42 protein-coding genes and 1 tRNA gene are annotated in these 42,948 nt (G+C 48.2%); 33 read left to right on the top strand and 10 right to left on the bottom strand.

Annotation, left to right across the window (positions count from 1 at the left end; translation table 11 throughout):
- Positions 1 to 118: 118 nt before the first annotated feature.
- Positions 119 to 194: transfer RNA gene (locus tag HGP28_RS17665), tRNA-Gly, on the top strand.
- 589 nt (positions 195 to 783) lie between these two features.
- Here HGP28_RS17665 and queG read toward each other — a convergent pair.
- On the bottom strand, positions 784 to 1,911 hold the full coding sequence (queG, locus tag HGP28_RS17660) for a tRNA epoxyqueuosine(34) reductase QueG (RefSeq protein ID WP_168837781.1): 1,128 nt from the start codon (positions 1,909 to 1,911) through the stop codon (positions 784 to 786).
- A gap of 331 nt (positions 1,912 to 2,242) precedes the next feature.
- Here queG and tsaE point away from each other — a divergent pair, with 331 nt between their 5' ends.
- The 8 genes from tsaE (at position 2,243) to hflC (ending at position 11,458) form a co-directional block, all read left to right on the top strand.
- Positions 2,243 to 2,707 carry a tRNA (adenosine(37)-N6)-threonylcarbamoyltransferase complex ATPase subunit type 1 TsaE gene (tsaE, locus tag HGP28_RS17655; protein WP_168837780.1) on the top strand — a complete coding sequence of 155 codons (465 nt, stop codon included), beginning with the start codon at positions 2,243 to 2,245 and terminating at the stop codon, positions 2,705 to 2,707.
- A gap of 26 nt (positions 2,708 to 2,733) precedes the next feature.
- Positions 2,734 to 4,431: an N-acetylmuramoyl-L-alanine amidase gene (locus HGP28_RS17650; RefSeq protein WP_439333868.1), complete on the top strand. Its 1,698-nt coding sequence runs from the start codon at positions 2,734 to 2,736 to the stop codon at positions 4,429 to 4,431.
- Positions 4,432 to 4,466: 35 nt separating this feature from the next.
- Positions 4,467 to 6,530: a DNA mismatch repair endonuclease MutL gene (gene mutL, locus HGP28_RS17645; RefSeq protein ID WP_168837778.1), complete on the top strand. Its 2,064-nt coding sequence runs from the start codon at positions 4,467 to 4,469 to the stop codon at positions 6,528 to 6,530.
- Positions 6,527 to 7,474, top strand: a complete 948-nt coding sequence (gene miaA, locus HGP28_RS17640) for a tRNA (adenosine(37)-N6)-dimethylallyltransferase MiaA (RefSeq protein ID WP_168837777.1) — start codon at positions 6,527 to 6,529, stop codon at positions 7,472 to 7,474. The genes mutL and miaA overlap by 4 nt, the downstream gene beginning before the upstream one ends.
- 181 nt (positions 7,475 to 7,655) lie before the next feature.
- Positions 7,656 to 7,919: an RNA chaperone Hfq gene (hfq, locus tag HGP28_RS17635; protein ID WP_168837776.1), complete on the top strand. Its 264-nt coding sequence runs from the start codon at positions 7,656 to 7,658 to the stop codon at positions 7,917 to 7,919.
- 32 nt (positions 7,920 to 7,951) lie between these two features.
- Complete coding sequence (gene hflX / locus HGP28_RS17630; protein WP_168837775.1) at positions 7,952 to 9,241, top strand: ribosome rescue GTPase HflX; 1,290 nt, start codon at positions 7,952 to 7,954, stop codon at positions 9,239 to 9,241.
- A 46-nt stretch (positions 9,242 to 9,287) separates the two neighbouring features.
- Positions 9,288 to 10,484, top strand: coding sequence for an FtsH protease activity modulator HflK (hflK, locus tag HGP28_RS17625; protein WP_168837774.1), 1,197 nt, complete (start codon positions 9,288 to 9,290; stop codon positions 10,482 to 10,484).
- A gap of 2 nt (positions 10,485 to 10,486) precedes the next feature.
- On the top strand, positions 10,487 to 11,458 hold the full coding sequence (hflC, locus tag HGP28_RS17620; protein WP_168837773.1) for a protease modulator HflC: 972 nt from the start codon (positions 10,487 to 10,489) through the stop codon (positions 11,456 to 11,458).
- Positions 11,459 to 11,670: 212 nt separating this feature from the next.
- Here the strand turns inward: hflC and HGP28_RS17615 are convergent, their stop codons facing one another.
- A complete protein-coding gene (locus HGP28_RS17615) occupies positions 11,671 to 11,862 on the bottom strand; it encodes a DUF2065 domain-containing protein (RefSeq protein ID WP_168837772.1) in 192 nt (63 codons plus the stop codon).
- Positions 11,863 to 12,132: 270 nt separating this feature from the next.
- Here HGP28_RS17615 and HGP28_RS17610 point away from each other — a divergent pair, with 270 nt between their 5' ends.
- From HGP28_RS17610 to HGP28_RS17560, 11 genes are all read left to right on the top strand, one after another.
- Entirely contained in the window at positions 12,133 to 13,452 is a 1,320-nt protein-coding gene (locus HGP28_RS17610; RefSeq protein ID WP_168837771.1) for an adenylosuccinate synthase, read from the top strand.
- A 201-nt stretch (positions 13,453 to 13,653) separates the two neighbouring features.
- On the top strand, positions 13,654 to 14,289 hold the full coding sequence (gene motX / locus HGP28_RS17605; protein WP_168837770.1) for a flagellar protein MotX: 636 nt from the start codon (positions 13,654 to 13,656) through the stop codon (positions 14,287 to 14,289).
- A 239-nt stretch (positions 14,290 to 14,528) separates the two neighbouring features.
- Positions 14,529 to 17,018 carry a ribonuclease R gene (rnr, locus tag HGP28_RS17600; RefSeq protein ID WP_168837769.1) on the top strand — a complete coding sequence of 830 codons (2,490 nt, stop codon included), beginning with the start codon at positions 14,529 to 14,531 and terminating at the stop codon, positions 17,016 to 17,018.
- 35 nt (positions 17,019 to 17,053) lie between these two features.
- Positions 17,054 to 17,791 carry a 23S rRNA (guanosine(2251)-2'-O)-methyltransferase RlmB gene (gene rlmB / locus HGP28_RS17595; RefSeq protein ID WP_168837768.1) on the top strand — a complete coding sequence of 246 codons (738 nt, stop codon included), beginning with the start codon at positions 17,054 to 17,056 and terminating at the stop codon, positions 17,789 to 17,791.
- Between the two features lie 196 nt (positions 17,792 to 17,987).
- Positions 17,988 to 18,692: a phosphoglycolate phosphatase gene (locus HGP28_RS17590; RefSeq protein ID WP_168837767.1), complete on the top strand. Its 705-nt coding sequence runs from the start codon at positions 17,988 to 17,990 to the stop codon at positions 18,690 to 18,692.
- 116 nt (positions 18,693 to 18,808) lie between these two features.
- Positions 18,809 to 19,825: a tryptophan--tRNA ligase gene (gene trpS, locus HGP28_RS17585; RefSeq protein WP_168837766.1), complete on the top strand. Its 1,017-nt coding sequence runs from the start codon at positions 18,809 to 18,811 to the stop codon at positions 19,823 to 19,825.
- A 149-nt stretch (positions 19,826 to 19,974) separates the two neighbouring features.
- Positions 19,975 to 20,559: an aminodeoxychorismate/anthranilate synthase component II gene (locus tag HGP28_RS17580; RefSeq protein ID WP_168837765.1), complete on the top strand. Its 585-nt coding sequence runs from the start codon at positions 19,975 to 19,977 to the stop codon at positions 20,557 to 20,559.
- A 427-nt stretch (positions 20,560 to 20,986) separates the two neighbouring features.
- A complete protein-coding gene (locus tag HGP28_RS17575) occupies positions 20,987 to 22,198 on the top strand; it encodes an aspartate aminotransferase family protein (protein WP_168837764.1) in 1,212 nt (403 codons plus the stop codon).
- Between the two features lie 111 nt (positions 22,199 to 22,309).
- On the top strand, positions 22,310 to 23,371 hold the full coding sequence (gene astA / locus HGP28_RS17570) for an arginine N-succinyltransferase (RefSeq protein ID WP_168837763.1): 1,062 nt from the start codon (positions 22,310 to 22,312) through the stop codon (positions 23,369 to 23,371).
- A 15-nt stretch (positions 23,372 to 23,386) separates the two neighbouring features.
- Complete coding sequence (gene astD / locus HGP28_RS17565) at positions 23,387 to 24,844, top strand: succinylglutamate-semialdehyde dehydrogenase (RefSeq protein WP_168837762.1); 1,458 nt, start codon at positions 23,387 to 23,389, stop codon at positions 24,842 to 24,844.
- Between the two features lie 27 nt (positions 24,845 to 24,871).
- Positions 24,872 to 25,723 carry a DUF1338 domain-containing protein gene (locus HGP28_RS17560; RefSeq protein ID WP_168837761.1) on the top strand — a complete coding sequence of 284 codons (852 nt, stop codon included), beginning with the start codon at positions 24,872 to 24,874 and terminating at the stop codon, positions 25,721 to 25,723.
- Between the two features lie 38 nt (positions 25,724 to 25,761).
- Here HGP28_RS17560 and crp read toward each other — a convergent pair whose 3' ends face one another.
- From crp to HGP28_RS17530, 6 genes are all read right to left on the bottom strand, one after another.
- A complete protein-coding gene (crp, locus tag HGP28_RS17555) occupies positions 25,762 to 26,394 on the bottom strand; it encodes a cAMP-activated global transcriptional regulator CRP (RefSeq protein ID WP_005381432.1) in 633 nt (210 codons plus the stop codon).
- 241 nt (positions 26,395 to 26,635) lie between these two features.
- On the bottom strand, positions 26,636 to 27,505 hold the full coding sequence (locus tag HGP28_RS17550) for a phosphoribulokinase (protein ID WP_168837760.1): 870 nt from the start codon (positions 27,503 to 27,505) through the stop codon (positions 26,636 to 26,638).
- 156 nt (positions 27,506 to 27,661) lie between these two features.
- Positions 27,662 to 27,877: a YheU family protein gene (locus tag HGP28_RS17545; protein ID WP_168837759.1), complete on the bottom strand. Its 216-nt coding sequence runs from the start codon at positions 27,875 to 27,877 to the stop codon at positions 27,662 to 27,664.
- A 112-nt stretch (positions 27,878 to 27,989) separates the two neighbouring features.
- Entirely contained in the window at positions 27,990 to 28,973 is a 984-nt protein-coding gene (locus HGP28_RS17540; RefSeq protein WP_168837758.1) for a hydrolase, read from the bottom strand.
- A gap of 104 nt (positions 28,974 to 29,077) precedes the next feature.
- Positions 29,078 to 29,554 carry a TIGR02444 family protein gene (locus tag HGP28_RS17535; protein WP_168837757.1) on the bottom strand — a complete coding sequence of 159 codons (477 nt, stop codon included), beginning with the start codon at positions 29,552 to 29,554 and terminating at the stop codon, positions 29,078 to 29,080.
- On the bottom strand, positions 29,554 to 31,473 hold the full coding sequence (locus HGP28_RS17530; RefSeq protein WP_168837756.1) for an ABC transporter ATP-binding protein: 1,920 nt from the start codon (positions 31,471 to 31,473) through the stop codon (positions 29,554 to 29,556). The genes HGP28_RS17535 and HGP28_RS17530 overlap by 1 nt, the downstream gene beginning before the upstream one ends.
- A gap of 238 nt (positions 31,474 to 31,711) precedes the next feature.
- On the opposite strand from HGP28_RS17530, the gene kefG reads away from it, so the two are divergent.
- From kefG to slyD, 4 genes are all read left to right on the top strand, one after another.
- Positions 31,712 to 32,302 carry a glutathione-regulated potassium-efflux system ancillary protein KefG gene (gene kefG / locus HGP28_RS17525; RefSeq protein WP_168837755.1) on the top strand — a complete coding sequence of 197 codons (591 nt, stop codon included), beginning with the start codon at positions 31,712 to 31,714 and terminating at the stop codon, positions 32,300 to 32,302.
- Positions 32,286 to 34,085, top strand: a complete 1,800-nt coding sequence (gene kefB / locus HGP28_RS17520; RefSeq protein ID WP_168837754.1) for a glutathione-regulated potassium-efflux system protein KefB — start codon at positions 32,286 to 32,288, stop codon at positions 34,083 to 34,085. Before kefG ends, kefB begins: the two co-directional genes overlap by 17 nt.
- 1 nt (position 34,086) lies before the next feature.
- The gene (locus HGP28_RS17515) at positions 34,087 to 34,290 is read left to right on the top strand and encodes a YheV family putative zinc ribbon protein (protein WP_168837753.1); all 204 of its coding nucleotides are present in this window, start codon (positions 34,087 to 34,089) and stop codon (positions 34,288 to 34,290) included.
- Between the two features lie 161 nt (positions 34,291 to 34,451).
- Entirely contained in the window at positions 34,452 to 35,039 is a 588-nt protein-coding gene (gene slyD / locus HGP28_RS17510; protein WP_168837752.1) for a peptidylprolyl isomerase, read from the top strand.
- A 77-nt stretch (positions 35,040 to 35,116) separates the two neighbouring features.
- On the opposite strand, the gene HGP28_RS17505 is transcribed toward slyD, so the two are convergent.
- Both HGP28_RS17505 and HGP28_RS17500 read right to left on the bottom strand, forming a co-directional pair.
- Positions 35,117 to 35,344, bottom strand: a complete 228-nt coding sequence (locus tag HGP28_RS17505; RefSeq protein WP_168837751.1) for a SlyX family protein — start codon at positions 35,342 to 35,344, stop codon at positions 35,117 to 35,119.
- Positions 35,337 to 36,329 carry a WD40 repeat domain-containing protein gene (locus HGP28_RS17500; RefSeq protein WP_168837783.1) on the bottom strand — a complete coding sequence of 331 codons (993 nt, stop codon included), beginning with the start codon at positions 36,327 to 36,329 and terminating at the stop codon, positions 35,337 to 35,339. The genes HGP28_RS17505 and HGP28_RS17500 overlap by 8 nt, the downstream gene beginning before the upstream one ends.
- Positions 36,330 to 36,510: 181 nt before the next feature.
- On the opposite strand from HGP28_RS17500, the gene fkpA reads away from it, so the two are divergent.
- From fkpA to HGP28_RS17455, 9 genes are all read left to right on the top strand, one after another.
- On the top strand, positions 36,511 to 37,293 hold the full coding sequence (gene fkpA / locus HGP28_RS17495) for an FKBP-type peptidyl-prolyl cis-trans isomerase (protein ID WP_168837750.1): 783 nt from the start codon (positions 36,511 to 36,513) through the stop codon (positions 37,291 to 37,293).
- A 190-nt stretch (positions 37,294 to 37,483) separates the two neighbouring features.
- Complete coding sequence (locus HGP28_RS17490) at positions 37,484 to 38,206, top strand: PAS domain-containing protein (RefSeq protein ID WP_168837749.1); 723 nt, start codon at positions 37,484 to 37,486, stop codon at positions 38,204 to 38,206.
- Positions 38,203 to 38,595 carry a sulfurtransferase complex subunit TusD gene (gene tusD / locus HGP28_RS17485; RefSeq protein WP_168837748.1) on the top strand — a complete coding sequence of 131 codons (393 nt, stop codon included), beginning with the start codon at positions 38,203 to 38,205 and terminating at the stop codon, positions 38,593 to 38,595. The genes HGP28_RS17490 and tusD overlap by 4 nt, the downstream gene beginning before the upstream one ends.
- A complete protein-coding gene (tusC, locus tag HGP28_RS17480) occupies positions 38,592 to 38,945 on the top strand; it encodes a sulfurtransferase complex subunit TusC (RefSeq protein ID WP_211092053.1) in 354 nt (117 codons plus the stop codon). Before tusD ends, tusC begins: the two co-directional genes overlap by 4 nt.
- A gap of 13 nt (positions 38,946 to 38,958) precedes the next feature.
- Entirely contained in the window at positions 38,959 to 39,234 is a 276-nt protein-coding gene (gene tusB, locus HGP28_RS17475; RefSeq protein ID WP_168837747.1) for a sulfurtransferase complex subunit TusB, read from the top strand.
- A gap of 190 nt (positions 39,235 to 39,424) precedes the next feature.
- Positions 39,425 to 39,799, top strand: a complete 375-nt coding sequence (gene rpsL / locus HGP28_RS17470) for a 30S ribosomal protein S12 (RefSeq protein ID WP_004399892.1) — start codon at positions 39,425 to 39,427, stop codon at positions 39,797 to 39,799.
- Positions 39,800 to 39,917: 118 nt separating this feature from the next.
- Entirely contained in the window at positions 39,918 to 40,388 is a 471-nt protein-coding gene (gene rpsG / locus HGP28_RS17465) for a 30S ribosomal protein S7 (protein WP_168837746.1), read from the top strand.
- Between the two features lie 75 nt (positions 40,389 to 40,463).
- Entirely contained in the window at positions 40,464 to 42,563 is a 2,100-nt protein-coding gene (gene fusA / locus HGP28_RS17460) for an elongation factor G (RefSeq protein WP_168837745.1), read from the top strand.
- A 152-nt stretch (positions 42,564 to 42,715) separates the two neighbouring features.
- Positions 42,716 to 42,948: GTP-binding protein (locus HGP28_RS17455; protein WP_343033940.1), on the top strand; the 233-nt coding region annotated here is incomplete at its 3' end.

The following is a 42,948-nucleotide window of genomic DNA, read 5'->3' as shown; positions in this document are numbered from 1 at the left end:
ACTAGCTCAGTTGGTAGAGCGCAACCTTGCCAAGGTTGAGGTCACGAGTTCGAACCTCGTGTGTCGCTCCAGCTTCTTTGGATGAGTCATCATCCGCCATTGTGATAAGCAATGATTTGCGACACTAGCTCAGTTGGTAGAGCGCAACCTTGCCAAGGTTGAGGTCACGAGTTCGAACCTCGTGTGTCGCTCCAAATTTCAGTGATAGGCTGTAGTTAAGCACGCTTTGGTGTGTTTACTGTTCTTTTTCTAATGCTGCGAAGCATGAATCCCCAAAAAAATAAATGTCCGATAAATCCGCTTCGGATATTTTTCTCGTCTATAAAAAGGCCTCAATCAAAATATTGAACAGGTATGATAGCTTGTACCTAGATAATATGAATTGATTAACAGACTTATCCACAAAATGAATTATGTGGATAAGTTGGTTGATAACATGTTTTTGGCACTTGGGTAAATCAGTAACGGAAAGATCTTTTCAGTTTTAATGACAACATTTTGTTAAGTCATTTCTTTTATTTTATTGATTTTTAAAGTAAATATCGAAGATGGTCGTTTTGGTACGTGTTTTTTTGTGATCAAAACACGGTGTTTATTTGATCCTTATCATTTCTTACTCTTGTGTTTAACTTTTTTCAAGCACGAAAAAGTATTGGTAAACGAAAATGTTTTCCACAGAGCCTAAAATGAGAGTGACATCAAGTTTGCTTAATAAGCGGATTCCAGCTTCGATGTGACCTAGCCTAATATCCTGATTCGAAACTTAATTTGCCGTTCGGACCCTTAAGCGTCTCGCGGTAAGCCTTTTTCCACAATTCGAATGAGGCGCATTTGCTGACTGGTTGCTTGAAAAGGTAAGGCTTGAGTCGCTTTTTGCTGCTGCTCTGCCAAAGCCCAGTGGATATGTTCATCCAGCACGTTATGTTCGCCGAGCCGCGCTGTTAATGCGGTCACTATGCTCGGTGAATAAGGTGCGTTCCCGAGTGCAATTGCAATATTACGCAGCCATTGCCAATGACCTATGCGACGGATAGGTGAGCCTTCCATTTGCTTGAGAAACTGCGCTTCACTCCATGAAAAGTAGTCGCATAAGTTGGGGTTGTCGAATGAGTGACGACGGTGAAAGTCCACCTCTTCAGTCAGTGGAGTATGGCGATTCCAAGGGCAGACTAATTGACAATCATCGCAACCATAAATGCGATTTCCAATTGCGCGACGAAACTTTTCTGGGATCACGCCATCAAACTCGATGGTGAGATAAGAAATGCAGCGGCGGGCATCGACAATACCATCAGCAACAATGGCCTGAGTTGGACAGGCGGTTTGGCAAGCAACGCACTTACCACACTGATTTATTGCCGCAGTGTCAACCGGGAGCGGAATATCCACCAGTAGCTCGCCAAGAAAGAACCAAGATCCTGCGTTTGGGTTAATGATGAGTGAGTGTTTTCCCGTCCAACCCAGTCCAGCTTTTTGTGCCAGTGGGCGCTCAAGGATGGGGGCGGAGTCAACAAAAGGTCGGTAACCTAGCTTGCCAACTTCGTGTTCGATTTTTTGCGCTAATAGTGTCAGCTGTTTACGCACGAGTTTGTGATAATCACGGCCCAGTGCATAGCGACTGACGTAGCCATGTGTCGGGGTGTTGAGGTTGCTGGCAAATTGTGCGTTGGGCGGAAGGTAGTCCATTCGCACACTGATGACTCTAATGGTACCTGGCAATAATTCGGCAGGGCGCGCGCGCATCATACCGTGACGTGCCATCCACGCCATTTCGCCATGATAACCGGCGTCGAGCCAAGCTTGCAGGGGCGCTTCGTGATCATGTAAATCGATATCGCAGATCCCAACTTGTTGAAAGCCCAATTCACGGCCCCATGCTTTGATCTGTTGTGCCAGCGCTGCGTAGTCCATATGATCACCCTGATGAGAATGGCCGCGGATCTTAACGGATCAAGCTAAGGAGTGCCACTGTGTTGTGTTACAGTGCGAGAAAAACAACGAAAGGTTGGGGCGGAAGCTTGTCTTTGAAAAACGTCCCAGTTTACTATGTGACCTCAGCTCGTATCCCGCTGACCTGCAACGCCAAGTTGTTTGGGTATAGAGACTGTCAGTCATTCAACATCGTTCCTCTAGCGCCTAACGTTGTTAAAAATGATTGTCATCTTAGCGGGCCTAAAAATAAAGAAAGTTAACGCAACTGAGAGGCGAACGTCTTTGCCAAATGCGTAATAGAGTAACGACTATGAAGATCAAAACATTTGAGCTTGCCGATGAGCAGGCAACCGTCGCATTAGGCGCAAAACTAGCCAAGCTGTGTTCACAGCAGACCACGATTTATCTCCATGGTGATTTGGGGGCGGGAAAAACCACATTCAGTCGCGGTTTTATTCGTGCTCTTGGTCACGTAGGTAATGTAAAAAGTCCAACCTATACCTTAGTTGAGCCTTATCAACTGGCTGATTGGCAGGTGTATCATTTTGATTTGTATCGCTTAGCCGATCCAGAAGAGCTCGAGTTTATGGGGATTCGAGATTACTTCACCGATGATGCTATTTGTTTAGTCGAGTGGCCAGAGAAGGGTGCTGGTTTGTTGCCCGCTGCGGATCTGGATATTGATATGCGCTATCAGGGCGTCGAGCGGAGCGCAACATTGACTGCAAACACCGCTTATGCGGCTCAACTGCTTGATCAAATGGACTTATGCTAAACATTACACGCGTTTGGTTTGCGGTGATGTTAACCGCACTGTCACTGTTTTTTTTAGCTTCCGCTCAAGCGAATGTGTTGCAGGGGATCCGCGTCTGGCCATCTCCTGATGAAACTCGTGTGGTGATTGATGTCGCTGAAGAAGTCAGTTTCAGTTATTTTTCGCTCTCCTCACCCAATCGCTTGGTGGTGGATCTAAAACAGACTCAGTCTAAAGCGCCACTGCCGATGAATGTCAGTGATAGCCCGGTGTTGAGTAAAGTACGAGCTAGCACGCCACCGGAAAAAGGCACCTACCGTTTGGTTCTTGAGCTAAAGACAGCCAGTGACGCTCAACTTTTTAAGCTCGCACCGACACCCGGAGGGCGCTACGGGCATCGCTTGGTGATTGACCTTAATCATCCATCTGGCGCCAGTAAGCAAACTCAACCAGTCGCCAAAGCGCCTAGCGCCACAAAATCCTCAGCGAGTGTGTCTCAGCCACAACCGGTAAAAATGCCTAAAGCGCGTGATATTTTGATCGCTATCGATCCCGGCCACGGCGGCGAAGATCCTGGCTCTATCGGCCCGACACGCAAATATGAAAAAACCGCGGTACTGTCGATCTCGCAAAAATTAGCGCAGAAATTGGATGCGATTCCTGGGATCACCACCAAATTGACTCGCCGTGGTGATTATTTTGTCAATCTTAACCGAAGGGTCGCCATCGCACGTGAAGCCGATGCGCATCTTTTGGTTTCGATTCACGCAGATGCGTTTACCTCACCTCAGCCACGCGGAGGCTCGGTATTCGTATTAAACACGCGCCGTGCTAATACCGAAATTGCACGTTGGGTTGAAAATCATGAAAAGCAGTCTGAGCTGCTCGGTGGCTCTGGCACCGCATTTGCGGGCAATATTAACGATCGGAATGTCAACCAAACGCTACTTGATTTGCAATTTAGCCATTCACAAAAAGAGGGCTATAAGCTGGCGACATCAATTTTGTCGGAAATGGGCAAGGTCACTAAGCTACACAATAACAAGCCGATTAACACCAGTTTAGCGGTATTGCGCTCGCCGCAGATCCCCTCGGTGTTGGTGGAAACTGGGTTTATTTCTAATCCGACCGAAGAACGTTTGCTGTTCCAACGTGATCATCAAGACAAATTGGTGAATGCGTTGACCAAAGCGATAGTGCAATACTTAAAAGAGAACCCGCCGGAAGGCACAGGGTTAGCTCAAGTGAAGCCCATATGGCATAAAGTGGTGCGTGGTGATGCTCTGTCGCTGATTGCTAAACGTTATGGCACTTCGACACAAGCGATTATGAAAGCGAATAACTTAACGTCGAGTGGATTAGCCATTGGCCAGTTGCTCAAAATTCCTAATGCGACGAGTGCTTCGTCAGCGCCTGCCTCAGCGGCTCACTCAGCGACAAAAACGCTGGTGCATACCGTTGCTTCGGGCGAGTTTCTTGGCAAGATTGCCACACGTTATGGCGTCTCCGTCGCAGCCATTAAGCAGCAAAATAATTTGCGTAGCGATACATTGCGAGTCGGGCAAAAATTAACGCTTACGGTTAATGTCGCAGACTTGCCTTTGCGCCGACACAAAGTGACTCGCGGAGAATATTTAGGCAAAATCGCCGCGAAATACGGCGTCACTGTTGAAGCGATACGCCGCGAAAATAAATTGCGCTCAGATGAGTTGGCGGTGGGGCAAATTCTCAATATTCCTCATTAAGATGCTTTTTGAGGATCGATGGTTAAGGAGGCGGTGTGGCCATTCAAATTCTTCCAGCGCGATTGGCTAACCAAATTGCCGCAGGCGAAGTCGTGGAGCGACCAGCGTCTGTTGTCAAAGAGTTGGTGGAAAATAGCATCGATTCTGGTGCAACCCGTATCGATATTGATATTGAGAAAGGTGGCGCGAAACTCATTCGCGTGCGTGACAACGGCAGTGGTATTGCGAAAGATGAATTGGGGCTTGCACTGAGTCGCCATGCGACCTCCAAAATTCACAGTTTGGATGATCTCGAGGCGATTATCAGCTTGGGCTTTCGCGGTGAAGCCTTAGCCAGTATTAGCTCTGTCTCGCGACTCACTTTAACCTCTCGCCCCGCCACGCAAGAAGAGGCTTGGAGCGCTTACGCTGAAGGCCGCGATATGGCGGTGAAATTGCAACCCAGTGCGCACCCCGTAGGCACCACAGTTGAAGTGCTGGATCTGTTTTTTAATACGCCAGCGCGCCGCAAATTCCTGCGCACTGAAAAAACCGAATTTACCCATATTGATGAGCTACTTAAACGTATTGCCTTGAGTCGATTTGATGTCGCTATTACCTTGAGGCACAACGGTAAAGTGGTGCGTCAGTATCGGATTGCGACTAACGAAACCCAAAAAGAGAAACGATTAGCGGCGGTGTGTGGGGCGGGTTTTGTTCGTCATATGCTTGCGGTGACGTTGGAACATCAAGGCTTATCATTAAAAGGCTGGATTGCGACCCCAGAAGGGGCGCGTCAGCAAAGTGATTTGCAATACTGCTATGTGAACGGCCGCATGATGCGCGATAAGCTCATTAACCATGCGATTCGTCAAAGCTATGAGAGTAACCTACGACCTGATCAATATGCCGCTTACGTATTGTACATTGAGTTGGACCCACATCAGGTGGATGTCAATGTGCATCCGGCGAAGCATGAAGTGCGGTTTCACCAAGCTCGATTGGTGCATGACTTCATTTATCAGGCGCTCGCCAGTGCATTGGCGCAAGGGTTAGCGTTGCCACAGCACGCCGAGCCTGATTCGGTGCGAGGCGTGTATCCGCAGGAACTTTCACCGCAGGAGCAAGTTGAGCGTCAGCCTGAAACCGGCAATGTGATCGCGAGCAGGGCAACTCTGACTACGGATTATCAAGCACCAAATGCTCACTCTTCTGTGCCAGAGACCGTTGAAGAATCGCGAGCGGGCAAGCGTTATACATTACCCAGTGACGCTTCCCATTTTGTTTCCGATGATCGCCCGTCATCTGCGTTAGCACCGCTAAAGTCAGAGCATATTGATGGGCACTGGCGCGCTGAAAGCGCCACAGGGCGTTCTTCAAGCCGTGCTTCTCGTTCGGAGCATGGGGCGCCAAACCCATCAAAACAACAAGTTTCGGCCTATCAGGAGCTAATGCGAACACCTGAATTGATGCCAGCCTCATCCTCAGTTACCGCCTCGGCACATGAGCAAAGTGAGTCGGTCACTGCCAAGAGTGAGGCAGAGCCGGACGTCAAAGTGTTGGGCAAGGCGGTGGCAATTATTGATGCGCGTTATGCTTTGCTGGCGGACAAGTCTGCCATGGCATTGCTCTCATTAGCACGAGCAGAATATTACCGAACTTACGCTCAGCTAACGCCATACCAAGGCAGTTTGAAAAGTCAGCCGCTTTTAGTGCCACTATCATTGGCAATGGATGCTGAGTTAATTGACGTCGCATTAGCGTGGCAGTCTGTATTGGAGCATCTCGGGATCGCGTTAAAATCCCGCCAAAGTAAAGCCATTATGGTGATGGGAGTGCCAGCGCCACTGCGCCAGCAAAATTTACAACTTTTATTACCAGATCTGGTATCTTACCTCGCTTTGAGTGGCTCGCCGCAGGCACAACAGGCCTCGAAGGCCTTAATATCTTGGTTGGCAAATCGAGTCGCTCAGGTAAAAAGTCACTATACTCTTTCAGAAGCGATTCACTTAATTGGCGATTTGGAGAATCTTTGGCAAGGCCGCTTGCCATTTAATGACCCTGCATTTGTCACTCCGGTGAATTTTGCTCAAGCGATAGCACGATTGGCATCCTCATGACGAATACACGCCCACTTGCCCTATTTTTGATGGGGCCAACTGCCTCTGGCAAAACCGAATTGGCGATTCGGTTACATCAGCAATATCCGGTCGATATTATTAGCGTCGATTCTGCGTTAATTTATCGCGGGATGGACATAGGCACGGCAAAGCCAACAGCGCAAGAACAGGCGCTGGCGCCTCATCGTTTAATTGATATTCGCGATCCACTCGAGAGTTACTCTGCGGCTGAATTTCGTCGTGACGCGCTGGAGCAAATGGCGCGCATCACAGAGCAAGGTCGTATCCCCTTGCTGGTCGGCGGAACCATGCTGTATTTCAAAGCATTACTTGAGGGTTTATCACCACTTCCTGCTGCAAACCCTGAAATTCGTCAGCAAATTGAGAATGAAGCATTGACGAAAGGATGGTCTGTATTGCACGATGAATTAAAGCAAATTGATCCTATATCGGCTGCACGTATTCACCCCAATGATCCTCAGCGCCTTTCTCGAGCGCTGGAAGTTTTTCGAATTACAGGTCAAACTTTAACGGAATTAACTCAAACAAAGGGTGACAGTTTACCTTACCGAGTCAAACAATTTGCGATTACCCCAAAAGAGCGTTCAGAATTACACCGACGAATTGCACTACGCTTTGACAATATGATGGCAGATGGTTTTGAGCAGGAAGTGCGTCAATTATACCAACGTGGTGATTTACACCCAGATTTGCCCTCGATTCGCTGCGTAGGGTATCGTCAAATGTGGGATTATTTGGATGAGTTGTGTTCACGCGACGAAGCAATATTTCGCGGTGTGTGCGCAACTCGTCAATTGGCCAAGCGACAAATTACCTGGTTACGCAGCTGGGATAATTTAACTTGGTTAGATAGCGAGAACAAAATACAAGCGTTTGAAATGATGAAGGAAGCAATAGATTCTGATCGTTCAAGCTGTGTATAATGTGCTCGTTTTTGCGTGGCTACACTTCAAAAGGGAACGCAAATGGCATTTTGGTATTATGCTTTTGAGTAACGTGAAGTGTTTTACTCGATTTAGCTCAGATGCAAAGACGGTTCGCGTTCTTTTGCGGGGCACCACTAGCTAAATAATTACAACTAGAAATTAAATAAGGAAAATAAAAATGGCTAAGGGGCAATCTCTACAAGACCCATTTCTTAATGCACTTCGCCGCGAGCGAATTCCAGTCTCGATTTACTTGGTTAACGGCATTAAGCTGCAAGGTCAAATTGAATCATTCGATCAGTTTGTGATCCTCTTGAAAAATACTGTGAACCAAATGGTGTACAAGCACGCAATTTCAACTGTGGTTCCTGCACGTGCAGTAAGCCATCACAGTGGCGAGCGCGCGCCAGCGGATCGCAATCAAGAAAAATCAGAAGATTGATCGTTTCACGGTTAACTTAAGGAGTTGATTGCTTGTTTGACCGTTATGAATCCGGTGAGCGAGCCGTACTTGTTCATATCAACTTCACGCAAGAAGGTGAATGGGAAGATCTCGCAGAATTTGAAATGCTGGTCTCGTCGGCTGGGGTTGAATCGTTGCAAGTTGTAACGGGCAGTCGTCAGTCGCCACACCCAAAATACTACGTCGGAGAGGGAAAAGCTCAGGAGATTGCCGAAACGGTACAATTCACTGGTGCTGAAATTGTGATCTTTAATCATGCCCTCTCACCCGCCCAAGAACGTAACCTTGAACGCTTATGTAAGTGCCGAGTACTTGATCGTACCGGCCTTATTCTCGATATTTTTGCTCAACGCGCTCGAACCCATGAAGGTAAATTGCAGGTTGAACTGGCGCAGTTGCGTCATATTTCAACCCGTTTAGTTCGTGGTTGGACGCACTTAGAACGGCAAAAAGGCGGCATAGGCTTACGTGGTCCGGGTGAAACTCAGCTTGAGACTGACCGTCGTTTATTGCGTGAACGGATCAAATCGATTTTGCGTCGCCTTGCTAAGGTCGCAAAACAACGTGAACAGGGGCGCAGAGCTCGCGCTAAGGCCGAGATCCCAACGATTTCTCTAGTGGGTTATACCAACGCCGGAAAATCGACACTATTTAACTGTATTACGTCGGCTGGTGTGTACGCGGCAGATCAACTGTTTGCTACGTTAGATCCGACGCTACGTAAAATTGAATTGGCCGATGTTGGTCCTGCAATTTTGGCTGATACTGTTGGCTTTATTCGTCATCTACCGCACGATTTAGTTGCGGCATTTAAAGCCACGTTACAAGAAACGCAAGAAGCTGACATTTTGTTACATGTTGTTGATGCCAGTGATGAGCGTTTCCGTGAGAATATTCGAGCAGTGGACGAAGTGCTTGAAGAAATTGAAGCGTCAGAGGTGCCAAGTTTGTTGGTGATGAATAAGATCGACACGATGGACGATCAATCACCGAGAATCGAGTTGGATGACGAAGGGGTACCAAGAGCAGTTTGGCTTTCAGCGAAAGAAGGCCGTGGTATTGAAATGCTCTTTGATGCATTGACTATGCGGTTAGCAAGTAACATGGTTGCGCATAGACTCTGTGTTCCTCCTGCGCATCAAGGGCGCTTCAGAAGCCAGTTTTTCAATCTGAGATGCATTCAACAGGAAGAATATGACGAGCAAGGTAACTTGTTGATAGATATTCGAATGAAACAAGCAGATTGGTCTAGAATAGAAAAAAGAGAAGGGGCACTTTTAGGTAACTTTATCGTTACTTAAAGGACTGCTACAGTATAACGTCATATTATAATGATGGAGCTTTCTAATGGCGTGGAATGAGCCTGGAAATAACAACGGCAACAACGGCCGCGATAATGATCCCTGGGGGAACAATGATCGCGGTAACCAACGTCCTGGCGGGCGCGATCAAGGGCCGCCAGATTTAGATGAAGTCTTTAGTAAACTCAGTGCGAAATTGGGTGGACGCTTTGGCAAAAAAGGCGGAAAAGGCAGCTCAATGGGCGGCGGCAGTGCGATGGGTTTTGGTATCATAGCCATCATCGCAATCGTAGTCTGGTTCTTTGCTGGTTTTTATACCGTTGGCGAAGCCGAGCGTGGTGTGGTCTTACGATTAGGTAAGTATGATCGCATTGTTGACCCAGGTTTGAACTGGCGTCCGCGCTTCATCGATGAAGTCACACAAGTGAATGTTCAGGCGATTCGCTCATTGCGCGCCTCTGGCACCATGTTGACCAAAGATGAAAACGTGGTTTCGGTGTCGATGGATGTTCAGTACCGTGTTGCCAATCCGTACAAATACCTTTATCAGGTCACGAATGCGGATGATACCTTGCGTCAAGCGACCGATTCTGCGCTTCGCGCGGTAATTGGTGATTCTATCATGGACAGCATTTTGACCTCTGGTCGTCAAGAGATCCGCCAAGCAACTCAACAAACGCTCGAGCAGATCATTGATGGTTATGATATGGGTCTCATCATCGTGGATGTGAACTTCCAATCTGCGCGCCCACCCGAGCAGGTGAAAGATGCATTTGATGATGCGATTGCAGCGCGTGAGGATGAAGAGCGTTACATTCGTGAAGCGGAAGCATACAAAAACGAAATCTTACCTAAGGCGACCGGTCGTGCTGAGCGCTTGAAAAAAGAAGCGCAAGGTTACAGCGAACGCATCGTTAATGAAGCAGAAGGTCAAGTTGCTCAGTTTGACAAACTGCTGCCAGAATATTTGGCGGCGCCAAGCGTAACACGCGATCGTCTGTATCTGGATGCGATGCAGCAGGTGTATTCAAGCACATCAAAAGTGCTGATTGACTCTGAAGCGAGCGGCAATTTGCTTTATCTACCGATTGATAAATTAGCAGGAGAGCAACGTTCGGCGTCAGCGCCAAGAACCGAGCAGCCCGTTTCAGTCTATGAGACAATTGAGCTTGAGCCTGCGCGTACGACTACGCCGAGCACTACGCCAACTCGTACCAATGATTCGCGTCAAGGGAGATTCTAAGCATGCGTAAATTGTTTATACCAGTATTGGTACTCGCAGCCATCTTTCTATTGATGTCCGTGTTCGTGATTCAAGAAGGCGAACGTGGCATTGTGATTCGATTTGGTCGAGTGCTGAAAGACAACAATGAAATTGCACGTATCTACGAGCCTGGCTTGCATTTCAAATTGCCTATTGCAGATCGCGTTAAAGTCCTCGATGCGCGTATTCAGACGATGGATGGTCGTGCAGACCGCTTTGTGACGTCAGAGAAAAAAGACGTGATCATCGACTCTTACGTCAAGTGGCGTATCGAAGATTTCGGCCAGTATTATTTGGCGACGGGTGGCGGTAATGCGATGACGGCAGAAGCGCTATTGGAACGTAAAGTGACGGATGTACTGCGTTCTGAAATCGGTTCTCGTGAGATTAAGCAAATTGTTTCGGGATCGCGCAATCAGCAAGTGCCACAACTTGGTTCTGAACTCGATTCTGAAGCGGTTGCGGAAGCCATGGAAGTCGAAGGTGAACGTGACAAGATCCGTGAAGAAGTACTGGTGGATACCCGCTCAAGTGCGATGAAAGATCTTGGCGTAAGCATTGTTGATTTTCGAATGAAGAAAATTAACTTGCCAGAAGAAATCAGTGACTCTATCTACCGTCGTATGCGCGCAGAACGTGAGTCGGTCGCGCGTAAGCATCGCTCGCAAGGTCGTGAGAAAGCAGAGGTGATTCGTGCGCAAGCCGAGCTTGAAGTTGCGACCATTTTGGCAGAAGCAGACAAAACGGCTCGAGTGACTCGTGGTACTGCAGATGCAGAGGCGGCGCAAATTTATTCGGCAGCTTACAGTCAAAATCCTGAGTTCTTTAGCTTCCTACGTTCGCTTAGTGCGTATGAGAAATCGTTTAACTCGAAAAATGATGTGTTAGTACTGGATCCAAATAGTGTGTTCTTCAAATACATGAACAACCCTAATGGTAGCACCAGTAACTAATCGTTACGTCGCATCGTTTGATATTGTTAGGGCCTCGTAAGAGGCCCTAGTTATTTCTATACTCGCCCTACTTGAAGTTGCAGCGCTTTTCTTTAAAAAATTAAGGGCTGGCTCTTACAAACCTCATCACATAGTTCGCCTATGTTCACGAAGTGCCCAGAGGCTTTGCTCGTTTGCCGCCTACTTACAACGCCAAATTGTTTGGGTATATTTTACTTAGGCATAAACATCCAGATAGTGACAGCCCCAGCGACCACTAAAGCCCCACCGTAACGACGCAATCGCACATCAGGTTGCTGACTGATTTCACGAATAGCGCTTCGCCACTGCTTAGGCAGCACCAGTGGGCCGACGCCTTCGATAATTAACACGCATCCGATAATGAAAGCGATATTCTCCATCATTTGTAGCACCTAAAATTGTGTGTAAAACAACAGCGTTTCTCTGCGCCATATTTGAGCGGTAACTGACGTTGATGGGCATAATTACACCACCTGAGCGTTTGTTACTTGCCGTTGTTTGGGTATCACCATCGTCGAAAACGCGATAAAAAATAATCAAACCAACAGGATACTCTACTTTCTTTAATTGGGCAGCTTATGAACAAAAAATGACTGCAACAAATGTGATTCGGTGCTAGAATCCATTTTTAACTGACAATCAGAATTGGAAAAATGGGTAATAACGTAGTCGTTCTCGGCACTCAATGGGGTGACGAAGGTAAAGGAAAAATCGTCGACCTGTTAACTGAAGATGCTAAGTACGTGGTACGCTACCAAGGCGGTCACAACGCAGGTCATACACTTGTCATCGACGGTGAGAAAACCGTTCTCCATCTTATCCCTTCAGGCATCCTTCGTGATAATGTGAAATGCATTATTGGTAACGGTGTGGTGCTTTCACCTGATGCTTTAATTAAGGAAATGAAGCCTCTTGAAGAGCGTGGTATTCCAGTACGTGAACGCCTATTCATTTCTGAAGCATGTCCTTTAATTTTGCCTTATCACGCCGCGCTTGACCAAGCTCGTGAATTAGCGCGTGGTAAGAAAGCAATCGGCACAACTGGTCGTGGTATCGGCCCTGCTTATGAAGATAAAGTTGCTCGTCGCGGTTTGCGCGTGGGTGATCTTTTCGACATGGCTGCGTTTGCTGAGAAGCTTAAAGAAGTGATGGATTACCATAACTTTGCGCTGGTAAATTACTACAAAGCGGACGCAGTCAGCTACGAAGAGGTTCTTGAGCAAGCGAAAGGCTATGCTGAGCTACTGACGTCAATGGTCATTGATGTGACTGACGAACTCGATGCAGCGCGTAAGCGTGGCGATAAGATCATGTTTGAAGGTGCACAAGGGACGCTGCTGGATATCGACCATGGTACTTACCCATACGTGACGTCTTCAAACACGACAGCTGGTGGTGTTGCATCAGGTTCAGGCTTTGGTCCTCGTCATCTAGGTTATATTCTTGGCATTGCAAAAGCGTACTGCACTCGCGTTGGTGCAGGTCCTTTCCCAACTGAGCTGTATGACGGCCAAGAAAAACAAGATCCTGTTGGTAAGCACTTAGGCACTGTTGGCCATGAATTTGGCGCAACGACCGGTCGTCTTCGTCGTACCGGTTGGTTTGATGCTGTGGCAATGCGTCGCGCAATTCAGTTGAACTCAGTGACGGGTTTCTGCTTGACCAAACTGGATGTTCTGGATGGTCTATCAGAGCTTAAAATCTGTACTGGCTACCAAATGGATGACGGTTCAGTGCTTGAAGTGTCGCCAATGGCCGCAGATGAGTACGAAAAAGTGACGCCAATCTACGAAACAATGCCAGGTTGGTCTGAGAACACCGTAGGTGTGAAGTCACTGGATGAGCTTCCACAAGCTGCGCTTGATTACATCAAACGTATCGAAGAGCTAACAGGCGTTCCAGTGGACATTATCTCTACTGGACCAGATCGTAACGAAACGATCATTAAAGTTCACCCGTTTGCTGCAAACTAAGTGATACAGAAGCCGACATCATGTCGGCTTTTTTAATGCCTTTTTTTTGAATAACGCTAAGTCAATAGTGTTGTGGCACGGATCGCGTTTTATCGCACGATGTGAGGAAATAGCGTTAAAGGATACCTTGGTTTGGCCGATAAGCTCATTAGACGCCAATTTTCGGCAGATCCAGTTGAATAAACGCAAAGAGTATTTGATATGAAGCTTCGCACAGTGGCGACGACACTGCTGTTATCACTTGGCCTTTCCTCAGCCACCGCAGGAGGATTAGATGTGGGCGCGCCAGTGCCTATCTATAGTGAAACGGAGCTTCTGGTCTGGATTGAAAAGAATCAGCATCTTGAACGAGTTCGTGCAGACGGTTGCCAACTGGTTGAAGACATTGTCGCTCGTGCGACACGCATCAGCTTGCCGACCTATGAATTTCTCTATGGTGATATGCTGGCTTGGGGGGTTTGCGTCGAGCAAGATGTCGAACTGGGTCTTTACTATATGGAAAATGCCGCTCATCAAGGGTTACCCGTTGCGCTCGAGCAGTTGGGGCGTTACTACTCGAGAGGGACACTGGTACAGCAAGATAAAGAGCGAGCCATTCCCTATCTGCGCGAAGCAGCCGCCATGGGCAATTTAAAAGCGCGCATCCATCTTGCGGAGCTGCTGCTGCGTGATTACGGTAGCCCTTTGGACTACGAAGACGCTTATCGTTGGCTTTATAACTCAGTCACGGCAGATACGCGTCAACACAAACGCATTTCAGTGTTACGCAATGGTCTGGAGCAGCGTATGCCTGACAATGTTATCGCGCGTGCTAAACGTCGAGATACGTTTTGGTGAGTTTGCACCGGTCCCCTTATATTCCCGATTAGGTTTACGCCACTGCGTATTTTGCTTGTTCCTGTCTTTAAAGCTCAATTGAGCAACTATTATACGCCGCTTTATTCTTCCGGTTAATTGCTTTTGACTCAGATGTTAATAATCGTGAGAAGAGGGTGATTTTTAGAAGCATTTCTGTCGCTTAACAAAAAGAGTCAGATATACTAGCTGCATACCTTCCCTATCTAGTAGGCCCGCCTATGTCAGACCGCACTCATAACGATCCCTTTGCTGATCGCGAATCTGAAAATTACGACAACCCCATTCCTAGCCGCGAGTTCTTACTCGATTTTCTCGCCAACGCGGGGATGCCAATGAATCGCAATGACTTATTTGCGGCATTAGAGCTGAAAGGCGAAGAGCATTATGAAGCCTTGCGTCGTCGTTTACGTGCGATGGAGCGCGATGGTCAGTTGGTGTTTACTCGGCGCCAATGTTACGCATTGCCTGATAAGCTTGAGATGGTAAAAGGTTACGTCATCGGTCACAAAGACGGTCATGGCTGGGTGCGACCTGAGGGCAGCGTGAGTAAAGATGATGATATCGTTTTGCCTCATCATCAGATGAAGACCTTGATCCACGGGGATTTAGTCTTAGTTCAGCCAACCGACAACAGCAAGCGTGGCCGTCGTGAAGGCCGTTTGGTTCGCTTAATTGAAGAGCGTCAAGATCACATTGTTGGGCGCTTTTTTACCGAGTTTGGCTATTCCTATGTTGTGCCAGATGATTCGCGTATTAGCCAAGATATTTTGATCCCCAACGAGCTGCGTGCTGGCGCGCGCATGGGCAATGTGGTGGTCATTGAGATCACTGACCGTGGCGCACGCACTCGCGGCATGATGGGCAAAGTGATAGAGGTCCTTGGCGAGAATATGGCGCCCGGCATGGAGACGCAAATTGCGATTCGAACGCATCAAATTCCCCATGACTGGCCTGAAGCAGTCACTCAGCAAATTGCTAATTTGGGCGAAGAAGTGCCAGAGGCGGCGAAAAAGGGACGAGTCGATCTGCGTGAGTTGCCTTTGGTCACCATCGATGGTGAGGACGCGCGCGATTTTGATGATGCCGTCTATTGTGAAGCCAAAAAAGGCGGTGGCTGGCGTTTGTGGGTCGCGATTGCCGATGTTAGTTATTATGTCCGCCCTGACAGCGCATTAGACAAAGAAGCGATAAACCGCGGTAACTCGGTCTATTTCCCCTCACAAGTGGTGCCGATGTTACCCGAGGTGCTCTCAAACGGCTTGTGTTCGCTGAACCCACAAGTCGATCGTTTGTGCATGGTGTGCGAAATGACCATCTCTGCAACAGGCAAACTGTCAGGGTATAAACACTATGAAGCGGTCATGAACTCTCATGCGCGCCTGACCTACAGCAAAGTGAGCGCCATTTTGGAGGGCGAGGAAGATCTTCGTCTTCGTTATCACAAGTTGGTACCGCACCTTGAAGAGCTGCACAAAATGTACCTTGTGCTCAAAGAAGCGCGTGACTTACGTGGGGCGATTGAGTTTGAAACGGTTGAAACCAAGTTCATTTTCAATCCTGAACGTAAGATTGAACGCATCGAACCTGTGATTCGTAACGATGCACATAAGATCATCGAAGAGTGTATGATTTTGGCCAATATCGCTTCCGCTTCATTGGTCGAAAAAGCCAAAGAGCCAGCGCTGTATCGTATTCATGAGTCCCCAGGAGAGCTTAAACTGCAAGGGTTCCGTGATTTTCTTGGTGAGCTTGGATTGCATCTGGATGGTGGGTTAGAGCCATCACCGACCGACTACGCGGATTTGGTCCGTCGTATTGGCGAGCGTAAAGACAAAGAGCTTATTCAGACCATGCTACTGCGCTCGATGAAGCAAGCGATTTATAGTGCAGATAACGCGGGTCACTTTGGCTTAGCACTCAAACGTTATGCTCACTTTACCTCACCGATCCGTCGTTATCCGGATTTGTTACTGCATCGCGCAATCAAATATCTGATTGCCAAAGAGCAAAGACAGAATCAAGACCGTTGGACCCCAACAGGTGGCTACCACTACTCCTTTGATGACATGGATGGCTTTGGTGAACAATGCTCAATGACCGAACGCCGCGCCGATGACGCAACGCGCGAAGTGGCCGATTGGCTTAAGTGCGAATACATGCAAGATCACGTTGGCGAAGAACTCGATGGCGTGATTGCTAATGTGACCGGCTTTGGTTTCTTCGTTCGCTTAACCGAACTCCATATTGATGGTTTGGTGCATATTTCCACGTTGGAAAATGATTATTATCAGTTCGATCCAATTGGCCAACGTTTAATTGGTGAGAGTTTTGGCCGTATTTATCGCTTGGGGGATCTGGTTAAAGTCAAAGTACTTTCAGTGAACTTAAATGATCGTCAAATTGATTTTGAATTGCTTGATACCAATCGTAAGTTGCGCGGCGAAGGGAAAACAGCGAAGAAGCGAGTTGCTGACGCCAAGCGCAAAGCCAAAGAGAAGAAACGTGGCGCCACGCGAGCGCGCAGTGACAGTTTTGCCCGCCAGACAGAGGCTGAGCCTCAATCTGTTGAGCCAACTAAGCGCCCAAGTGAGGCCGACAAAAAAGGTAAAAAAGGCAAAGCGGCTAAACCCAAAGTGACCAAGGCGCGTAAGAAAAAGCCACACAGCAAGCCCAAAAAAGAGACTCGCAAAAAAGAGCGCAATGAGTAAACTTGGCGTCATCGACATTAAAAGAGCAAGGCTCCATGAGTAATGAATTTATTTACGGCATTCATGCCGTCAAAGCGGTATTGAGCCGCGAGCCTGAGCGCTTTATTGAAGCTTACGTGCTCAAAGGGCGTCAAGACGATCGATTGATGCCAATTCTGGCTGAGCTGCATCGTTGCGGCGTATCGATTCAAGAGATGGGGCGTAAAACGCTTGATGACAAAGCCACTGGCGCCAATCATCAAGGGATCATCGCACGCGTAAAACCCGCGCGAGTGCTTAATGAAAACGATCTTGATGACATTATTGCTGCCACCGTCTCGCCACTGCTGTTGGTGCTTGACGGTGTCACCGATCCGCACAATTTGGGCGCCTGTCTTCGCAATGCCGATGCGGCGGGCGTAGCTGCGGTGATTGTACCAAAAGATCGCTCAGCTCCGATGACAGCAACAGTGAGTAAAGTTGCGTGTGGCGCAGCAGAAACCGTACCATTGATCCGAGTGACCAATTTAGCTCGTACAATGCGTCATCTGCAGGAGCAAGGCATTTGGTTTGTCGGCACCGCTGGGGAAGCAACCCATGATATCTACGCGGCAAAATTGACCGGACCGCTGGCTATCGTGATGGGCGCTGAAGGGGATGGCATGCGCCGTTTAACCCGAGACACTTGCGATGATTTGATCAAAATCCCAATGGCAGGCTCGGTATCGAGTTTAAATGTGTCCGTTGCGTCGGGCATCTGTCTCTTTGAAGCGGTGCGCCAGCGCCTTGCTTAAATGAGATCGTCATTTCAAACAACAAGGGCGCTTGCGTTAATGTAGGCGCCCTTAATTTTTACCTTATCAAGGCCCCTTTATGGTCGCTTTGTGTGCAGACGACGTTTGGTTATGTCATATTGCCTGAATATCAGGCGAGTCGGCTCAGGATGGGCCACAGCCAATTATCTGAGATGATTGATTCAAGGAATTTTCAGTGTTTAAAGAAATTAAGTTTATTGCATTTGATCTCGATGGCACGCTTCTAGATAGCGTGCCTGATCTTGCTTGGGCGGCGGATAAAGCGGTTCGTGAAGTCGGTTTTTCGGGGGTCACCGAAGCACAGGTGCGTGATTACGTTGGTAATGGCGCTGATATTTTGATTGGTCGCGCGCTGAGTCAAAATATTATCGTTGATAGTCAATTGAGCCCAGCGTTGCTGCATAGCGCGCGCGAGCATTTCGACCATTTTTATGCACAAAGTGAGCATCGGCGTAGTCATCTTTATCCTAATGTGTTTCAAACGCTTACCCGTTTGGCCCAAGCCGAGTATCAAATGGCCGTGGTCACTAATAAGCCGTCACACTTTGTTCCAGAGATTTTACAGCAGCACCAATTGACCCCATTTTTCACCGATGTGCTCGGCGGCGATGCGTTCTCTGAACGTAAACCAAGCCCTGTGGCGCTTAACTGGTTAATGGAAAAACATCAATTGCAACCTTCGCAGTTACTGATGGTAGGGGACTCAAAAAGTGACATTCTTGCTGCAAGAAACGCGCGCTGCGCTGCCTTTGGACTGACTTACGGCTACAACCACGGAGAGCCTATTGCCAATGCGTCTCCGGATGTGGTGGCTGACGATATTGCGGACCTTTTGACAGTGTTGGCACTCGGCGAGACAGAGAATTCAACCTTCTTGTGATCGCTCATCGAAAATCGCTAGCAAAATACTTATCAATGAGTACACTGCTTAAGCAATCTTTTTCGCGTGGCCATCATTTGCTGCGCTTTTTCTAAGAAGTCAAAGGAATCATTTTCATGAGCAAGCCCATCGTCTTGAGTGGTGTTCAACCGTCAGGTGAACTGAGTATCGGTAACTACTTGGGTGCGTTGCGTCAGTGGCAACAAATGCAAGATGACTATGATTGCCAATATTGTGTCGTGGATCTTCACGCGATCACAGTGCGTCAAGATCCTAAAGCACTGCACGAAGCCACCCTTGATGCATTGGCAATTTGTCTGGCCGTTGGTGTTGACCCGAGCAAGAGCACGTTATTCGTTCAGTCGCACGTGCCTGAGCACGCGCAGCTCAGTTGGCTTCTTAACTGTTATACCCAAATGGGTGAATTGAGTCGTATGACTCAATTTAAAGACAAATCTGCGCGTTACGCGAACGATGTCAATGTCGGGCTATTTGGTTACCCGGTGCTGATGGCGGCAGATATTTTGCTTTATGGCGCCCATCAAGTGCCCGTCGGCAGCGATCAAAAGCAGCATCTGGAGCTGGCTCGTGATATTGCGACCCGTTTTAACAATATCTACGCACCAGAAAACCCGATTTTCACCATTCCTGAACCGTACATTCCGACGGTGAATGCTCGAGTGATGAGCTTGCAAGATGCGACGAAAAAAATGTCTAAATCGGATGACAATCGTAAGAATGTGATCACCTTGCTCGAAGATCCTAAGTCCATCATTAAGAAGATCAATAAAGCGCAAACTGACACCGAAACGCCACCACGCATTGCTCACGATGTGACCAACAAAGCGGGTATTGCCAATTTAATGGGATTGTATTCCGCCGCAACCGGTATGAGCTTTGCTGAGATTGAAGCCAAGTACCAAGGCGTTGAAATGTACGGCCCGTTTAAAAAGGATGTCGGTGAAGCGTTAGTTGCGATGCTAGAGCCTATTCAAGCGCAATATCATCGCATTCGTGCCGATCGCGCTTACATGGACGAGGTCATGAAAGCGGGCGCAGAAAAAGCATCAGCTCGCGCAGCGCAAACCCTAGCCAAGGTGTATCAAGCGGTCGGTTTTGTGGCTCGCCCGTAGATCTTGGCAACGTCAAGTGGTATCGATAGAAAAGCTCGCTTCGGCGAGTTTTTCATTACTCAGCCTTAGGTTGACGCTCTCTTGACGGCGCGTTTATCATCAAGTGCTTTGCGACCTCTTCTTTGTGATTTTTTGAGTAATTTTGCCGTATGCTGTTAATCATTGATAACTATGACTCTTTTACCTACAACCTCTACCAATATTTTTGCCAATTGGGGGCTGAGGTAAAAGTTGTGCGCAATGATGAGATAGATATCGCGGGCATTGAGGCATTGAATCCTTCGCATTTAGTGATTTCGCCTGGGCCATGTACGCCGAATGAGGCGGGCATTTCCCTTGAGGCGATTGCGTATTTTGCCGGTAAATTGCCCATACTCGGCGTGTGTCTTGGTCATCAAGCCATTGCTCAAGCGTTTGGTGGCAAAGTCATTCGCGCTCGCCAAGTCATGCACGGAAAAACCTCGTTGATTCGCCACACCAACACCAGTGTATTTAGTGGATTGAATAACCCACTGACGGTGACCCGTTACCACTCATTGGTGGTTGAAGCGAAAAGCTTGCCCAGTGTTTTTGATATCACCTCATGGACGGAGCATGCCGATGGCACCATGGATGAAATCATGGGGTATCAACACAAAACCTTGCCTATTGAGGCGGTTCAGTTTCATCCTGAGTCGATAAAAACTGAACAGGGACACCAGCTGTTGGCGAATTTTCTGACTCGTTCTGTTTAACATCACCGTGTTTTTGTCACTCATCATATAGCTTATCTATCTTCACGAAGTGCTCATAGACTTTGTTCGTTTGCCGCCGACCTGCAAGTTCAAGTTGTTTGGGGATAACGTAGCGTGGCTTTGAGAGTTTACAGAGCCGTTTTTTTCATAATTGTTCAAAAATCACTTTAAAATCGCCGCCATTTGTTGCATAAATATCCAATAATATTGACTTTATATTTAATCTGAATTTCAGTTTGAATTAAATCACTATTAATCTTTGAAAATAAGTGGAATAAATTGCAATAGTCGCTCGATAGCCAAACAAAATCTTCCTATTCTTAAAGGAAGCCACAGGCTATGCGTTCATGCCCAAGTCACTCTTGTTGAATCATGTAACTTGACGCTACTTGGGAACATAGCGACTGCAATATCGAGAGGAATGGATATGACAGTGGAACAGGTCGAGCGCGATTGGTTTGAAAATGTGATGGTGCCTTGCTATAGCCCGATGGAGATGATCCCAGTGCGGGGCGTAGGGTCGACAGTGTGGGATCAAGCCGGCAACGAATACATTGATTTTGCGGGTGGAATTGCGGTGAGCTGCTTGGGTCATTGCCATCCTGTGATGGTCAATGCCTTAACCGAGCAGGCTAATCAGCTTTGGCATCTGAGTAACGTGATGACCAACGAACCGGCACTGCGCCTAGCCAAGAGACTGACGCAGTTGAGCTTCGCCGACAAAGTCTTTTTCGCCAACTCCGGTGCGGAAGCGAATGAGGCGGCATTGAAGCTTGCCCGCCGTGTTGCTGCGGAGCGATTTGGCGCGCAGAAATCGGAAATCATCGCCTTTGACCAAGGTTTTCATGGTCGCACCTTTTTCACCGTGACTGTCGGCGGACAGGCGGCCTATTCTGACGGTTTTGGCCCTAAGCCGGGCGATATTACTCATCTACCATACAACGACATTGAGGCTTTACGTGCTCAAATATCACCACGTACTTGCGCTGTGATGATTGAACCTTTGCAAGGCGAGGGTGGGGTTGTGCCACCGACAGAAGCCTTTATTCAGGCTGTGCGCGATTTGTGTGATGAGTTTGATGCTTTGTTGATTTTTGATGAAGTCCAAACTGGTAATGGTCGAACGGGTGCGTTTTACGCCTATCAAAATTTACCTGTTGTGCCAGATATTCTGACCACGGCGAAATCATTAGGCGGCGGCTTTCCGATTGGAGCAATGCTCACCACAGATCCGTTGGCTCAGTTTATGAAAGTTGGTACCCACGGCTCCACTTATGGCGGCAACCCTTTGGCGTGTGCTGTGGCATTGGCGGTCGTCAACGAAATTGCCAAACCTGACACCTTAGCGGGCGTCAAACAGCGCGAAGCACAATTTCGTGAAGGTTTGCTCGCGATAAATCAGCGTTACCCTATTTTTAGCGAGATCCGTGGGCAAGGCTTATTGCTAGGCGCGGTCTTAAACGACGCGTGGCAAGGTCGCGCGCGAGATATTCTTGTCGCCGCAGGTAATGAGGGCTTACTCGTGTTAGTCGCAGGAGCTAACGTGGTGCGGTTTACGCCTTCGTTGGTGATATCAGAGCAAGAGATCGTTCAAGGATTGGCTTGCCTAGAGCGCGCCATTGCGAGTTTATATCGGTAAGCTTATCACTTTTGTAACCGGTTAATTGGCAGCTCTGGTAGCTCGCTTTTCGGCTCACAGCGCACTCGTAATGTGAATGATCCTTGCACTCACATCAAAAGGGGGAGTGCGATGTTAATTGTGCGACCGATAGCAATGGCAGACTTTGATGCGTTGCGAGTCTGTGCGGTGGAGTCTGGTCATGGCTTCACCTCACTGCCGGTTAATGATGCGTTGCTCAAGCAGCGTATCGAACGTTCCGAATACAGTTTTGCTAAACCCAATGTCATCGCACCCAGTGACGAAAGCTACCTTATGGTGGCAGTAGACAGTGAAACTCAACAGATCGCGGGCACGACCGGCATTGAAGCCGCAATTGGCTGGGACGTGCCGTTTTATTCCTACCAAATTAGCAAGTTAGTCCACAGCTCAGAGCGCCTTGGCGTGCGCAATGTGGTACGAGTACTGACGCTTGGCAATAATTACACAGGGTGCTCAGAGATTTGCACCCTATTTCTACGACCAGCGTATCGGCATGGGCTGAATGGACGCCTGCTCTCCAAGTGTCGTTTTCTGTTAATGGCTGATCACCCACAACGTTTTTCCGAAACCATTTTTGCTGAGATGCGTGGCGTTTCCACCGATGCCGGAGATTCGCCGTTTTGGCAGTGGTTGCAGGCGCATTTTTTTTCAATCGATTTTACGCTTGCGGATTATCTTACTGGCATTGGCAAAAAGGGATTTATTGCTGATCTTATGCCGAAATTACCTATCTATATCAATTTGCTCAGTCCACAAGCGCAAGCTGTGATTGGGCAAGTGCATGATGACACCAAGCCGGCATTGGCTCTGCTTGAGCAAGAAGGCTTTTCCAATCGAGGCTACGTCGACATTTTTGATGCAGGTCCAACGATGGAGTGCGATTTGCGCCATATTGAAGCGGTGCGCCATTCCGCGTTAGCTCAGGTGAGAATTGGGCCGGTGAGTGCAGGTGAGCCTTATCTTATTGCCAACAACGTTTTTGACGATGGCGTTCCTACCCAAGGCGCGCTGAATCGATTCCGCGCGACTATTGCTAGTGCGCAGTGGGAGCCAAAGCAGCAACAGATACGGCTTACTCCCGACGTTGCACAAGCGCTTGAGGTTGAATCTGGAGCCACAGTCAGGTTATTGCGCCAGCCATCGCCCATTTAAATTTAGGAGGAAGGAATGACTCAGTGCATTGATGGTCAATGGCTTAATCAGGGGGGGGCATCGTTTGAGTCCACCGCACCTTATGATGGCCAAACACTATGGCAAGGTTTTATCGCCACTGATAATCAGGTGGATGCGGCGGTTAATTGCGCGCGAGATCGCTTTAGCCAATGGCGTCAAACATCGTTTGAGCAGCGCTGTGCGATAGTCGAACAATTTGCTCAACTGCTTGAGGCAGAGCGTGAACCGTTTGCCAACATCATAGCGCAAGAGACCGGGAAACCATTGTGGGAGTCACGCACGGAAGTGACGGCAATGTTGGGCAAAGTTGCGATATCAATACGGGCCTATCATGAGCGAACCGGATTTCAGGATCATGCGCAAGGTGTGGCAAGGCGAGTGTTGCGCCATCGCCCACATGGCGTTTTAGCGGTGTTGGGGCCGTATAACTTCCCCGGCCATTTGCCTAATGGGCACATTATCCCAGCGCTTTTGGCGGGCAATACCGTGGTTTTTAAGCCGTCAGAACAGACGCCGTGGTGCGGTGAACAGATGGTAAGGTTGTGGCACCAAGCGGGATTGCCTGCTGGCGTACTGAACTTAGTCCAAGGTGATGCGTCGGTTGGACAGGCGCTAATGGCGCATTCACAACTTGATGGTCTGCTTTTTACCGGAAGCTCGTTGACCGGAGCGGCATTGCATCAGCACTATGCCGCGCAGACAGGTAAGCTCCTCGCATTGGAAATGGGGGGCAATAATCCGCTGATTTGTAGCGAAGATTATGGCGATCTTGATGCTGCGGTTAATACGATCCTTCAATCGGCCTTTTTAAGCGGCGGTCAGCGTTGCACGTGCGCGCGTCGCTTATATTTACCAAACGGCTCCTCAGGGGATGCGATACTTGAGCGTCTCATTGAGGTCGCGCAGCGTTTAGTCATTGATACTCCGTTTTCCCTCCCAGAACCGTTTTATGGCGCGCTGATTTCGCCGCAGGCAGCCCAACGTGTGTTAACAGCCCAATCACAAAGGATTGCTGCTGGTGGGCGCGCTTTATTGACGGCACGATTGTGTGGCCAAGCCATGTTAACCCCGAGCATTATCGAGATGAGTGATGCAGATACCTTCTTTGATGAGGAAGTGTTTGGCCCGCTGCTGCAAGTGTTTCGTTATCACGATTTGGCACAAGCGGTGACGCAAGCCAATGCAACGCGCTTTGGGCTCTCCGCTGGGCTGATTTCGCAAGCGCAGCCGGAGTGGGACTATTTTTTGGAAAACAGTCGAGCCGGAATTGTTAACCGCAATCAAGCCTTGACGGGCGCGAGCAGTGAGTCCCCTTTTGGTGGGATTGGTGCTTCGGGTAATTTGCGCCCGAGTGCTTATTACGCGGCAGATTACTGCGCTTACCCTGTTGCTTCGCTTGAGGCCGATTGTGTCACCATGCCAGCCGTGCCAATACCTGGTGTTGTGTGGTGACGCGAGCATAAACAAAAGGAATCAACAATGTTGTACCAAGCTACACAAACTCAAGACGATCTTACGCGGCTATTTGAACGGCTTTGGCAAGACTATGTGGCGCGCCTGTGCCCATCGGCGAGACAAGTTCATGCATTGCTAGCCCATGGCGGCGCCATAGTAAATGATCATATCGCGTTGCGAACCTTTAATCTGCCACCGCTGGCGCTTGATGTGGTCGCGGCGCCATTTATGGCGCTCGGATATGAGGCCAAAGAGGAGTATCAATTTGTCGAGAAAAAATTGCGCGCAAAGTACTACCAGCATCCTGATCCTTCGTGGCCTAAATTATTTATCAGCGAATTACGAGTAGAGCTGTGCAGTTCAAAGCTTCAACGGCAAGTCGAACACTTATTGGCAGCGTGTGAGGTTAAGCGTTTTGCCGACCCCGCGTTTTTGTACTCTGGGCGGCCATGGCCTTTAACTCAAGCGCAGTATTATGCTTTAGCGCAAGAGAGTGATTACGCGGCTTGGGTTGCAGCGCACGGCTTTGGAGCCAATCATTTTACCGTAAGTGTCGACGATTTAGCGTCATGTGCAAATGACGCTTGGACGTTGACGAAAGTGAATCAAATTTTAGTTGATGCAGGGTTTAATTTGAATCGAGTGGGTGGCGCAATAAAAGGGTCGCCTACGCTTGGATTAGAGCAATCTGCCACGATGGCAGACAGTGTCACCGTTGATTTTGACGATGGTACGGCAGTGATCCCAGGGGGATTTTATGAGTTCGCCTGCCGCTATGAGATTGATGGGGTTCGATTTCAAGGTTTCATTCCCGACTCAGCCAATGCGATTTTTGATAGCACTTCACCACAAACTAAAAAGCCACTTACGATGTAAGTGGCTTAATCATAACAAACTGTTTTTAAAATGGGCGATTAACGCGTGCCGTAAACCACAATGGTTTTACCGTGCGCAGAAATAAGGTTCTGCTCTTCCAACATTTTGAGAATGCGGCCAACGGTTTCGCGAGAACAGCCAACAATTTGACCGATCTCTTGGCGTGTGATTTTGATCTGCATGCCATCAGGGTGAGTCATCGCATCAGGCTGTTTTGCAAGATTCAATAACGTTTGCGCAATGCGGCCAGTCACGTCTAAGAACGCAAGATCACCTACTTTTTGGCTGGTTACTTGCAGGCGGCGTGCCATTTGCGCAGAAAGGCGCATCAGAATATCAGGATTTACTTGGATAAGCTGACGGAATTTCTTGAAAGAGATCTCAGCGACTTCACAAGGTGATTTCGCACGAACCCAAGCGGTACGCTCTTGGTCTTCTTCAAAAAGGCCAAGCTCACCAATAAAGTCACCTTGGTTAAGGTAAGAGAGGATCATCTCTTTGCCTTCTTCGTCTTTGATAAGTACTGCCACTGAACCTTTGACGATGTAGTAAAGCGTTTCTGCTTTCTCACCGGCGTGGATCAAGGTGCTTTTCGATGGGTACTTATGAATATGACAGTGTGAAAGGAACCACTCTAATGTTGGGTCGGTTTGAGGTTTACCTAGAACCATAATATCTCACTTCCTCTGCAGGGTACGCTTGCGGCTTTCCATATACTAGCGCCGACTCAATTGAAGGCTTCTAGAATAAGAGCACTTTATCGATGCTGCAAGCCATCTTGTGTTTCGGTATGAAATAGTATCTTGTTTCGCGCACGATTTCTTGATTTTAGTCGGGGCGAAGCGCCGTTTTTTTAAGCAAAAGTGTGCACATGATCACGGACTGAAAAGGAGGTGCATTATTCCCCCCGTTTTAGCCTATTTTTCCAGTTTCGATCAACTGTTGCAAAATCGGCCTAACAATTAATTCCATCGCAAAGCTCATCTTGCCGCCAGGCACAACAATGGTGTTGTGGCGCGACATAAAAGAGCCATCAATCATGGCTAATAGATAAGGGTAATCGACATTTTTGATCCCGCGTAGTCGAATCACGACAAAGCTTTCATCGAGGCTAGGAATGCCTTTGGCATTGAGCGGGTTTGAGGTATCAACGGTTGGGACACGTTGAAAGTTGATGTGTGTGCGTGAGAACTGCGGGGTAATGTAATTGAGATAATCGTCCATAGAGCGCACAATCGAGTCCATAACCGCTTCTCGAGAATGGCCTCTGTCGCGGGTGTCACGAACAAATTTTTGAATCCACTCTAAGTTAACGATAGGCACCATACCGATGAGAAAATCCACGTGTTGCGCGACGTTGATATCGCCATCAACCACACCGCCATGTAACCCTTCATAAAATAGAACATTACTGTTTTCTGGCAGTTGCTGCCAAGGGGTAAACGTGCCTGGCATTTGATTATAAGGCACCGCTTCATCAAAAGTGTGTAGATAGCGGCGAATTTTTCCGCTGCCTTCGATACCGTATTGACGAAAAAAGCTCTCCAACGCGGGAAAATCATTCGCCTGTGGGCCGAAGTAGCTGATGTGCTTGCCTTGCTCACGCGCTTTACGGATCTCAATATCCATCTCGGGTCGCGTAAATCGGTGAAAACTGTCCCCTTCGACCCATGCAGGCTTAACGTTCATCATGTTGAACATTTTGCGAAAAGCTTCTGAGGTTGTCGTGGTACCAGCGCCAGAAGAGCCAGTGACGGCAATGATGGGATGTTTCGCCGACATATCAATCCTTGATCAAATGTGAAACAAAGAGCGCAAGTTTATCACAACTCACGCGGTGACGTCGTGCGGTGATTAGCATTCTAAAATGCAACTTGATGCATCTTGTGTGTGAAATGAGAAGGCGAAAGACGTTTGCTGCTTTGCGTCGGTGAATTATCACCGCATCTGTTTTTTGAGCTGAATATCGACACTCTCATGCAGCTCAGAGTAGACAATAACCGCTTCTTCAAGGCGCAATTGTTGACGTACTTGCTCGATTTTTTGCTCAAGCGATGTTTCAACATCGCCGTAGTCAGTACCTTCTCGAAGGACAAACTCGCGGATTAAGTTGGTTAGCGTATCGGGTTGGATCTGTTGCCAAGGAATGATCATTACAGCCTCTTTTATGATCATATATACCCTGCATCCTGAAGTCACTTGGGTATATGGGGATAAACACGGGTAATTATATACCGATCCTCGTCTTACCTAAAGTTGCAGCGGTTTACTTACTGCCAAGCGCAGGCCAACTTTCGTAGTAAGCGGGAAGCGCGTCTTCCAACCAAAAGCGCGGCTTGAGTATATGGCCGGATAAAAATCCGACGTGGCCACCATTTTCAAACAGACGATAGTCAATATTATTCGGCAGGACAAAGCGAGGGATCACCGCATCGGTCATAAAAGGGTCATCTTTGGCGTGAATGACTTGTAACGGTACTTGAATCTGCGGCAGTTTGTTAAGACCAGAGCATTGCTGGTAATAGTCTTGCGCGTGAGCAAAACCATGAAGTGGCGCGGTGATCATATCATCAAAGTCGCGCAATCGTGTGATGCCCGAGATTTGTCGTTCATCAAGGTCAAGTATCGAGGATAACAAGGCGTGTTTTTTGCGCGCATTGTGTTTGAGTGAACTTAGCAGATATTCTCGATAGATGCGTGAAAAGCCTTGTTCAATGCGATCGGCGCAAGCGGCCAAATCGAGCGGCGCGGAGACAATGGTAGCGGCATTCAGCCAGGGATCATCTCGGTATTGAGCGAGATAGTTTACTAACATATTGCCACCCAATGAGATCCCTACGGCAACCTTACATTGATGTGGAAATTGCTGTTGTAATTGGCTCAAAAACCAACGTGGGTCCTCAGTTTCGCCGGAATGGTAGGCGCGGGCTTGTCGATTGGGTTTACCACTGCAACCGCGAAAATGCATCATGACGGCAAGCCAACCTTTTTGCGCAAAAGCGTGCATTAGACCATTGGCGTAAGGACTGTAGAAACTGCCCTCAAGGCCATGGAATAAAATAAAAATGGGCTTGTTATGCTGTTTGGTATCGTTCGGGTTGGCACTCCACGCTAAATCGACAAAATCGCCGTCGGGTGTGTCTAAGGTTTGCCAGTAAGGGGAAAATAGTGGCTTACGGCGCAACAGTCGTGGCAACAAGGTTTGAACGTGAGCATGATGAATACCCCGCGCAGCGGTGAAATGAGGCATTATTGAGTCCTTGTTTATACCCGTCCTACTTCAAGTTGTTTGGGTATACATCTTTTCCTAACCAAATCATCTTTTGAATGTTTGATCTGGTCTAGGGCCATTGTCTAACACGAAGGCGAAGCGTGACCCATTGAAGCGGCGAAAATCACCGCCAAATGAGGCGCTCCAAGTTCGATGCAGTAGCGAGTTGTCAGCGGCACATCCTGTGCCATCGTTAACGCTTGTTGCTGTAGGGCGATGATTAAGTCCGTCTGCTGCATTTTTTCTAATTGCAATTCAAACTCAAGCGTCTGCCGATACAATGTCTCAGGTAGATGGCGCTTTAGCTGTCGTCTTAAATCCCGGTAAGGCTCAAGCAGGGGCTCACAGCGAGACAGTGCCTGCTGCAAGGCTTGGTACCCTTCTTCATCAACGCCAAAGTGCTGCTCATCAAGCCATTTGATTAGGAGTAAAAAGTTAACGTTGCCTTGATGGCGATTTTGCAAAGAAAGACACGCCTGTTTTACGTCTGGCATGGCATAGTAGCGCAGGCTAAATTGCCAAAGATGCTCAAAGGTTAACTGGGTGCGTGCGTCATTCATTAGGCTTGAAACTCCAACTCCATCTGTTCGAGCACTTCTTGCTCTGCCATCCACTCGACTTCAACTTCTTCAAGTTCGGATTTGCATTGCGCTTGAGTGCTTAACACCTGATTTAGTTTAGCCTTGTTTTCCATTTCATACAGCTGATTGTCGCTGAGTTGCATTTCTGCGTCACTGAGCGTTTGGGTGAGTGTCTCCATTTGCGACTCAAGCTTGGCAATGCGTTTTCGCACTGGCGCGGTCAATTGGCGAAATTCGGCTTCACGACGTTTTTGATCTTTTTTCGCTGCAGCGCTGTTGCCGCTCTCTTTGGCTGGTTGTTGCGCTTGCGCCTCTTTGCGATCGGCTTTTTGCTGATCCGTCAGCCACTTATAGTAGTCGTTAAGATCACCATCAAAGGGGGCAACTTGACGGTCGTGCACTAAGTAAAGATCGTCGGTTGTTGCACGCAGAAGATAGCGGTCATGCGATACGATAACCATCGCGCCTTCAAAGGTTTGCAGCGCCATAGTGAGGGCTTGACGCATGTCCAAATCAAGGTGGTTGGTTGGTTCATCCAGTAGCAGTAAGTTGGGTTTTTGCCACACAATCAGCGCAAGCACCAAACGCGCTTTTTCACCGCCCGAAAAAGGCGCAACTTTTTCTAATGCTTTATCGCCTTGAAAGCCAAAACTGCCAAGATAGTTGCGAAGCTCGAGCTCGTTTTTCTCTGGCGCAATTTGCATCATATGTTGCAGTGGCGTCTCTTCAGGGTGCAGCGTTTCAAGTTGATGCTGAGCAAAGTAACCAATTTTGACCCCTTGAGAAAATGTCAGCATGCCGCCTTGCGGTTTGAGCTCACCGGAGAGCAGTTTGATCAGCGTTGATTTACCGGCGCCATTGCGGCCAAGTAAGCCAATGCGGCTGCCGGGAACCAAGTTGAGTCGAATTTTTTCTAAGATCAGATTGTCACCATAACCGGCCGAAACGTCATCCATCATCATGATGGGATTTGGCAGTGCCGTAGGTTCACGAAATTCAAAGCTGAAAGGGTTATCAAACTGCGCCGGTAACACTTGCTCCATACGCTCAAGTGCTTTGATACGGCTTTGTGCTTGGCGCGCCTTTGACGCTTTATAACGAAAGCGATCGATATAACTTTGCATGTGCGCCATCTGTTTGCGCTGCTTTTCAAACATCGCTTGCTGGAGCAACAATTTTTGCGCGCGTTGCGTTTCAAATGACGAGTAATTCCCCGTGTATTCGTTCAGTGTTTGGTTCTCAATGTGAACGATACGCCCAACAATCGGATCGAGAAAATCGCGGTCGTGCGAAATTAGCAGCAGGGTGCCAGGGTAGTTCTGTAGCCAGCGTTCAAGCCACATCACGGCATCCAAATCTAGGTGGTTGGTCGGCTCATCGAGCAGCAGCAAATCGGAGCGACAGATCAGCGCTTGGGCTAAGTTCAAGCGCATGCGCCAACCCCCAGAAAACTGTGTCAAATTCCAACTCATTTGCGCCTGGCTGAACCCCAAACCGTCAAGCAGCTCGGCTGCGCGAGCGCGAATACTGTAGCCACCGATGGTTTCGATTTTTCCGTGAATTTCGGCGACCAAAGTACCGTTGTCTGCCAGCTCAGCTTCGCGTAATTGCGCTTCGAGCTGACGATATTCACGGTCACCATCAATCACGTATTCCAGCGCGTGTCGCTCTAAAGCGGGCGTCTCTTGAGCGACCCAAGCCATTTCCCAATGTTGTGGGCAGCTAAACGCGCCTGCGTCTATGGAAAGTTCATCCTTAATAAGAGCAAACAAGGTTGATTTTCCACAGCCGTTTTTCCCCACAAGACCGACTTTGTCGCCTGGGTGGATGGTCGCTGAGGCTTTATCAAGCAGTGGTGCACCACCGCGAAGCAACTGGATTTCTGAAAAAATGATCATACGTGCGTGTCTATATCGTCTAGGGCGCAAGCTTTGATTTTGATCCGCGAGGCGTGAAAGTACGCCTGCGCGCAAAAGTCTATGGCCGTCAAAGTTTGGCTCGAATAGTAGGGGCTAAGTGGATAAAAGTCGATCATTATGCAAATTTCGGTATGATGAGTAACAGAACGTTAACATGACCTGAGTTGGCCTGTTAACGGAAAATCGGCGTGTTATCGAACAAGGAGCCAGAGTATTGATGAGTTATGGCGAAGCTTCAGTGTCGACGCAATCTTCTTCCCTTCCCCAAGTTCTGGTGCTGTATGCGCATCCTGAGCCGCAGCATTCCGTCGCCAATCAATTGATGATAAAGCGTATCGAAGCACTTAAGCACGTGACCGTTCATGATCTTTACGCCGCTTATCCTGATTTTATGATTGATGTGCCATACGAGCAGCAGTTGCTCAATCAACATCAAGTGATTGTATTTCATCATCCTCTGTTCATGTATTCCTGCCCTGCGTTACTTAAAGAGTGGTTGGATCGCGTTCTAGGCAAAGGGTATGCCTTTGGTGAAGGGGGCGCATTAGTGGGCAAAACCTGGCGCAGTGTGATCACCACTGGAGGGAAAGCCGAAGCGTTTAGTCAAGAGGGGTACAATAAGTATCCGCTTGAGCAAATTTTGCAGCCATTTGAGCTAACCGCACTATTGTGTCAGATGCGCTGGGTCGACCCTTTGGTGCTCTATTGGGCACGTAATGTGTCTAATGCCGAGCGGCTTCATCATGCTGAGCGATATTATCAATGGCTACTGAACCCACTAGGAGGGCTTGATGGCGCTCACGGATGATTTTTTGCAAAGCAGTGGCATTTTTTTGACTGCGGCGGTGATCGCAGTGCCGTTGGCGCAGCGGCTTGGCTTAGGCTCGGTGCTCGGTTATTTGCTTGCCGGTGTGGTTATTGGGCCTTGGGGACTCAGTCTGATTAGTGATGTGGATGCGATCTTGCATTTTTCGGAGCTGGGCGTGGTCTTATTGCTGTTTTTGATTGGTCTTGAACTGAATCCGAAAAAGCTGTGGCAACTGCGTGGCCCTATTTTAGGACTGGGTGGCGGTCAGGTGGTCGTGACGACGTTGATACTCGCCGCCATTGCTTACACGTTTTTATCGAGTGTAGCGAGTGCGTTGGTGATAGGTATGGGGTTGGCGCTGTCGTCTACGGCGATTGCGCTAAAGGTCATTGAAGAGCAAGGTTTGGCAGGAAAAGAGTCGGGGCAGTCCGGGTTTGCCATTTTGCTGTTTCAAGATATCGCAGTGATCCCCATGCTCGCCATGTTGCCTTTGCTGACTGGTGATTTCAGCCAGTTTGACTTGCGTGAGGCGCTGATCGCGCTGGGAGTGGTATTGCTATTGATGGTTGGCGGCCATTTTTTATTACGGCCACTGTTTCGTTACGTGGTGAGCAGTGGAGTGCGAGAGCTGTTTACCGCAACGGCGCTTTTGGTGGTGCTTGGTGTTGCGACCGTGATGCAATACCTCGGGCTGTCGATGGCGCTCGGAACGTTTTTAGCTGGCGTCCTATTAGCTGAAAGTGAGTACCGTCATGAGCTGGAGATTGCGATAGAGCCGTTTAAAGGGTTGCTATTGGGGCTGTTTTTTATTGCGGTTGGTATGGCCGTCGATTTGGCGTTATTAACCGTTGCGCCACTTGCGATTTTGTCTTCGGTGGTCGCCCTGGTTGCGATTAAAGCTTTCGTGATATACGCCTTAGGCCGTTTTGGCCGCTTGCGAGCGAAAACACGCAGCCAGATGGCGGTGATTTTAAGCCAAGGGGGCGAATTTGCCTTTGTTATTTTTACCGCAGCTCGCAGTCAAGGGTTGTTAACCCAAGAGCAAGTGGCGTTTCTTTTGGTGGTAGTGAGTGTGTCTATGGTGACAACGCCACTGTTGCTGATGGTGCAAAAACGCTGGTATGCCCACACATTAAACACCGCATCGTCTGAGCCGGAAACACCGGTTGTCGATCGCGCGCCACAAGTGATTATTGCCGGATTTGGCCGTTTTGGTCAGGTGGTTGGGCGGCTGCTTTATGCCAATAAGTTTAAGCTGACCATTTTGGAGAGCGATGCGAGTCAAATTCAGTTGCTGCGTAAATACGGCTATAAAGTTTTTTATGGTGATGCGACCAAATTGGATCTACTGCGTGCGGCGGGCGCGCATCGCGCGCAAGCGTTGGTGATCTGTACTGACTCGCCAGACGAGGTGTTGGCGATAACGCAGCTGTGTCGCCAGCATTTCCCGCATTTAAAAGTGCTCGCACGAGCGCGCAGCCGCGTAGAAGCGTATCAATTAATGAATCTCGGCGTTGATTGCTACGCGCGTGAAACGTTTTTATCTGCGCTTGATCTGGGGCGTCAGACGCTTGTGACGTTAGGTATGCATCCGTATCAAGCCAAACGCGCGGAAGCGCATTTTCGTAAAATTGACAATGCGATGCTCAAAGAGCTGTTACCGCAGCACAGTAAAGATAAACAACTGGCTCAACGCGCCAAAGAAGCGCGTAAAGAGCTTGAGGAAATCTTTGACCGAGAAATGGAAAACGACCGTCAATCACGCAGTTTCTGGGAGTCTTAATATGGTCAGTATAAAAAAACGTTTTATTGCCGAGGCACGCTGCCCGTCTTGTCAGCAGCAAGATGTGTTGCGCTGGTGGATTGCGTCGAATATTGAATGGGTTGAGTGTGTTGAATGTGACTTTGTACAACAGCGTTTACCCCAATCTGTGGAAAAAAGCGGACACCAAGAGCAAACCATGATTGGAATTTTTCGACCTGATTGATTGTGTTTCGACAATTGATCCCCATAATATAGCCACATTCACTTAGTGGTCTCTGATTTGTTGTGGCATTTGAGTGTTTAAAGCAGACCATGACGCTAAGCGTGTTCCGTCATCGAAATTGAGATGAGGCTTTTCATCTCGTCAATCTCTTTGGAGTGATTATGAAAATTGAAAAAGACGTCGTAGTAAGCCTGGCTTATAAAGTTATGCTTGAAGAAGGCGTTGTCGTAGATGAATCAACGGTTGAAGCCCCTCTTGATTACCTGCACGGTCACGATAATCTTATCCCTGGTTTAGAAAATGCACTCGACGGCAAAGCTGTTGGTGACAAATTTGAAATTACTGTGGGCCCAGAAGAAGCTTATGGTGAGCATGACGACGCTCTAGTACAGCGCGTTCCTGCCGATGTATTTCAAGGTGTTGACCAAATTGAAGTGGGCATGCGTTTTCTTGCCGACACCGACCAAGGTCCAATTCCTGTTGAAGTAACTGAAGTGGATGGCGATGAAGTTGTGGTCGACGGCAATCACATGCTAGCAGGCCAAACATTGAAGTTTGCGGTTGAGGTTGTGGCGATTCGCCATGCAACAGAAGACGAAATCGCGCACGGTCATATTCATCAAGGCGGCGGTTGCTGTGGCGGTCACGACCATGATCACGATCATGAGGGTGGCTGCTGTGGTGGTGAGAAAAAAGCCGATGATCACCAGTGCTGTGGTGGCGGTGGTTGTGGTTCTCACGCTCACTAATATCTCAAATAAAAAACGCAGGTTTTGCCTGCGTTTTTTTATTTGGTGTCATATCTGATTACAGAACTATTTTCCGATCAATAGTGCGGCGGCGGTGGCTCTTTCGCCGGATCGGCCATATTGGAATGGTCGATATTTTTCATTTTGCCTACCACAAACTTCATTTGATCTTGCATCTTTGCGATTAACAATTGCTGCTGCGCCAATGCATCATTTAAGGCTTCTATGGTTTGTTCTTGAAAAGCAACCTGACACTCTAAATCGTTAAGGCGTGCTTCCATCTGCTCAGTTTGTCGATCAGTCATAGTCTTTCTCTAATGGCCACGCTTGTGCAATGCCAGCAGAGCTGGCGGAAATGACGCGGTGTTGGGAATCAAAGGCGGCATCATACACTACCGCGCGCGCGGGGCGAGCATCTTTTAATGGCTCGACAGAAAAGCGTTCCATTTGTTCACCGGAGGCAGTTTGCCATACGACAACCTCTCCAGAAGGACTGCCAGTCACAAGAAGGGAACCGTCATCTGAAAAGCGTGCGCTGGAAAAAATGAGCTGGCGTGACCAACTCTTTAATTCCTGAGTTTCCTGTGAGGCTTCTAATGGCCAAAGCGTTGCGGTATTGCCACCATCGGCAGTAAAAGCCATCGTACCATCGCGTTGTAACGCAACACGAACAACGCGTTGATTATGCTCAAATCGTTTTAAAATTTGCCCTGTTTTGGTATCCCATAAATAAGCAAAGTGATCGTTGCCCCCTGTGAGCGCGTATCGTCCATTGGCTGAAAGCGCAACAGAATTGACTTTTTCTGCATGCGCAAGGAACTCCATACGCACTCCGGTGACTAAGTTGACAAAGATGGCTTTGCCATTAGAGAGGCCAAGCAGGATCTGTTGTCCGTCACTGGCAATATCAATATCGCGAATAACGCCATCGGCAATCGACCAGAGCCCTTTCGCTTGAGTGAAGGCAAGATCCCAAACCGCAAAATTGTTTTGACTCGCGGTGACGGCATAGCGCCCATTATCGGAAAACTGAATATGGGATACGACACTATGCTGACTATCTTGCGGGCCGAGTTTTGCAAGTGGCTGATTCGCGACTAAATCCCAAAGCAGCAATGCCTGTGGGGTGGCGTAGAGTAATCCAAAGCGTCCATCACGGCTGAGCGCGAAGCTTGTCGAGCCTTGTGGGGCAATTTCCCAGCGCGCGACCTCTCGTTTTTGGAAAAAAAAGCAGCCAGTTAGCGAGGTTGCAACAACAATGAAGAGTAGGGAATGATAAATTCTTTGCATTACATCTAATATTCCGGTTTGTCCCCTAAGACTTATCGCTAGTATATTGGTATAACACCACTCTTCGCTCAATCGCAGTGCTATTTTGTGCACCGTGACTCGAGTTTGTTGGTCGATTGCCGCGAGGATATTGGGCATCACTAGCAAACGTCGAAAGTTTGACCAAAATTTGGAGAAATCAATGAAATCTATGTTTAAAGTATCGCTTCTTGCCGCAACCGTGATGTTTGCTGTGGGGTGCCAACAAGAAGAAGCGAAAACTGAGCCAGCACCGCAAGTGGCAGAAGTGGTTGAGGATGCAGGTCAAACCGTTGTATTTGAAAATGAAAATGCAGAAGCAGCTTACGCAATTGGTGTGTCGTTCGCCAATTATTTGAGTGCCAGCTTGGATAAACCAAGCGAAATTGGCATTACGCTTGATAAAACCATGGTACTTAAAGGTATCGAAGATGTTTTTGCTGGCAAAGCCGAGATGACCGAAGAGCAAACTCGTGAAGTGCTTCAAGCACTGGATCAGCGTGTTGCGGAAAATATGCAAAAGCAAGCGGCAGAAAAAGCACAAGCGGCTAAGAAAGTCGGTGATGACTTCCGTGCCGATTTTGCCAAGCAAGACGGTGTGACAACAACGGAAAGTGGTTTGATGTATCAAGTCATTACACCAGCCGAAGGCACGACACCAAAAGACACTGACACAGTCAAAGTTCATTACAAAGGCACATTGACTGACGGCACTCAATTTGACAGCTCTTACGATCGTGGTGAACCTGCAGTGTTCCCGCTAAATCGCGTGATTTCCGGTTGGACTGAAGGCGTCCAATTGATGCCTGTCGGTTCAAAATTCAAGTTTGTGATCCCGCCAGAGCTTGCATACGGCGAGCAAGACACACCAACCATTCCAGCTAATTCAACACTTGTGTTTGAAGTTGAGCTGATCGGTATTGAAGACGAGCCTGCGGCACAATAAGCGAGATGTGACGTATTCCCTTCCTATGTGAAGCTGAAACGTCAATTAATCTGGTTATAAAGGAAGATAAAGACCCGTTTTACGGGTCTTTTTTTGTTCTTGGTCACTTGTTGTTAATTCGAGAGGCGGCTTCTTTAAAATTTTCTGATAAACTTACCCCAATTTTTTGAGCTAGCTGTAAGGTCCCAACGTGACAACCACTGATACTGTCAATGTCGATATGTTACTTGAGATGGAATCTGTCCATGTGATGCCATTTACCGAGTACGACAAGATCATTTTGAAATCCTACGAGGCTGTGGTCGATGGCATTGCCAGTTTGATTGGGCCATTTTGTGAGATCGTATTGCACTCGCTTGAAGATCTGAATACGTCGGCAATTAAAATTGCCAACGGTGAAAACACCGGTCGCCAAGTCGGTTCGCCTATCACGGATTTGGCGCTAAAAATGTTGCGAGACATTGAAGGCTCCGAGCGCAACTTTTCTCGTTCGTATTTCACGCGTGCAAAAGGCGGCGTGCTGATGAAGTCAATCACGGTTGCGATTCGCAATGGTGATAATCGCGTGATTGGTCTTTTGTGCGTCAACGTCAATCTTGACGCGCCATTCTCGCAAGTATTGCAGTCATTTCTTCCCAACGAAGAAGCCAAGCAGGCTGCGTCATCGGTGAACTTTGCCAGTGATGTGGAAGAGCTGGTAGACCAAACGGTAGAGCGCACCATTGAAGAGATTAATGCCGATAAATCGGTATCAAACAATACTAAAAATCGCCAAATCGTGATGGAACTGTTTGATAAAGGGATCTTTGATATTAAAGACGCGATTAACCGAGTCGCAGATAGGCTCAATATCTCAAAGCACACGGTTTACCTTTATATACGTCAACGTAAAACCGAGGATGACGAAAAGTGAGCTTGCGCTATTCCCTAGTGGTGAATGGGGGCGTTTATGGTTCACAATCAGCGCGCAATGCGTATTGTTTTGCTAACGCGTTGATTGAACGCGGCCATACGTTAGTGAGCGTCTTTTTTTATCAAGATGGCGTGACCAACGGTAACAGTTTGACGGTGCCTGCAAATGATGAGTTTGATTTGGTCGCTGCATGGCAAACCTTGGCGCATGATCATGATGTTCGCCTTGAAACCTGCGTCGCCGCATCGCTGCGTCGCGGCGTTGTCGGAAAGGCAGAAGCGCAGTTACATCAGCTGGATGGGACTAATTTGGCTGATGACTTCACTCAGGCGGGACTTGGCGCTTTGGCGGAAGCCTTATTGACACAAGACAGAGTGGTGCAGTTTTGAGTGTAACGTTTGTGTTTACGTCAAGCCCTCATGACAGCGCCGCCGGCCGCGAAGGGGTAGATGCAGTATTGGCTGCTTCGGCTTACAGCGAAGATATTCAAGTCATTTTTATCGGTGATGGCGTATTGCAATTGCTTAAAGGGCAGCAACCTCAAGGGATTTTAAGCAAAGACTATGCGCCAATGTTTAAGCTGTTTGAGTTATACGATATCGAATGTGTTTATGTGGCGCGCCGTAGCTTAGATGAGCTTGGTGTGGCGCAAGCGGATTTGGTTTGCGATGCCAGTCTACTTGATGATGAAGCGCTGCAAGTGGCCTTTGGCCGAGCCAGTAAAGTATTAACTTTTTAAGCGGAGAGTGGTGGTGCTTCATATCATTCAATCAGAACGCGGCCTTCGAGCGGCGCGCCCACTGATACATTCAAGCGATGTCGTACTGTTGGTTGAAGCGGCAGTGTACCTTGCCAATCCTAGTCACTACGCGCACGCTATGTTGCCGTCATGCTCGCTGTATGCATTGAGCGAAGATGTCACCGCGCGTGGCATAATGACGTTGATTAGCAACAAAATTCAGCAAGTTGATTTTTCAGGCTTTGTTGCATTGACCGAAACCCATTCACAAAACGCGACCTGGGCTTAATCCTTCTTTGATGTTTTCTTTTAATGCCGCCAACGCGAACCTTGAGTTAGCGTGCGCTGGCGGAAAAAAGATCTGTATATTTCTTGACACACCTCTCACTGCTGCATAGAATTTTGCGTCCCTAACTGCCATCGGTGGTTGGGGATAGATTTTTCACAAGCTTACTTTCAAGTAAATCAGGAGCTAGTTAATGGCAACTATTAACCAGTTGGTACGTAAGCCTCGTGCAAAGCAAGTTGTAAAAAGCAACGTGCCTGCACTAGAAGCGTGCCCACAAAAACGTGGTGTATGTACTCGTGTTTACACTACTACACCTAAAAAACCAAACTCAGCACTTCGTAAAGTTTGTCGTGTTCGTCTAACAAACGGCTTCGAAGTAACTTCGTACATCGGTGGTGAAGGCCACAACCTACAAGAGCACTCGGTAGTACTTATCCGTGGTGGTCGTGTTAAAGACCTTCCAGGTGTGCGTTACCACACTGTTCGCGGTGCACTTGACTGTGCTGGCGTAAATGACCGTAAACAAGGTCGTTCTAAGTACGGTGTGAAACGTCCTAAGTCTTAATGCCCTTCTCGTTAAAAAGAAGCGTTAAGTAAGGCCAAACACTTAAATTAAAATTTAATTTTTGAAGAAACTGAAAAGTTTTGGATAACCTGAAGAATAAGACAACGGAGAATATTCCATGCCACGTCGTCGCGTCATTGGTCAGCGTAAGATCCTTCCAGATCCAAAATTCAAATCTGAATTGCTGGCAAAATTCGTTAACATCCTAATGGTTGACGGTAAAAAATCTATTGCAGAAAAGATCATCTACACTGCACTAGACACTATGGCTGAGAAATCTGGTAAAGATCACTTAGCTGTATTTGAAGAAGCTCTTGAAAACGTACGCCCTGCGGTCGAAGTTAAATCTCGCCGTGTTGGTGGTTCAACTTACCAAGTACCTGTAGAAGTTCGTCCGGTTCGCCGTAACGCACTTGCTATGCGTTGGTTGGTTGAAGCTGCGCGCAAGCGTGGTGAAAAATCTATGGCTGCTCGCCTAGCTGCTGAAATGCTAGACGCGTCAGAAAACAAAGGTACTGCTGTTAAGAAACGTGAAGACGTTCACCGTATGGCAGAAGCAAACAAAGCGTTTGCTCATTACCGCTGGTAATACCTTTTGTGCTGCGAGGTTTCCTCGCAGCACTTTTCTATACTCTAAGGATTCCCTTAGTAAGAGGATACAATCGTGGCTCGTAAAACTCCTATTGAGCTGTACCGCAATATCGGTATTTGTGCTCACGTAGATGCAGGTAAAACAACCACAACTGAGCGTATTCTGTTCTACACTGGCCTATCTCACAAAATTGGCGAAGTTCACGATGGTGCCGCCACCATGGACTGGATGGAGCAAGAGCAGGAGCGTGGTATCACTATCACCTCGGCTGCGACGACGACCTTCTGGCGTGGTATGGAAGCACAATTCCAAGATCATCGCATCAACATCATCGATACCCCAGGACACGTTGACTTTACGATCGAAGTAGAGCGCTCACTTCGTGTACTTGACGGTGCCGTGGTTGTCTTCTGTGGATCATCAGGTGTTGAACCTCAGTCTGAAACTGTATGGCGTCAAGCTGATAAATACGGTGTTCCTCGTATGGTATTCGTCAATAAGATGGACCGTGCGGGCGCAGACTTTTTACGCGTTGTGGACCAAATTAAAAATCGTCTTGGTGCGAACCCTGTTCCTATCCAACTGAATGTGGGTGCGGAAGAAGAGTTCCAAGGTGTCATCGACCTTATCAAGATGAAAATGATCAACTGGAATGAAGCCGATCAAGGCATGTCGTTCACGTACGAAGACATTCCAGCTGACATGCAAGACCTTGCTGATGAGTGGCGTAACAATCTTGTTGAAGCGGCTGCGGAAGCGTCAGAAGAGCTAATGGACAAATACCTTGAAGAAGGTGAATTGTCAGAAGAAGAAATCAAACAAGCTCTTCGTACTCGCACCATCAACAATGAAATTGTGCTCGCAACGTGTGGTTCGGCGTTTAAGAACAAAGGTGTTCAAGCCGTACTAGACGCCGTGGTTGAGTACTTGCCATCGCCAGCGGATGTGCCGGCCATCAAAGGCACTGATGAGCAAGAAAACGAAGTTGAGCGTCATGCTGATGACAACGAACCGTTTTCTGCTTTGGCGTTTAAAATTGCCACTGACCCGTTTGTTGGCTCACTGACGTTCATGCGCGTCTACTCTGGCGTCGTGAATTCTGGTGACGCTGTTTACAACTCAGTGAAAGAGAAAAAAGAACGCTTTGGTCGAATCGTTCAGATGCATGCAAACAAGCGTGAAGAGATCAAAGAAGTTCGCGCGGGTGATATTGCCGCTGCAATCGGCTTAAAAGACGTCACCACCGGCGATACTCTGTGCGATCAGAACCACAAAGTGATTCTAGAGCGTATGGAATTCCCTGAGCCTGTGATTCAAATTGCGGTCGAGCCTCGCTCGAAAGCAGATCAAGAAAAAATGGGCATTGCGCTGGGTAAACTGGCAGCAGAAGATCCGTCTTTCCGCGTGGAAACAGACGACGAAACCGGTCAAACTTTGATTTCGGGTATGGGTGAACTTCACCTAGATATTATCGTCGATCGTATGAAGCGCGAATTCAGCGTTGACTGTAACGTTGGTAAACCTCAAGTGGCTTATCGTGAAACCATTCGTGGTAACGCGGAAGTCGAAGGCAAGTTTGTGCGCCAATCTGGCGGGCGTGGTCAATATGGCCATGTGTGGATCAAACTGGAGCCAGCTGAGCTTGGCCAGGGTTTCGTTTTCGTTGATGAAATCGTTGGCGGTACAGTACCAAAAGAATACATCGGTTCGGTAGCGAAAGGTATCGAAGAGCAGATGAACAGTGGTGTGTTAGCAGGTTATCCTGTGTTGGATATTAAAGCGACCCTGTTTGACGGTTCATACCATGATGTAGACTCCAGCGAGATGGCGTTTAAGATCGCCGGCTCGATGGCGTTCAAGAAGGGGTGCCTTGAAGCTAGCCCTGTCATTCTTGAACCTATGATGAAAGTTGAAGTCACCACACCGGAAGATTGGATGGGTGATGTGGTTGGCGATTTAAACCGTCGCCGCGGCATGATCGAAGGTATGGATGAAGGTGTAGCGGGTCTGAAAATTATTCGTGCCCAAGTGCCTCTTTCTCAAATGTTTGGTTATGCGACCGATCTGCGCTCCGCCACGCAAGGGCGTGCCTCTTACTCTATGGAGTTTAGCGAGTACGCAGAAGTCCCTAAAAACGTGGCTGATGCGATCATCGCAGAGCGCGGTTTTTAATCGAAGCGATTGTGGTGAAAAAATCGATGATTTTTTCAGGATCAATACGCCGAAATATTGCGCTGGCTTTCGTTGGCGCATAGAATGTCAGTTTCTGGCGCGCCGCGTTCAATACTGTACGCGGTGAATCATAACTAGGAAGGAACACGAACGTGTCTAAAGAAAAATTTGAACGTGTAAAACCGCACGTAAACGTTGGTACAATTGGCCACGTTGACCACGGTAAAACTACTCTAACAGCAGCTATCTGTACTACTTTGGCTAAAGTATACGGCGGTGCAGCTCGTGACTTCGCATCTATCGATAACGCTCCTGAAGAGCGTGAGCGTGGTATCACTATCTCTACTTCACACGTAGAGTACGACACTCCAACTCGCCACTACGC

It is taken from the genome of Vibrio agarilyticus (genome assembly GCF_012641465.1).
Classification (GTDB): domain Bacteria; phylum Pseudomonadota; class Gammaproteobacteria; order Enterobacterales; family Vibrionaceae; genus Vibrio; species Vibrio agarilyticus.
This window is presented reverse-complemented; position numbering and strand designations above follow the sequence as displayed.

What these genes read in the sequence shown, in the direction of transcription:
- HGP28_RS17540 (WP_168837758.1), bottom strand. Translation starts at nt 28,973, where the DNA reads ATGCCTCATTTCACCGCTGCGCGGGGTATTCATCATGCTCACGTTCAA.
- HGP28_RS17545 (WP_168837759.1), bottom strand. Translation starts at nt 27,877, where the DNA reads ATGATCATTCCTTGGCAACAGATCCAACCCGATACGCTAACCAACTTA.
- hfq (WP_168837776.1), top strand. Translation starts at nt 7,656, where the DNA reads ATGGCTAAGGGGCAATCTCTACAAGACCCATTTCTTAATGCACTTCGC.
- HGP28_RS17515 (WP_168837753.1), top strand. Translation starts at nt 34,087, where the DNA reads ATGGTCAGTATAAAAAAACGTTTTATTGCCGAGGCACGCTGCCCGTCT.
- astA (WP_168837763.1), top strand. Translation starts at nt 22,310, where the DNA reads ATGTTAATTGTGCGACCGATAGCAATGGCAGACTTTGATGCGTTGCGA.
- crp (WP_005381432.1), bottom strand. Translation starts at nt 26,394, where the DNA reads ATGGTTCTAGGTAAACCTCAAACCGACCCAACATTAGAGTGGTTCCTT.
- HGP28_RS17505 (WP_168837751.1), bottom strand. Translation starts at nt 35,344, where the DNA reads ATGACTGATCGACAAACTGAGCAGATGGAAGCACGCCTTAACGATTTA.
- motX (WP_168837770.1), top strand. Translation starts at nt 13,654, where the DNA reads ATGAAGCTTCGCACAGTGGCGACGACACTGCTGTTATCACTTGGCCTT.
- HGP28_RS17550 (WP_168837760.1), bottom strand. Translation starts at nt 27,505, where the DNA reads ATGTCGGCGAAACATCCCATCATTGCCGTCACTGGCTCTTCTGGCGCT.
- slyD (WP_168837752.1), top strand. Translation starts at nt 34,452, where the DNA reads ATGAAAATTGAAAAAGACGTCGTAGTAAGCCTGGCTTATAAAGTTATG.
- HGP28_RS17580 (WP_168837765.1), top strand. Translation starts at nt 19,975, where the DNA reads ATGCTGTTAATCATTGATAACTATGACTCTTTTACCTACAACCTCTAC.
- HGP28_RS17575 (WP_168837764.1), top strand. Translation starts at nt 20,987, where the DNA reads ATGACAGTGGAACAGGTCGAGCGCGATTGGTTTGAAAATGTGATGGTG.
- rpsG (WP_168837746.1), top strand. Translation starts at nt 39,918, where the DNA reads ATGCCACGTCGTCGCGTCATTGGTCAGCGTAAGATCCTTCCAGATCCA.
- HGP28_RS17535 (WP_168837757.1), bottom strand. Translation starts at nt 29,554, where the DNA reads ATGAATGACGCACGCACCCAGTTAACCTTTGAGCATCTTTGGCAATTT.
- astD (WP_168837762.1), top strand. Translation starts at nt 23,387, where the DNA reads ATGACTCAGTGCATTGATGGTCAATGGCTTAATCAGGGGGGGGCATCG.
- rpsL (WP_004399892.1), top strand. Translation starts at nt 39,425, where the DNA reads ATGGCAACTATTAACCAGTTGGTACGTAAGCCTCGTGCAAAGCAAGTT.
- HGP28_RS17610 (WP_168837771.1), top strand. Translation starts at nt 12,133, where the DNA reads ATGGGTAATAACGTAGTCGTTCTCGGCACTCAATGGGGTGACGAAGGT.
- HGP28_RS17500 (WP_168837783.1), bottom strand. Translation starts at nt 36,329, where the DNA reads ATGCAAAGAATTTATCATTCCCTACTCTTCATTGTTGTTGCAACCTCG.
- queG (WP_168837781.1), bottom strand. Translation starts at nt 1,911, where the DNA reads ATGGACTACGCAGCGCTGGCACAACAGATCAAAGCATGGGGCCGTGAA.
- tsaE (WP_168837780.1), top strand. Translation starts at nt 2,243, where the DNA reads ATGAAGATCAAAACATTTGAGCTTGCCGATGAGCAGGCAACCGTCGCA.
- HGP28_RS17615 (WP_168837772.1), bottom strand. Translation starts at nt 11,862, where the DNA reads ATGATGGAGAATATCGCTTTCATTATCGGATGCGTGTTAATTATCGAA.
- HGP28_RS17530 (WP_168837756.1), bottom strand. Translation starts at nt 31,473, where the DNA reads ATGATCATTTTTTCAGAAATCCAGTTGCTTCGCGGTGGTGCACCACTG.
- kefG (WP_168837755.1), top strand. Translation starts at nt 31,712, where the DNA reads ATGAGTTATGGCGAAGCTTCAGTGTCGACGCAATCTTCTTCCCTTCCC.
- kefB (WP_168837754.1), top strand. Translation starts at nt 32,286, where the DNA reads ATGGCGCTCACGGATGATTTTTTGCAAAGCAGTGGCATTTTTTTGACT.
- rlmB (WP_168837768.1), top strand. Translation starts at nt 17,054, where the DNA reads ATGAGTAATGAATTTATTTACGGCATTCATGCCGTCAAAGCGGTATTG.
- HGP28_RS17650 (WP_439333868.1), top strand. Translation starts at nt 2,734, where the DNA reads ATGTTAACCGCACTGTCACTGTTTTTTTTAGCTTCCGCTCAAGCGAAT.
- hflC (WP_168837773.1), top strand. Translation starts at nt 10,487, where the DNA reads ATGCGTAAATTGTTTATACCAGTATTGGTACTCGCAGCCATCTTTCTA.
- fkpA (WP_168837750.1), top strand. Translation starts at nt 36,511, where the DNA reads ATGAAATCTATGTTTAAAGTATCGCTTCTTGCCGCAACCGTGATGTTT.
- miaA (WP_168837777.1), top strand. Translation starts at nt 6,527, where the DNA reads ATGACGAATACACGCCCACTTGCCCTATTTTTGATGGGGCCAACTGCC.
- hflK (WP_168837774.1), top strand. Translation starts at nt 9,288, where the DNA reads ATGGCGTGGAATGAGCCTGGAAATAACAACGGCAACAACGGCCGCGAT.
- trpS (WP_168837766.1), top strand. Translation starts at nt 18,809, where the DNA reads ATGAGCAAGCCCATCGTCTTGAGTGGTGTTCAACCGTCAGGTGAACTG.
- rnr (WP_168837769.1), top strand. Translation starts at nt 14,529, where the DNA reads ATGTCAGACCGCACTCATAACGATCCCTTTGCTGATCGCGAATCTGAA.
- HGP28_RS17560 (WP_168837761.1), top strand. Translation starts at nt 24,872, where the DNA reads ATGTTGTACCAAGCTACACAAACTCAAGACGATCTTACGCGGCTATTT.